Source organism: Streptosporangium saharense (assembly GCF_014203715.1).
Classification (GTDB): Bacteria; Actinomycetota; Actinomycetes; order Streptosporangiales; family Streptosporangiaceae; genus Streptosporangium; species Streptosporangium saharense.
The window spans coordinates 1-57276 of record NZ_JACHJP010000006.1; the positions used below are offsets into that span (position 1 = coordinate 1).

At 70.6% G+C, this 57276-nt stretch carries 48 protein-coding genes and 1 rRNA gene (1 of these 49 only partly in view); 23 read left to right on the plus strand and 26 right to left on the minus strand.

Going from position 1 to position 57276, the window contains the following annotated elements; all coding sequences use genetic code 11:
- Nucleotides 1–73, plus strand: a 5S ribosomal RNA gene (rrf, locus tag FHS44_RS25620); the annotation flags it as partial.
- Between the two features lie 165 nt (nt 74–238).
- On the opposite strand, the gene FHS44_RS25625 is transcribed toward rrf, so the two are convergent.
- The 3 genes from FHS44_RS25625 to FHS44_RS25635 all read right to left on the minus strand — a co-directional run bounded on the left by FHS44_RS25625 (nt 239) and on the right by FHS44_RS25635 (nt 3925).
- Nucleotides 239–1702 carry a phosphodiester glycosidase family protein gene (locus tag FHS44_RS25625; RefSeq protein ID WP_184719012.1) on the minus strand — a complete coding sequence of 488 codons (1464 nt, stop codon included), beginning with the start codon at nt 1700–1702 and terminating at the stop codon, nt 239–241.
- A gap of 192 nt (nt 1703–1894) precedes the next feature.
- A complete protein-coding gene (locus FHS44_RS25630; protein WP_184719014.1) occupies nt 1895–2290 on the minus strand; it encodes a cupin domain-containing protein in 396 nt (131 codons plus the stop codon).
- Nucleotides 2291–2299: 9 nt separating this feature from the next.
- Nucleotides 2300–3925, minus strand: a complete 1626-nt coding sequence (locus FHS44_RS25635; protein WP_184719016.1) for a PucR family transcriptional regulator — start codon at nt 3923–3925, stop codon at nt 2300–2302.
- 196 nt (nt 3926–4121) lie between these two features.
- On the opposite strand from FHS44_RS25635, the gene FHS44_RS25640 reads away from it, so the two are divergent.
- Complete coding sequence (locus tag FHS44_RS25640; protein WP_184719018.1) at nt 4122–8054, plus strand: hybrid sensor histidine kinase/response regulator; 3933 nt, start codon at nt 4122–4124, stop codon at nt 8052–8054.
- Between the two features lie 6 nt (nt 8055–8060).
- On the opposite strand, the gene FHS44_RS25645 is transcribed toward FHS44_RS25640, so the two are convergent.
- Complete coding sequence (locus FHS44_RS25645) at nt 8061–8786, minus strand: TetR/AcrR family transcriptional regulator (protein ID WP_184719020.1); 726 nt, start codon at nt 8784–8786, stop codon at nt 8061–8063.
- Between the two features lie 55 nt (nt 8787–8841).
- Nucleotides 8842–9195, minus strand: a complete 354-nt coding sequence (locus FHS44_RS25650) for a winged helix-turn-helix transcriptional regulator (protein WP_184719022.1) — start codon at nt 9193–9195, stop codon at nt 8842–8844.
- 123 nt (nt 9196–9318) lie between these two features.
- On the opposite strand from FHS44_RS25650, the gene FHS44_RS25655 reads away from it, so the two are divergent.
- The 5 genes from FHS44_RS25655 (at nt 9319) to FHS44_RS25675 (ending at nt 16104) form a co-directional block, all read left to right on the plus strand.
- The gene (locus tag FHS44_RS25655; RefSeq protein ID WP_184719024.1) at nt 9319–10218 is read left to right on the plus strand and encodes an NAD(P)-dependent oxidoreductase; all 900 of its coding nucleotides are present in this window, start codon (nt 9319–9321) and stop codon (nt 10216–10218) included.
- 420 nt (nt 10219–10638) lie between these two features.
- A complete protein-coding gene (locus FHS44_RS25660; RefSeq protein ID WP_184719026.1) occupies nt 10639–11937 on the plus strand; it encodes an aspartate aminotransferase family protein in 1299 nt (432 codons plus the stop codon).
- Complete coding sequence (locus tag FHS44_RS25665; protein WP_184719028.1) at nt 11934–13445, plus strand: CoA-acylating methylmalonate-semialdehyde dehydrogenase; 1512 nt, start codon at nt 11934–11936, stop codon at nt 13443–13445. The genes FHS44_RS25660 and FHS44_RS25665 overlap by 4 nt, the downstream gene beginning before the upstream one ends.
- Before the next feature lie 106 nt (nt 13446–13551).
- Nucleotides 13552–14709, plus strand: coding sequence for an extracellular solute-binding protein (locus tag FHS44_RS42435; protein ID WP_184719030.1), 1158 nt, complete (start codon nt 13552–13554; stop codon nt 14707–14709).
- A 168-nt stretch (nt 14710–14877) separates the two neighbouring features.
- Complete coding sequence (locus FHS44_RS25675; RefSeq protein WP_184719032.1) at nt 14878–16104, plus strand: saccharopine dehydrogenase family protein; 1227 nt, start codon at nt 14878–14880, stop codon at nt 16102–16104.
- Between the two features lie 6 nt (nt 16105–16110).
- Here FHS44_RS25675 and FHS44_RS25680 read toward each other — a convergent pair whose 3' ends face one another.
- Together FHS44_RS25680 and gabT are read right to left on the minus strand one after the other, a co-directional pair.
- The gene (locus FHS44_RS25680) at nt 16111–16356 is read right to left on the minus strand and encodes a hypothetical protein (RefSeq protein WP_184719034.1); all 246 of its coding nucleotides are present in this window, start codon (nt 16354–16356) and stop codon (nt 16111–16113) included.
- A 180-nt stretch (nt 16357–16536) separates the two neighbouring features.
- Nucleotides 16537–17889, minus strand: a complete 1353-nt coding sequence (gene gabT, locus FHS44_RS25685) for a 4-aminobutyrate--2-oxoglutarate transaminase (RefSeq protein WP_184719037.1) — start codon at nt 17887–17889, stop codon at nt 16537–16539.
- Nucleotides 17890–17981: 92 nt separating this feature from the next.
- On the opposite strand from gabT, the gene FHS44_RS25690 reads away from it, so the two are divergent.
- Nucleotides 17982–19454, plus strand: a complete 1473-nt coding sequence (locus tag FHS44_RS25690; RefSeq protein WP_312863814.1) for a PucR family transcriptional regulator — start codon at nt 17982–17984, stop codon at nt 19452–19454.
- 7 nt (nt 19455–19461) lie between these two features.
- Here the strand turns inward: FHS44_RS25690 and FHS44_RS25695 are convergent, their stop codons facing one another.
- Nucleotides 19462–20088 (minus strand): TetR/AcrR family transcriptional regulator, encoded by a 627-nt coding sequence (locus FHS44_RS25695; protein ID WP_184719039.1) that lies wholly within the window; start codon nt 20086–20088, stop codon nt 19462–19464.
- A gap of 214 nt (nt 20089–20302) precedes the next feature.
- Here FHS44_RS25695 and FHS44_RS25700 point away from each other — a divergent pair, with 214 nt between their 5' ends.
- Nucleotides 20303–21730: an aldehyde dehydrogenase family protein gene (locus tag FHS44_RS25700; protein ID WP_184719041.1), complete on the plus strand. Its 1428-nt coding sequence runs from the start codon at nt 20303–20305 to the stop codon at nt 21728–21730.
- A gap of 48 nt (nt 21731–21778) precedes the next feature.
- Here FHS44_RS25700 and FHS44_RS25705 read toward each other — a convergent pair whose 3' ends face one another.
- The gene (locus FHS44_RS25705) at nt 21779–22843 is read right to left on the minus strand and encodes a trypsin-like serine peptidase (RefSeq protein ID WP_184719043.1); all 1065 of its coding nucleotides are present in this window, start codon (nt 22841–22843) and stop codon (nt 21779–21781) included.
- Between the two features lie 124 nt (nt 22844–22967).
- Here FHS44_RS25705 and dxr point away from each other — a divergent pair, with 124 nt between their 5' ends.
- The 4 genes from dxr to FHS44_RS25725 all read left to right on the plus strand — a co-directional run bounded on the left by dxr (nt 22968) and on the right by FHS44_RS25725 (nt 26527).
- Complete coding sequence (dxr, locus tag FHS44_RS25710) at nt 22968–24152, plus strand: 1-deoxy-D-xylulose-5-phosphate reductoisomerase (protein ID WP_312863815.1); 1185 nt, start codon at nt 22968–22970, stop codon at nt 24150–24152.
- A 33-nt stretch (nt 24153–24185) separates the two neighbouring features.
- Nucleotides 24186–25355, plus strand: a complete 1170-nt coding sequence (gene ispG, locus FHS44_RS25715) for a flavodoxin-dependent (E)-4-hydroxy-3-methylbut-2-enyl-diphosphate synthase (RefSeq protein WP_184719047.1) — start codon at nt 24186–24188, stop codon at nt 25353–25355.
- Nucleotides 25356–25383: 28 nt separating this feature from the next.
- Entirely contained in the window at nt 25384–25875 is a 492-nt protein-coding gene (locus FHS44_RS25720) for a GNAT family N-acetyltransferase (RefSeq protein ID WP_184719049.1), read from the plus strand.
- Nucleotides 25876–26068: 193 nt separating this feature from the next.
- Nucleotides 26069–26527, plus strand: a complete 459-nt coding sequence (locus FHS44_RS25725) for a hypothetical protein (RefSeq protein ID WP_184719051.1) — start codon at nt 26069–26071, stop codon at nt 26525–26527.
- Nucleotides 26528–26610: 83 nt separating this feature from the next.
- On the opposite strand, the gene FHS44_RS25730 is transcribed toward FHS44_RS25725, so the two are convergent.
- Nucleotides 26611–26994 carry a RidA family protein gene (locus FHS44_RS25730; RefSeq protein ID WP_184719053.1) on the minus strand — a complete coding sequence of 128 codons (384 nt, stop codon included), beginning with the start codon at nt 26992–26994 and terminating at the stop codon, nt 26611–26613.
- Between the two features lie 127 nt (nt 26995–27121).
- Between FHS44_RS25730 and FHS44_RS25735 the strand changes: the two genes are divergently transcribed.
- Nucleotides 27122–28669, plus strand: coding sequence for an alpha/beta hydrolase (locus tag FHS44_RS25735; protein WP_184719055.1), 1548 nt, complete (start codon nt 27122–27124; stop codon nt 28667–28669).
- Nucleotides 28670–28746: 77 nt separating this feature from the next.
- A complete protein-coding gene (locus tag FHS44_RS25740; RefSeq protein WP_184719731.1) occupies nt 28747–29589 on the plus strand; it encodes a GNAT family N-acetyltransferase in 843 nt (280 codons plus the stop codon).
- 1 nt (nt 29590) lies between these two features.
- Here the strand turns inward: FHS44_RS25740 and FHS44_RS25745 are convergent, their stop codons facing one another.
- Together FHS44_RS25745 and FHS44_RS25750 are read right to left on the minus strand one after the other, a co-directional pair.
- Nucleotides 29591–29968, minus strand: a complete 378-nt coding sequence (locus tag FHS44_RS25745; RefSeq protein ID WP_184719057.1) for a DUF3037 domain-containing protein — start codon at nt 29966–29968, stop codon at nt 29591–29593.
- A complete protein-coding gene (locus tag FHS44_RS25750) occupies nt 29965–30780 on the minus strand; it encodes a HipA family kinase (RefSeq protein ID WP_184719059.1) in 816 nt (271 codons plus the stop codon). Before FHS44_RS25750 ends, FHS44_RS25745 begins: the two co-directional genes overlap by 4 nt.
- Nucleotides 30781–30935: 155 nt before the next feature.
- On the opposite strand from FHS44_RS25750, the gene FHS44_RS25755 reads away from it, so the two are divergent.
- Entirely contained in the window at nt 30936–32663 is a 1728-nt protein-coding gene (locus FHS44_RS25755) for a S1 family peptidase (protein WP_184719061.1), read from the plus strand.
- Nucleotides 32664–32666: 3 nt separating this feature from the next.
- Here FHS44_RS25755 and FHS44_RS40255 read toward each other — a convergent pair whose 3' ends face one another.
- On the minus strand, nt 32667–34205 hold the full coding sequence (locus FHS44_RS40255; protein WP_221461323.1) for a CHAP domain-containing protein: 1539 nt from the start codon (nt 34203–34205) through the stop codon (nt 32667–32669).
- A gap of 326 nt (nt 34206–34531) precedes the next feature.
- A complete protein-coding gene (locus tag FHS44_RS25765; protein ID WP_184719063.1) occupies nt 34532–35125 on the minus strand; it encodes a TetR/AcrR family transcriptional regulator in 594 nt (197 codons plus the stop codon).
- Between the two features lie 102 nt (nt 35126–35227).
- Here FHS44_RS25765 and FHS44_RS25770 point away from each other — a divergent pair, with 102 nt between their 5' ends.
- Complete coding sequence (locus FHS44_RS25770; RefSeq protein WP_184719065.1) at nt 35228–36160, plus strand: zinc-binding dehydrogenase; 933 nt, start codon at nt 35228–35230, stop codon at nt 36158–36160.
- Here the strand turns inward: FHS44_RS25770 and FHS44_RS25775 are convergent.
- The 5 genes from FHS44_RS25775 to FHS44_RS25795 form a co-directional block, all read right to left on the minus strand.
- On the minus strand, nt 36145–36519 hold the full coding sequence (locus FHS44_RS25775) for a VOC family protein (RefSeq protein ID WP_184719067.1): 375 nt from the start codon (nt 36517–36519) through the stop codon (nt 36145–36147). The two genes, FHS44_RS25770 and FHS44_RS25775, sit on opposite strands and share 16 nt — an antisense overlap.
- The gene (locus FHS44_RS25780; protein WP_184719069.1) at nt 36516–38768 is read right to left on the minus strand and encodes a serine/threonine-protein kinase; all 2253 of its coding nucleotides are present in this window, start codon (nt 38766–38768) and stop codon (nt 36516–36518) included. The genes FHS44_RS25775 and FHS44_RS25780 overlap by 4 nt, the downstream gene beginning before the upstream one ends.
- Nucleotides 38769–38859: 91 nt before the next feature.
- Complete coding sequence (locus tag FHS44_RS25785) at nt 38860–40023, minus strand: serine hydrolase domain-containing protein (RefSeq protein ID WP_184719071.1); 1164 nt, start codon at nt 40021–40023, stop codon at nt 38860–38862.
- Between the two features lie 88 nt (nt 40024–40111).
- Nucleotides 40112–41059, minus strand: coding sequence for a 5,6-dimethylbenzimidazole synthase (gene bluB, locus FHS44_RS25790; protein ID WP_184719079.1), 948 nt, complete (start codon nt 41057–41059; stop codon nt 40112–40114).
- Between the two features lie 246 nt (nt 41060–41305).
- Complete coding sequence (locus tag FHS44_RS25795; protein WP_184719080.1) at nt 41306–42610, minus strand: BTAD domain-containing putative transcriptional regulator; 1305 nt, start codon at nt 42608–42610, stop codon at nt 41306–41308.
- Between the two features lie 64 nt (nt 42611–42674).
- Between FHS44_RS25795 and FHS44_RS25800 the strand changes: the two genes are divergently transcribed.
- A complete protein-coding gene (locus FHS44_RS25800) occupies nt 42675–43931 on the plus strand; it encodes an alpha/beta fold hydrolase (RefSeq protein WP_184719082.1) in 1257 nt (418 codons plus the stop codon).
- An 11-nt stretch (nt 43932–43942) separates the two neighbouring features.
- Here FHS44_RS25800 and FHS44_RS25805 read toward each other — a convergent pair whose 3' ends face one another.
- The 5 genes from FHS44_RS25805 to FHS44_RS25825 form a co-directional block, all read right to left on the minus strand.
- Entirely contained in the window at nt 43943–45373 is a 1431-nt protein-coding gene (locus FHS44_RS25805; RefSeq protein ID WP_246436060.1) for an ATP-binding protein, read from the minus strand.
- On the minus strand, nt 45370–47037 hold the full coding sequence (locus tag FHS44_RS25810) for an NAD(P)/FAD-dependent oxidoreductase (protein ID WP_184719083.1): 1668 nt from the start codon (nt 47035–47037) through the stop codon (nt 45370–45372). The genes FHS44_RS25805 and FHS44_RS25810 overlap by 4 nt, the downstream gene beginning before the upstream one ends.
- A 48-nt stretch (nt 47038–47085) precedes the next feature.
- The gene (locus FHS44_RS25815) at nt 47086–47937 is read right to left on the minus strand and encodes a TrmB family transcriptional regulator (RefSeq protein WP_246436062.1); all 852 of its coding nucleotides are present in this window, start codon (nt 47935–47937) and stop codon (nt 47086–47088) included.
- Between the two features lie 256 nt (nt 47938–48193).
- Nucleotides 48194–49207: a glutamine synthetase gene (gene glnII, locus FHS44_RS25820; protein ID WP_184719084.1), complete on the minus strand. Its 1014-nt coding sequence runs from the start codon at nt 49205–49207 to the stop codon at nt 48194–48196.
- A 167-nt stretch (nt 49208–49374) separates the two neighbouring features.
- Nucleotides 49375–50043 (minus strand): MerR family transcriptional regulator, encoded by a 669-nt coding sequence (locus FHS44_RS25825; RefSeq protein ID WP_184719085.1) that lies wholly within the window; start codon nt 50041–50043, stop codon nt 49375–49377.
- Nucleotides 50044–50173: 130 nt separating this feature from the next.
- On the opposite strand from FHS44_RS25825, the gene ngcE reads away from it, so the two are divergent.
- Genes ngcE through FHS44_RS25845 form a run of 4 tightly spaced genes read left to right on the plus strand, consistent with a single transcriptional unit; the run spans nt 50174 to nt 54250 of the window.
- Nucleotides 50174–51550, plus strand: a complete 1377-nt coding sequence (ngcE, locus tag FHS44_RS25830) for an N-acetylglucosamine/diacetylchitobiose ABC transporter substrate-binding protein (protein WP_312863816.1) — start codon at nt 50174–50176, stop codon at nt 51548–51550.
- Entirely contained in the window at nt 51547–52449 is a 903-nt protein-coding gene (locus FHS44_RS25835; RefSeq protein WP_184719088.1) for a carbohydrate ABC transporter permease, read from the plus strand. The genes ngcE and FHS44_RS25835 overlap by 4 nt, the downstream gene beginning before the upstream one ends.
- A gap of 20 nt (nt 52450–52469) precedes the next feature.
- A complete protein-coding gene (locus FHS44_RS25840) occupies nt 52470–53312 on the plus strand; it encodes a carbohydrate ABC transporter permease (RefSeq protein ID WP_184719090.1) in 843 nt (280 codons plus the stop codon).
- A gap of 41 nt (nt 53313–53353) precedes the next feature.
- A complete protein-coding gene (locus tag FHS44_RS25845) occupies nt 53354–54250 on the plus strand; it encodes a chitosanase (RefSeq protein WP_312863817.1) in 897 nt (298 codons plus the stop codon).
- Between the two features lie 4 nt (nt 54251–54254).
- Here the strand turns inward: FHS44_RS25845 and FHS44_RS25850 are convergent, their stop codons facing one another.
- Nucleotides 54255–54929, minus strand: coding sequence for a TetR/AcrR family transcriptional regulator (locus FHS44_RS25850; protein WP_184719092.1), 675 nt, complete (start codon nt 54927–54929; stop codon nt 54255–54257).
- Between the two features lie 550 nt (nt 54930–55479).
- Here FHS44_RS25850 and FHS44_RS25855 point away from each other — a divergent pair.
- On the plus strand, nt 55480–56985 hold the full coding sequence (locus tag FHS44_RS25855) for a glycoside hydrolase family 3 protein (RefSeq protein ID WP_184719094.1): 1506 nt from the start codon (nt 55480–55482) through the stop codon (nt 56983–56985).
- A gap of 48 nt (nt 56986–57033) precedes the next feature.
- Here FHS44_RS25855 and FHS44_RS25860 read toward each other — a convergent pair whose 3' ends face one another.
- A protein-coding gene (locus tag FHS44_RS25860; protein ID WP_184719096.1) for a DUF2252 domain-containing protein crosses the window boundary here: on the minus strand, nt 57034–57276 show its 3' end. Its footprint extends 1071 nt past the window's final position; 243 of the gene's 1314 nt are visible here — the last part of the coding sequence; its start codon lies off the right edge, out of view — the gene reads right to left on this strand; it ends in the stop codon at nt 57034–57036.

The following is a 57276-nucleotide window of genomic DNA, read 5'->3' on the forward strand; positions in this document are numbered from 1 at the left end:
CCCGGAAGTTAAGCTCTTCAGCGCCGATGGTACTGCACCGGGGACGGTGTGGGAGAGTAGGTCGCCGCCGGACAATCTTTTGAGGGGAGGGTCACTCGTTGACGGGTGGCCCTTCCTTTGTTTTCGTGTGGACAGTGTGTTGGGGGGCTGTGGCCCCCCTTTTTTTGTGCCCAAAAACAAGGCGGGGGAATGACAACGCCCTGGCCGATGACGACCAGGGCGTTGAAGGGCTTGAAGGTCAGGGAGTGACGAAGAGGCCGTCACCGACGGGGCGTTCGGCGCCGTCCGAGGGCCGGTTGACGACCTTTCCGCGGACGATCATCGCGCTCGATCCGCCCCCGTCGAGGTTGATGGCCTGCTTGGCGCCGAGCCAGCGCATCAGCTGGGCGGCCTCGACCATCGACGCGCCCACGGTGACGCCGGGGACACGGCCGTCGACCGTGGCCAGGATCAGGCCGCCGTTCTTGGTGACGCCCGCCATCGTCCTGGGGTGGCGGCGGAGCATCATGTTGAGGGAGGCCTGCCCGTCGGCGAGGGCGGAGATGTGGATCCGGCCGTTCCTGACCAGTCCGACGCCGCCCGCCATGACGTACGTCTGGGGGGTGAGGGGGACGGCCCGCTTGGTCCGCAGGTCGATGACCTTGGTGTCCACCTTCACCGTCGCGGTCTCCGCGGCGTGTTCGAGCAGCCAGTCGGACATGAGGCCGGTGCCGTGCAGCACGGAGAAGCCGCGGGGGACGACGCCGCCCGCCTGGCGGGCCGAGACGACCCTTCCCTGGGCGTCGATCACGGCTTCGGTGCCGCCGTCGGCCGCGGTCTTGGTCCCGAACTCCTCGGTGTAGAGGACGAGTTCGTCGGTGGCCGGTGCCCGGTTGACGCCGTGGATTTCGGTCTTCTCCCCGTCGGAGGAGGTGGCCGTGAGAGCTGACTTCAGCTCTGTGATCTTGACTTTCCTGCCGTTCAGAACGAGGCCGGTCCGGCCCTCCACGGCCTCGCTGAGGAGTTTGCCGCCGACCACGGAGATCCCCATGGGGTCGCCCTTGATCTCCTTGACGGTGTGGATGTTGAAGAAGCCGCCGTTGACGCCGGCGATGGCGCCGAGGGGCTTGCCCATCGAGCTGGTGGTCTCGCGCTTGGCGATGCTCTTGCCGATGCTCGTCTTGAACGATCCCCTGAAGGTCCTGGGGTCGATCGTCAGCACGCGCAGGTTCCAGGGGCCGGTGCTCTCCAGGCCGTCGTCGCCGAGATAGTCGGCCTTGGCCTTGATGTCGAACGCCTTGAGCTCCTTGACCACCTTGTCCGCCGCGGCGCGCTGTTTGAACGGCCACTGCCCGACGCGGACCAGATAGCGTTCCACGGCGGGGGCGTCCGCTGCGGCGGGCTGGACGACCCTCTGGATCTCCGGGGTGAATCCGGCTGCCTCGACCTCGGCGGCCTTCCGCTGGGCGGTGGCCAGGGCGCCGTCCTCGTGTCCGTTGGGCATCAGCACGGCCACGGTCCAGCCCTGGGTCGAGGTGCCGTGCCGTACGGTGAAGAGGTCGATCCCGGGGGCCACGTTGAGTTGCTTCGTCACCGGGGCGACCCGTGCCCCGAGGGGGAACGCCGAGGAGGGGAAGGGCAGTGCCGTCTGCCCCGCCAGGGCGGGAGTCGCCGTGGCGACGAGCGTTGTGGCGGAAATCCCGACGACGAAACGTCGTGACATGAATATCTCTCCCCGTTGGTGATCAGACTTCGGTTGACCATCGTGCCGAAGATCCACCTACCGGGGTGTGCGAAACACGCTAAACGTATTGAGAAAGTGTCCTTTCCCACAGGAATCACACAGCGCACGCGACTCATACGAATCAATGGGCCGTACGGAGTTCCGTACGGCCCGCGACGGATTGAAACCGGTTCAGGACGTGGAGTGGTACACCTTGCGGAGGGTCTCGTGGATGATCCACGTGGTCCTTGCTCCCGCGGAGAGCAGGCAGACCGAGCCGGGGACGAGGTCGATGCTGGCGCCACCGTCGACTTCGAGGGTCGCGCGGCCGGACAGGACCACGAAGATCTCGTCGTTCTCCACGTCGGTCACGGTGCCGGGGGTTATCTCCCAGATTCCCCGGCTCTGGGAGCCGTCGGGAGATGACCACAGCTCGACGGAGGAGACCTGGGGTGAGCCCGCGAGGATCTGGGCGGGGTCCAGCTCGTCGGGCGACAGCCGTACGTCACCGGCGGGGACGGCGAAGACGCCTGCGGCGTCGACCATGCGGGCAAGGTCGGCGGCCTCGGGGACGAGGATCTCGGGCATGGGGGCCTTTCAGGTGCGGGGGTTGTCTCTCCGGAAGGACTCCAGCGCCAGAAGCGCCACGTGGAGGGAGAGACAGGACTCGACATCGTCCAGATCGATGTCGAGAACACGTTCCAGCCTACGGAGCCTGTCGTAGAACGCGGGCCTCGACAGGTGGGCCTTCTGCGCGGCGACGGCCTTGTTGCGGCCCGCGGCGAGGTAGATGCGCAGGATTCTGGTCAGGTCGCCGCCGCGCTGGGCGTCGTGGGCCAGCAGGGGACCCAGCTCGCGTTCGGCGAAGGTCTGCAGGCGGGCGTCGTCCCTCAGCAGGTGCAGCAGGCCGCGTAGGCGCAGGTCAGGAAGCCGGTAGAAGGGCCGTCCGTCGGGTTGCCTGACGGCCACGTCGGCGACCTGTTCGGCTTCGAGGAAGCTGCGCCGTACGTCGCGGATCGACTCGACCACGGAACCGGCGGCCAGGACGAAGGGTGTGGCGAAGGTCATGCGCAGCCGGTCGGCGAGCGCGGTCAGCGAGGGCTCGGCGAGGGTCCGCGGGGGCAGGGGGAGCAGGACGCCGACGCGGTTCTGGTCCAGGGCGCCGATCAGGGCGGGCAGGCGGGCGTCGCGGCAGGCGGCAGCGGCGGCCTCGGCCAGTTCGCCGAGCCGTACGAGCTGCTCCTGTCCTTCGAGGGAGGCGTCCTGCGGGTCGCACAGGCGCAGCACCGCGCTGATCAGCTTGCGCCCGGTGAGCGGCACGCCGACCGCCCTGGCGCGGGCGGCTGCCTCCTCGGGGTCGGCGTAGGCGTGGGTCAGGATGCCGGTGATGATCGTGCCGTGGGCCTGGCGTTCGAGTGACTCCTGGTGGCGTTCGAGCAGGCGGCCGAGGGCGAGGGTGGTCGCGGCGCGTTCGGCGAGGACGACGTCGCGCGGCCCGGGGGTGCCCTCGCAGAGCAGGATCAGGCGGCCCCAGTCCTGGCCGCGCGCGCCGACCATGGTGACCAGCCAGCCGGAGGAGGAGTCGTAGGCGGTCCTGCCCTCGGGGGCGACCGCCCGTGAGCGGGTCTCCCAGCTCGCCAGCAGCGTCCCGGTGTCGCGGCCCGCCGTCTCGCAGGCGAGCACCTGGTGGGCGAGGTTCTCCAGCAGCACGGGGCTCCCGGACAGGCGCGCGACCTGGCTGAGCACCTCGGCGGGGGAGGCGCCCTCGACGGAGAGTTCGGTGAACACCTCGTGGAGCTGCTCGGAGGCGCGTAACTCCTCAAGCTGGATGTCGATGATCCTGGCGTGCACCGACTCGGTGATCTGCACGAAGGGGGTCTCGCGGGCGAGGGTGACCAGGGGCAGGCCGTGCTCCTCGGCGGCGTTGATGACCGAGCGGGGAAGCTCCCTGATGAACTTGCGGCCCAGCTCGACGATCAGCCCTGAGGCCCCGACGGCGGCCAGCTCCGCGACGTAGGCGGCCAGGCTCTCCTGGTCGTCGGGCAGCGCGATGCCGGTGGTGAGCACCAGCTCCCCGCCGCGCAGCAGGTGGGCGATGTCGGTGACCTCTCCGACATGGACCCAGCGGACCCGGGTGTCGAGCCGGTCGGCTCCCGCGACCACCCGTGGGTTGCCCCTGCGGACGGTGTCCAGGGCGAGAACGTCGGCGATGGTTGGGAGCACCCACCGAGAGTATCCGATCAGCCTGTAAGTTAGAATGCCCGCCGCTTTACAGCTTGAAAGGACAAGTCCCTCTTTGAGTGGACCTTTCTCTGTGATCTGGCGGATTTCCCGCCTAATCATCAACCGCCTGGTCTCCTCGTCCACTGGCCTTAGGATGACTTGACCTTTTCTCGGCCGAACGAACGCGGTGGTGACCATGGTTGAGACTACGGACGGATCGAGACGTGGTTCCACACAGGCCGCCGGTGTGGAGGAGCTCGATCTGCGTCAGCTCCTGGCGGGGCTCACCGCGGTTCGTGACGGTGACTTCGGCACCCGGCTGCCCGACGAGGGCGACGGTCTGCTCAAGGAGATCGCCACCGTCTTCAACGGCATGGTCGACCAGCTCTCGCTGTTCACCTCGGAGGTGACGCGGGTCGCCCGGGAGGTCGGCACCGAGGGGCAGCTTGGCGGGCAGGCGGAGGTGCCCGGCGTCTCCGGCACCTGGAAGGACCTCACCGACTCGGTCAACGCCATGGCGGGCAACCTCACCGACCAGGTCCGTGACATCGCCCAGGTCGCCACCGCCGTGGCCACCGGTGATCTCTCACAGAAGATCACGGTGGACGTCCGGGGCGAGATCCTTGAGCTGAAGAACACCCTGAACACGATGGTGGACCAGCTCTCGTCGTTCGCCGACGAGGTGACCAGGGTGGCCCGCGAGGTGGGCACCGAGGGTCGCCTCGGCGGGCAGGCGGAGGTGACCGGGGTCGCGGGGACCTGGCGTGACCTGACCGACTCGGTGAACTTCATGGCGGGCAACCTCACCGACCAGGTCCGCAGCATCGCGCAGGTCACCACGGCGGTCGCCAGGGGCGACCTGTCGCAGAAGATCACCGTCTCGGCCAGGGGCGAGATCCTGGAGCTGAAGAACACCATCAACACGATGGTGGACCAGCTCTCGTCCTTCGCCGACGAGGTGACCAGGGTCGCCCGCGAGGTCGGCACCGACGGACGGCTCGGCGGGCAGGCCGACGTCAAGGGCGTCTCCGGCACCTGGCGTGACCTGACCGACTCGGTGAACTACATGGCCGGCAACCTCACCGACCAGGTGCGGAACATCTCCCAGGTGGCGACCGCGGTCGCCAGGGGCGACCTGTCGCAGAAGATCACGGTCTCCGCGCGGGGGGAGATCCTGGAGCTGAAGGACACCATCAACACGATGGTGGACCAGCTCTCCTCCTTCGCCGACGAGGTGACCAGGGTGGCCCGCGAGGTCGGCACCGAGGGGCGCCTTGGCGGGCAGGCCGACGTCAAGGGGGTCTCCGGCACCTGGAAGGCGCTCACCGAGTCGGTCAACGTCATGGCCGACAACCTCACCGCCCAGGTGCGCAGCATCGCCGAGGTCACCACCGCGGTCGCCAAGGGCAACCTGACGCAGAAGATCCGGGTCGACGCCCGGGGCGAGATCCTGGAGCTGAAGGACACCATCAACACGATGGTCGACCAGCTCTCGTCGTTCGCCGCGGAGGTCACCCGGGTGGCCCGCGAGGTCGGCAGCGAGGGGCGGCTCGGCGGGCAGGCCGAGGTGGAGGGGGTCTCCGGCACCTGGAAGCGGCTGACGGAGAACGTCAACGAGCTGGCGGGCAACCTCACCCGGCAGGTCCGCGCGATCGCCGAGGTGACCAGCGCCGTCACCTCGGGTGACCTGACCCGCTCCATCACCGTGGACGCCTCCGGCGAGGTGGCCGAGCTCAAGGACAACATCAACTCCATGGTGAAGTCCCTGCGGGAGACCACCCTGGCCAACCAGGAGCAGGACTGGCTCAAGTCCAACCTGGCCCACATCTCCGGGCTCATGCAGGGCCACCGGGACCTCGCCGTCGTGGCCGAGCTGGTGATGAACGAGCTGGCGCCGCTGGTCCGCGCGCAGCACGGCACGTTCCTGCTCGCCGAGGAGGCCGGGGGGCGTTCCGAGCTCCGGGTTGTCGGCGGCTACGGTCACCGGGACACCAGCCGTCGCTACGGCTTCGGGGAGTCGCTGGTCGGGCAGGCGGCCCTGGCCAAGCGCCCGATCCTGGTCGAGGACATCGCCGACGGGTATCTCACGATCTCGTCGAGCCTGGGGGCGGCCGGGCCGGTCAACCTGATCATCCTGCCGATCATCGTCGAGGACCAGGTGCTCGGGGTGATCGAGCTGGCCAGCCTCAACCGGTTCACCCCGGTGCACCGGGCCTTCCTCGAACAACTCGTCGGCACCATCGGCGTCAACGTCAACACCATCGTCGCCAACGCCCGCACCGACTCCCTGCTCGCCGAGTCGCAGCGCCTGGCGACGGAGCTGCAGATGGGCCAGGAGGAGCTCCAGCGCTCCAACGCCGAGCTTGAGGAGAAGGCGGAGCTGCTGGCCCGGCAGAACCGCGACATCGAGACGAAGAACAGGGAGATCGAGCAGGCCCGCCAGGAGCTTGAGGAACGCGCCAAGCAGCTCGCGCTGGCCTCCAAGTACAAGAGCGAGTTCCTGGCGAACATGAGCCACGAGCTGCGCACCCCGCTCAACTCGCTGCTGATCCTGGCCCAGTTGCTGGGCCAGAACCCGGCCCGCAACCTCACGGCCAAGCAGGTGGAGTACGCCAACGTCATCCACTCGGCGGGTACCGACCTGCTCCAGTTGATCAACGACATCCTCGACCTGTCCAAGATCGAGGCGGGCAAGATGAGCATCAGCGTCGAGCCCCTGCCGCTGCGGCGCCTCCTCGACTACGTGGAGGCCACCTTCAGGCCGCTGACCACGGAGAAGGGCCTCAGGTTCGACGTCACCGTGGCCCCGGACGTGCCGGGCGAGTTGCTCATGGACGAGCAGCGGCTGCGCCAGGTGGTGCGCAACCTGCTGTCGAACGCGGTGAAGTTCACCGAGGCGGGTTCGGTCGGGCTGCGCATCGAGCGGATCGGGGAGACGGACCTGCTGGGGGTCCCCGGTCAGGAGGTGCTCGCCTTCCACGTCGTGGACACCGGCATCGGCATCGCCGAGGAGAACCTCTCCCAGATCTTCGACGCCTTCCAGCAGGCAGACGGGACCACCAGCAGGAGGTACGGCGGGACCGGCCTCGGATTGTCCATCAGCCGGGAGATCGCGGCGCTGTTCAAGGGGGAGATCGGGGCGGTCAGCGTGCTCGGGCAGGGCAGCATCTTCACCCTCAGGCTGCCGATCGCGGACGTCGCCCCCGGCCGCCACGACGTCCCGGCCGTCGCCGCGCCCGTGGCCAGGGTGACCGTCCCGGTGGGGGAGGAGCCAACCGGCGGGGAGGGACGCCGTCTGCTCGTCGTCGAGTCACGCCAGAGCGGGCTGCTGTCCCAGCTCGCCGAGAGCGTCGCGGCCGACCTGGACGAGACGCACGGGCCGGTCAGGGTGGCCACGGCCAACGACCCCGCGACCGCGGTCGAGACGCTGAGGCGGGACGACCACCACTGCATCGTGCTCGACCTGGGGATGCGCCAGGACGAGACGGCGGAGTTCCTGCGCGGGCTCGACGAGGACCCGGTGCTGCGTGAGCTGCCCGTGCTCGCCCACCACACCCGCACGCTGACCAGGCCGCAGGAGAACCTCCTCAAGGGTCTTTCGAACCCCCAGTCCCTGGAGCTCCTGCCGAGCCTGGACGAGCTGCGCGAGCGCATCACGCTGCACCTGTCGGCCCAGGCGCGTGGCGCGGTCCTTCCGCTGGTACGGCCCGGCCTGGACGAGCGGCCTCCCGCGCTCAGGGAGGCCGACGCCGTACTGGCCGACAAGAAGGTGCTGGTCGTCGATGACGACGTGCGCAACGTCTTCGCGCTGACCAACATCCTGGAGCTGCACGGCATGCGGGTGCTCTACGCGGAGAACGGCCGCAAGGGCATCGAGATGCTCTCGCGCAACGAGGACGTGGACCTGGTCCTGATGGACATCATGATGCCGGAGATGGACGGCTACGCCGCGACCGCGGCCATCCGTAAGATGCCGCGCTTCGCCGACCTGCCGATCATCGCGGTCACCGCGAAGGCGATGCAGGGCGACCGGGAGAAGACGCTGTCGGCCGGGGCGAGTGACTATGTGACCAAGCCCGTGGACGCGCAGGAGCTGCTCACCCGCATCCAGCAGTGGATGACCGCCTGAGGGCCGTCACCGCTGGTTGAGGCGGGCCTCGATGCCGTCGAGGAAGCAGGTGAGCCCGAAGTCGAAGGTGAGGGCCCGGGTCGCCTCCTGGTCGAGGTCGGCGTGCTCGGCGTAGCGGGCGGCCAGCCCCGGATAGTCGTCGGCCGCCTGGGACACGATGTTCAGGATCACCTTGACGAGCTCCTGGTCGTTCAGCCCCGAGCGTCTGGTCGCGGTCCGCCAGGCGATCTCCGGCATGGTCGTGCCCAGCACGTAGGCCATCAGCGTCGAGGACGCCTGGTCGAGGCCGAGGCCGGTGAACCCCGCCCTGGCGAAGGTGCGCATCAGGCAGTCGGACAGGCGCATGGCGTTGGGGCCGATGCTGGGCATGGTGCCGATGAGCACCGCCGACCAGGGGTGCGCGAAGAGCGCGTGGCGCAGCCCGTAGGCGAAGGCAGAGGCCGCGTCGCGCCAGCCGACCTCCTCGGGGTCGAACGCCGGGACCTCGCCGAAGACCTCGTCGAGGACGAGCTCCAGCAGGTCGTCCTTGTTGGCGACGTGCCAGTAGATGCTCGTGGCGCCCGCGCCGAGCTTGGTGCCGAGGCGGCGCATGCTCAGCGCGTCCATCCCCTCGGCGTCGAGGATCTCCATGGCCGCGCGGACGATCTGCGCCCGGCTCAGCGTCGGGCTCTTCGAAGGACGCTTCTCACGGGTCCACACCGAGGACAGGGGCTGCTCCACACCTTCAAGCATACGGCCGATAATACGGTGTTCGATTTCATCGCACGATGTACGAGATTCGGCTACATCACCCCACCTCGTTCCACGGGATGGCCTCGATGCGCTCGATGTGCTCCTCGCCCCACTCCCCGAGCGGCGCCATGGCGGCGTTGAGGGAGTCGCCGAACTCGGTGAGGGAGTACTCCACCTTCGGCGGAACCTGGTGGTAGACCTCACGGTGCAGCAGTCCGGTGGCCTCCATCTCCCGCAACTGCAGGATCAGCACCCGCTCGCTGATGCCGGGCACCGCCCGCCGTACCTCCCCGAAGCGCAGGGGGCCGTCCTGGAGCGCGAACAGGATCAGTCCCTTCCACTTGCCTCCCATGACGGCGATGGCGGCGTCGAGACCGCAGGTGAACGTCCGCTTCTTCGTCTCCTTCATCGGCCCATACTGACATTTATGTGGGTACCCGGCAAAAATGTAGGTACTTGTAGGAATGTATGCATCCCAGCCAGCATGAACCAGGTCCGCGCCGACAGGGCGCTCTATGGCTGGAGTACGCATATGACCGCGAAGCATGTGACACCGGTGACCGTCATCGGGCTGGGCTCGATGGGCACGGCGCTGGGCGAGGCCTTCGTCAGGGCCGGGCACCCGACCACCGTCTGGAACAGGACCGCCGCCAAGGCCGCGCCCCTCGTCGCCATGGGAGCCAGGCACGCGGAGGCCGTCGAGGACGCGGTGGCGGCGAGTCCCCTGGTCGTCACCTGCCTGACCACCTTCGACGACACCCGGCTGGTGCTACGGCGGTCCGGTACGGCGCTGCGCGGGCGGGCCCTGGTCACCCTCAACAGCGGTTCCCCTGCCGACGCCCGCGAGACGGCCGCCTGGGCCGTCGGCCACGGCGCCCGGTTCCTGGCCGGTGCGGTCAAGAACGTGCCCTCGGCCGTGGGCGCCCCGGACACCCTGCTGTACTACAGCGGCGACAGGGCGGTCTTCGAGGAGTTCGGGACGACCCTGAGGGTGCTGGGCGGTGACACCGTGCACCTCGGCGAGGAGGCCGACCTGGCCGCCCTGTACGAGATGGCGGTGGGCGCCATGCTGCTGCCCGCGCTTGTCGGCTTCTTCCAGGGAGCCGCGGCCGTCCAGGCGCGCGGGCTGGAGGTGACCACGATGGTGCGCTTCGCCGGCAAGTGGCTGGACATGATCAAGTCCCTGCTGCCGATCTACGCCGAGGAGATCGACGCGGGCGACTACACCGAAGCCGTCTCCTCCGTGAACCTCTTCCTCGCGGGGGCGGCCCATGACGAGGACCTGTCCAGGGAGACGGGCGTCGACACGGCCTGGCTCGCCCCGCTGCATGACCTGGTGAGGCGGGCGGCCGAGGCGGGCCACGGCGAGCACAGCATCTCGGCTCTCACCGAGGTGCTCAGGAAAGCTGAACGCCAGCACACCTACGGGTGAGGGAAATGTCACGGAAGGGTGCCAAAAATTCATGTATTTCAGATTGCTTAAGTAGGAAATATGGGCGACGATGGTTAACGAGTCGCCCGAGCCCGTGGAGGTGGACATGGCCGGCACAGCTCACGTCTGGCGAACGTCCGGGCGTGCCGGTGCGAGGGCCCGTGGCGTTCGGGGCCTTCGTGGCTCAGGCGACTCACGGCGTCCCGGCCTTGCCGGGGCCGCCTTCTCCGAGAAGCCAGGGCGGGGAACCTGGGGGGTGCTCCGCCCGGCAATCCTGTACGGCTTGCGCCAACCGTCGCAGGGCGCAAGCCGTACAGGCTCGGAGGGGTGAATGGTGTTCTGACAATATGACGGGTTTGCCGACCATATCCCGACAGTCTGCTGGTAGGAGCAGGTAACGGAACCCGACATACTCGTTGTATGTCGGACCTTCTTGCGCGCCACCGTGCGGTAATGCCCAACTGGCTGGCCCTCTACTACAACGAGCCCATCGAGATCGCCGGCGGCAAGGGCAACCGGGTCGTCGACGCGTCGGGGAAGAGCTATCTGGACTTCTTCGCGGGCATCCTGACCAACATGATCGGCTACGACGTGCCCGAGGTGCGTGAGGCCGTCGAGCGGCAGCTCGCCACCGGGGTGGTGCACACCTCCACGGTCTATCTGCTCCGGGGTCAGGTCGAGCTCGCCGAGAAGATCGCCCGGCTCTCCGGCATCGAGAACGCCAAGGTGTTCTTCACCAACTCGGGTACCGAGGCCAACGAGACCGCGCTGCTGCTGGCGACCTACGCCCGCAAGTCAGACCAGGTCCTGGCTATGCGGCAGAGCTACCACGGCCGCTCCTTCGGGGCGGTCGGCGTGACGAGCAACCGCTCGTGGAAGAACAACTCCCTGTCGCCGCTGAACGTGCACTTCCTGCACGGCGCAGACCGGCACCTGGCCCAGTTCCGCGGCCTGTCCGACGCCGACTACATCGCCGCCTGCGTGGACGACCTGCGTCACGTGCTCGCCACCTCCGTCGGGGGTGACGTGGCCGCGCTGATCGCCGAGCCGATCCAGGGTGTCGGCGGCTTCACCATGGCGCCGGACGGGCTGTTCGCCGCCTACAAGGAGGTCCTCGACGCCGAGGGCATCCTGTTCATCTCCGACGAGGTGCAGACCGGCTGGGGCCGTACCGGCTCGGCGTTCTTCGGCATCCAGAACCACGGCGTCACGCCAGACATGATGACCTTCGCCAAGGGGCTGGGCAACGGCTTCGCGGTCGGTGGCGTCGTGGCGCGGGGCGACCTGATGGACGGCCTGCACGCGACCGGCCTGGCCACCTTCGGCGGCAACCCGATCTCCATGGCCGCCGCCAACGCCACCCTCGACTACGTGCTCGACCACGACCTGCAGGCGAACGCCGCCAGGACCGGGGCCCTGATCATCGACGGGCTCCGCGAGGCCGCGCCGCGCCTGCCGATCGTCGGCGACGTGCGGGGCAAGGGCCTGATGTTCGCCGTCGAGCTGGTCGATCCGGCGACCGGGCAGCCCTCGCCCGCGCTGGCGGCCAGGTTCATGGAGGAGACGAAGAAGGCGGGCCTGCTCGCGGGCAAGGGTGGCCTGTACGGCAACGTGCTGCGGATGGCTCCGCCGCTCACCCTGACCCTGGACGAGGCCGCGGAGGGCCTCGGGATCATCGTCAACGCGCTCGAAACCGTCAACGCCGAGGTCACGTCGTGAAGAACATCACCCACTGGATCGACGGAGCCCGCACCGAGGTCCCCGGCGGAGGCCGTACCTCCGAGGTCTTCGACCCGGCGACCGGCGAGGTGGCCGGGCACGTCCACCTGGCCTCGGTCGAGGAGGTGGACGCCGCCGTCGCCTCCGCCCTGGCCGCCTATCCCGCCTGGCGGGACTCCTCGCTGGTCAGGCGTTCGCAGGTGCTCTTCCGCTTCCGCGAGCTCCTGCACGCCAACCGTGACGAGCTGGCCCGGCTCATCTCCGCCGAGCACGGCAAGGTCCACTCCGACGCGCTCGGCGAGGTCGCCAGGGGCATCGAGGTTGTCGAGTTCGCCTGCGGCATCCCGCACCTGCTCAAGGGCGGTTTCTCCGAGGGCGTCTCGACCCGGGTGGACTCCTACTCGATCCGGCAGCCGCTCGGTGTCGTGGCGGGCATCACGCCGTTCAACTTCCCGGCCATGGTGCCGATGTGGATGTTCCCGGTCGCCATCGCGGCGGGCAACTCCTTCGTCCTGAAGCCCTCCGAGCGGGACCCGTCCGCCTCCCTGCTGCTGGCCGAGCTCTGGAAGGAGGCGGGGCTGCCCGACGGCGTCTTCACCGTGGTCCAGGGCGACAAGGTCGCGGTGGACCGGCTGCTCGGCCACCCCGACGTGAAGGCCGTCTCCTTCGTCGGCTCCACCCCCGTCGCCCGGTACGTCTACGAGACCGGCACCGCGGCGGGCAAGCGGGTCCAGGCGCTCGGCGGCGCCAAGAACCACATGCTCGTGCTGCCCGACGCCGATCTCGACCTCGTGGCCGACGCCGCGGTCTCGGCGGGCTTCGGCTCGGCGGGGGAGCGGTGCATGGCGATCTCGGTCGTGCTCGCCGTCGACCCGGTCGGGGACGAGCTGGTCGACAAGATCGTCTCTCGGGTCTCGGCGCTGACCGTCGGCCCCGGCGACGACCCGGCCTCCGAGATGGGTCCGCTGGTCACCGGGGCACACCGGGACAAGGTGGTCTCCTATCTCGACCTGGGCGTCTCCGAGGGGGCCAAGCTCGTCGTGGACGGCCGGCTGACTCCGGTGCGCGGCGGCGCGACGGCAGAGGAGACCCCCGGCTTCTGGCTCGGCCCGACGGTCCTCGACCACGTCCCCGCCGACTCCCGCGTCCACCGCGAGGAGATCTTCGGGCCGGTGCTGTCGGTCGTGCGCGTCTCCTCCTACGAGGAGGGGCTCGACCTGATCAACGGTGGCGAGTACGGCAACGGCACCGCGGTCTTCACCAACGACGGCGGCGCGGCCAGGCGCTTCCAGAACGAGGTCGAGGTCGGGATGGTCGGCATCAACGTGCCGATCCCGGTGCCGATGGCCTTCTACAGCTTCGGCGGCTGGAAGGCGTCGCTGTTCGGCGACACCCACGTCCACGGCACCGAGGGCGTGCACTTCTACACCCGGGGCAAGGTCGTCACCTCCCGCTGGCTCGACCCGAGTCACGGTGGCGTCAATCTCGGCTTCCCGACGAACCGGTAGCCACTTTCGGTGATGACGGAGGCGGCCCCGCGGGAAGACCTTCCGTGGGGCCGTGCCGTACGCGGGCCGATAGGCTCCGGACAGGTCGAGTCGTAAGGGGAAGCGCGTGAGCGGGGACAGGTTCCGGCGTACACGTCTCGGCGCGCTGGCCTGCGCGCTGACCCTGGCGCTCTGCGCCCCGGCCACCGCGGCCACCGCGCTCGCCCCGACGCCGACCCCCAAGCCCTCCGCCTCGATCGGCAAGGGGGAGGGCACCCTGCAGGTCCTCACCTACCAGGGCCACGTCGAGTACGGTGGCGCCACCGCGAGCGCCGACTGGGTCGCGCCCTTCGAGAAGCTCACCGGGTGCAGGGTCACCAGGCTCGACCGGGTCCGCTCCGGCGAGGAGATGGCGGAGAAGGCACGCTCGACCTCCTACGACGTGATCTCGGCCTCCCCGGACCTGGCCGGGAAGCTGATCGCCGAGGGCGCGGTCAGGCCGCTGGACACCACGCTCCTGCGCGCCTACAAGGACATCCCCCGGCGGCTGCGCGAGCTGCCCTCGACCAGGGACGCGGGCGGCAAGGTCTACGGCGTCCCCTACCTGTGGGGGGTCAACCAGGTCATGCGTGTGCCCGGCGCCCCCGGTGGGCCGGACGCGGTCTACCGGACGGAGCGGTCGGCCGTCAGGGACACCCCGCTGAGCATCGCCGACGCCGCCCTCGCGCTCAGGAAGACCAGGCCGGAGCTGGGGATCAAGGACCCCTTCCAGCTCACCCCCGCCCAGCTCGACGCCGCGACCGCCCTGCTGGCCGAGCACGACGGCTCCCGCCGGGTGTACTGGACGAGCACCCTTGAGGTGATCCAGGCCTTCGCGACGGGGGAGGCGCACGTGGCCCAGGCGCTGCCGTACCACCTTGACCTCTTCGAGCGCGCGGGCAGGACGATCGAGCCGGCCGTGAAGGGGCCGGTGACCGGGTGGGCTGACGCGTGGCTGGTCGGGACCGGCTCGACCAGCCCCAACTGCGCCTACCGGTGGCTCAACTGGGTCGGTTCGGCGAACACGCAGCGTTCGGCGGCGGCCTGGACGGGTCTCGCGCCCGCCAACGTCAAGGCCTGCGACGGCGACGCCAGGCGGCTGTGCGACGTCTACCACGCGCGTGACGACCGTGAACTGAAGCGTGTCCTCTTTGCCACCCGCCCGACAAAGGGTTGCGGTGGGTTGGGCGGGGAATGCACTGAATACACCGAATGGGAAAAAAGGTGGAAGAACCTGGCGAAGTGAGTGGGATGGTCACGGTTCATCGTTGAACGGGCCGTGACCCGCTCCCCGAGCCGGGGCGTCCCGGTGCTCCCCCGGCGCCGGGACGTCCCTCCCGCTTTCCGTGGATCCGCTGGTGAAATCGTGTCCCGAATATCGACTGGTTGACCAGTCAGTGGATAGGATCCCGCCATGAGAATCCTTCTTGTGGGTGCGGGCGGCGTCGGCTCGGCCGTGGTCCCCATCGCGGCGCGCCGAGATTTCTTCGAACACATCGTGGTGGCCGACTCTCAACAGAGCCGGGCCACCGCCGCGGTGGCCAGAGCCGGTGACCCGCGGTTCAGCGCGATCACGCTGGACGCCTCCGACCAGACGGCGGTCGAGGCCGCCCTGACCGCGCACCGCTGCGACGTGCTCCTCAACGCCGTCGATCCGCGCTTCACCATGCCCCTGTTCAGGGCCGCGCTCAACGTGGGGGCCGACTACCTGGACATGGCGATGTCGCTGTCCCGCCCCCACCCGGGCAGGCCGTACGAGCTGCCGGGGGTGAAGCTCGGCGACGAGCAGTTCGCCCTGGCCGGGCGGTGGCGGGACAGGGGTCGCCTGGCGCTGGTCGGCATGGGGGTCGAGCCGGGGCTGGCCGACGTGTTCGCGCGCTACGCCGCCGAGCACCTCTTCAGCGACATCGAGGAGATCGGCGTCCGCGACGGGTCGAACCTGGTGGTCGAGGGCTACGACTTCGCACCGACCTTCTCGATCTGGACGACTATCGAGGAGTGCCTGAATCCCCCTGTGGTCTGGGAGGACGGCGCATGGCACACCACCGAACCGTTCAGCGAGCCGGAGGTCTTCGACTTCCCCGAGGGGATCGGCCCGGTCGAGTGCGTCAACGTCGAGCACGAGGAGGTCCTGCTCGTGCCGCGCTGGATCGACGCGCGGCGGGTGACGTTCAAGTACGGCCTCGGCCAGGAGTTCATCGGCGTCCTGAAGACCCTGCGCAAACTCGGCCTCGACAACGCGGGCAAGATCAGGGTCGGCGGGGTCGAGGCCTCACCGAGGGACGTGGTCGCCGCGGCGCTGCCCGACCCGGCGACACTCGGTGAGCGGATGCGCGGCAAGACGTGCGCGGGCACCTGGGTGAAGGGCGTCGGCAAGGACGGCGCGCCCAGGGAGGTCTACCTCTACCACGTGGTGGACAACGAGTGGTCGATGCGGGAGTACGGCTGTCAGGCGGTGGTCTGGCAGACGGCGCTGCACCCGGTGGTCGCGCTCGAACTGCTGGCGGGCGGGGTCTGGACGGGCTCCGGGGTGCTCGGTCCCGAGGCGTTCGACGCGGTGCCGTTCCTGGACCTGCTCGGCGACTACGGTTCGCCGTGGCGGATGCGGGAGCAGACGCGCGGGATGCTCATGTCGGCCTGAGAAACCTCAGAAGAAGGCGGCGCTGCGGGGCAGGTGGTAGAGGTTCTCCTCGGTCTCCTGGATCAGCGCGCCCGCGCAGTCGTCACAGGCGAACAGCGGGGAGTCGTCGGGCAGCCTTCCGATCCTGACCCGTGGCCTGGGCCATTTCTTGTGACAGGTCACGCAGGCGTCGCCCTCGCACTGGGCCCTGGTCAGACCCTCCGGGTCGAACGTCGCCGTGATCCGTGCCGTCCTGGTATGACGCCAGTCCATCACGCCTCCCGTCCTTGATCGCGAAGTCTTATACCGGAACCGTTATAACGCCGCTTCCGCCCGTGATCGGTGTGGTAGGTGTCAAGCGGTGGTTAAATCACTCCCTGTGCGCCTTCCGTAACACATCAAAAGGGGCACCCAGCCTCAAGCCGGGTGCCCCTTTTATGATGATCTAAACGGTCAGATCTCGTTAATGATCTTCTCCAGGATCGTCAGTCCCTCTTCCAGCAGGTGGTCGGGCATGACGAGCGGCGGCAGAAATCTCAGAACGTTTCCGTAGGTGCCCGCGGTCAGCACGAGAAGGCCCTCCGCGTGACACCTCCTGGCGATCTCACCGGCCGCCGTCGGGTGCGGCTCCTTGGTGCCGGGGACGACCAGCTCGATCGCGATCATGGCGCCCCGGCCACGCACGTCGCCGATCACCGGGTTGCGCTCCGCGGCGGCCCGGAGCCGGGGAAGCATGACCTCGCCGATGTGACGGGCCCTGCCGGTCAGGTCCTCCGCCTCGATGGTCTCCAGCACGCCCAGCGCCGCCTCGCAGGCCAGCGGGTTGCCGCCGTAGGTGCCGCCGAGCCCGCCGACGTGCACCCTGTCGAGCAGCTCGGCCCTGCCGGTGACGGCCGACAGAGGCAGCCCGCCCGCGATGCCCTTGGCGGTGACGATGATGTCGGGGACGACGCCCTCGTCCTCGCAGGCGAACAGGTGGCCGGTGCGCGCGAAGCCGGTCTGGACCTCGTCGGCGATGAAGACGATGCCGTTCTCGCGGCAGAACTCCGCGATCCTCGGCAGGAAGCCCCTGGCGGGCTCGATGAAGCCGCCCTCACCCGCGATCGGCTCGATCACCACGGCGGCCACGTTCTGCGCGCCGATCTGCTTGCCGATCTGGTCGATCGCCTGGTCCGCGGCCTCCTCGGCGCAGTTCTCCGGGCCGGTCGGCCACCGGAAGGGGTAGGCCAGCGGCATCCGGTAGACCTCGGGCGCGAAGGGCCCGAATCCGTGCTTGTACGGCATGCTCTTGGCGGTCAGCGTCATCGTCAGCAGCGTGCGGCCGTGGTAACCGTGGTCGAAGACGACGACGGCCTGGCGTCCCGTGGCGTGCCGCGCCACCTTGACCGCGTTCTCCACGGCCTCGGCGCCGCTGTTGAGCAGGAAGGTGCGCTTCTCGTGGTCACCCGGGGTCAGCTCGTTGAGCTTCTCGCAGACCTGGACGTAGGACTCGTACGGCGTGACCATGAAACAGGTGTGCGTGAAGTCCGCGACCTGCCTGGTCACCCGCTCGACCACGCGCGGGGCGGAGTTGCCCACGCTGGTCACCGCGATGCCGGAGCCGAAGTCGATCAGCGAGTTGCCGTCGGCGTCGACGACCACACCGCCACCGGCCTGCGTCACGAAGACGGGCAGCGTGGTGCCGATGCCCGGGGGGACGGCGGCCTGCTTGCGCGCGAACAGCTCGCGGGACCTCGGGCCGGGAATCTCGGTGACGACCCGGCGCTCCTGAGGAAGCGAGGGGCCGCCCTGGGTGACGGTGCTCATGCTGTGACGTTATGTCGCGCGTACCAGGATGCGGATGATGCACAATGGCAAAATTACCGACGGTACTCCTGCCGTAACGTACAAATCCGGGGGTGGTTGTGGCGCCGACGCTCCGCACCGTCGTGCGGCGTCTGCCGCTCAAACTCGCCGTGCTGGCCGGGCACGACGCGCTCGACAACCCGGTCCGCTGGGTCGCGGTCAGCGAGCTTGAGGACCCCACCCCCTTCCTTGAGGGCGGCGAGCTGGTGCTGACCACCGGCATGCGTCTGGACGAGACGAACGCCGCCCCCTACGTCGGCAGGCTCGTGGCCAGGAACGTCTCCGGCCTCGGCTTCGGCGTCGGCCTCGGTCACGAGGAGATCCCCCCTGGGGTGGTCGAGGCGGCGGCCCTCGCGGGGCTGCCGTTGATCGAGGTGCCCCGCGACACCCCGTTCGTCGCGATCAGCAAGCTGGTCAGCGACCTGATCGCCGCCGAGCAGTACGAGGAGATCAGCCGCGCCTTCGCCGCCCAGGGCCGCCTGACCCGCGCCGCGCTCCGGCCTGAGGGAGCCGCCGCAGTGATCGACCGCCTGGCCCAGGAACTGGGCGGCTGGGCCGTACTGCTCGACGAGGCGGGAGCCGTACGGCACGCGGCGGGCCGGGACGCCTCCCACGTCACCCGATTGCTGCCCGAACTGGAGAAGCTCAGGAAACCCGCGGGCCGTGGAGCCCCGGCGAGCCTGGCACTGTCCACCCCGGCCGAGCACGTCGTCGTGCAGCCGCTCGGCGCCCGCAGGGTCAGGGGGTTCTTCGCGGTCGGCGTCGAACGGCCGTTCACGCCGGTCGCGCACACCGTGGTCAACGCCGCCGGGTCGCTGCTGACGCTCGCCATCGAGCACGGCAGGGAGCACCTGGCCGCCGAACGCAGGATCCGCGCGGCCGTGCTGAGGCTGCTGCTCGCCGGGCGGACCGAGGCAGGGCGGGATGTCCTCGACCTGCTGGGGGAGGGGCTGCCCGCGGACCGGCTGGTCGTGCTGGCCGTCCACGGAGACCAGGAGGCGGTGCTCGACACCGTCGCGGAATTCAACGACGTCTTCGCCGCGACGGAGGCGGACCGGGTGGTCGTCCTCGCCCCGAGGGAACGCGCCGACGCGGTGGCCGCCGCGCTCGCCGAGCACGGCAGGATCGGTCTCGGCTCCCCGGTCGGCCCCGACGACCTGCGCACCGGACTCGACCAGGCGGAGCGGGCGCTCGCCGCGGCCGGCCGGGGCACGGAACGCGTGACGCGCTTCGCCGACCTGGCGGGCCAGGGGCTGCTGTCCCTGCTGGACCCCGGCGCCGCCGAGGCGTTCTCCTCCGCACTGCTCGCCCCCCTGCGCGAGTACGGCTCCCGCGCCGACCTGCTGGAGTCCCTGCGCGCCTACCTGGCCTGCAACGGTCACTGGGACGCCGCCGCGCAGCGGCTCGGGGTGCACCGGCACACCCTGCGCTACCGGATGCGCCGGGTCGCCGAACTGCTCGGCCGCGACCTCGACGACCCCGGGGCCCGCGCGGAACTCTGGGTCGCGCTGACCACGGGGAGCTGAACGCGGTTCAGGACTTGTCGGTCCGATAGCGGGAGATGGTGGCGTAGGTGACCGCCTCGTAGGTCTCGCCGCCCCGAAGATGGCCCGCCCGCTCCAGGCTGATGGCTCCCTGCGCCGCGGCCCAGAGGGCGTCGGCGATCCGCCTCGGCTGCGTCGGGATGATGTAACCGGCGGAGATGCAGTCGGCGATCACCCGGTCGAGGATGTTGAGCGCCGCCCTGGCCAGTGTCCTGGCCCGCTCGCTCGGCACGAAGCCGGGGATCGCCCGCTCGAACATCAGGGCGTAGTAGCCGGGCTCGGCGAGCGCGGCCTCCCGGTAGGCGGGACCCAGCGCGGTGAGGTGCTCCAGGGCGTTCCTGCGCGGCGGTACGGCCTCAAGGCGCCGCCTGAACCGCTCGAACCCCTCAAGGTAGAGCGCTTCGGCCAGCCCCTCCTTGCTGCCGAACATGGTGTAGACGACCGTCGTCGAGCACCCCGCCTCGGTGGCGATGCGCCGCATCGACAGGCTTTCCGGGCCGACGGTTTCGAGAAGCTGACCGGCCACGTCGAGAAGCCGCGCGCGAAGCTCGTCCTGGCCCGCCCGTTCGCCGAGGTGGTAGGCACCCTGCAGCCCGCGCGGCGCCGGAGAGGTCATGCGGCCACGCCCTTCCGCTGTGAGGGAGTTGCAACCGTGACTTAGCCAGAGCGAAGATCGTTCAAACCGTCGTCATATAGGAATATCCATAAAGCGGGTCGGTTTCGTTACAGCCTTTCAGCGGAGATGGGCCATACGGAACGGCGCAACCCGGCAACCGTCTTGTACGCGGTGGAGTAACGCCCCGTCGTGAGGGTTGGCATACCGTCTGAGCATGGACGTGCGCCCCTTCTGGCTCGCCGGCCGTCCCGCCACCGGGGACGCCGAGCTGACCGTGACCAACTCACATGACGGCCGTGTCGTCGGCCTCTGCTCAGTGCCGACGGCCGACCAGGTCGAGGAGGCCGTCGCAGCGGCGGTGGCCGTGCGCGCGCAGGCCGCCGCGCTCCCCATCCACGTGCGGGCCGACGCCCTCGCCCACGTCTCGCGCCGCCTGGCCGAGCGCGCCGAGGAGATCGCCCGGCTGATCATGGAGGAGAACGGCAAGCCGATCTTCTGGGCCCGTGGCGAGGTCAACCGCGCGATCTCCACCTTCAGGTTCGCGGCAGAGGAGACCCGCAGGCTCGGCGGCGAGGTCATGCGCCTGGACACCGAGGCGGGCTCAGCAGGCCGTCTCGCCTACATCTCGCGCGTCCCGCACGGCCCGGTCCTGGCGATCACGCCGTTCAACTTCCCGCTCAACCTGGTGGCCCACAAGGTCGCCCCCGCCATCGCGGTCGGCGCGCCGGTCATCGTCAAGCCCGCCCCCGCCACGCCGCTGTCCTCCCTGGTGCTGGGCGAGATCCTGGCCGAGACCGCGCTGCCCGAAGGCATGTTCTCCGTCCTGCCCGTGCCCAACGACCGCGCGGGCGCCCTGGTCGAGGACCCGCGGCTGCCGGTGGTCTCCTTCACCGGCTCCGGCCCCGTCGGCTACGCGATCATGGACCAGGTGCCGCGCAAGCACGTCACGCTGGAGCTCGGCGGCAACGCCGCCGCGGTCGTGCTCGCCGACGCCGACCTCGACTGGGCCGCCTCCCGGGTGGCGCTGTTCTCCAACTACCAGGCCGGGCAGAGCTGCATCGCCGTACAGCGCGTGATCGTTGACGCGTCCGTGCGCGAGGACTTCCTGGCCAGGCTGGTGCCCGCCGTGGAGGCCCTGGTCGTCGGCGACCCGGCGGACGACAGGACGCAGGTCGGCCCGCTCGTCTCGGTCGAGGCCGCGGAGCGCGTCGAGCAGTGGGTCAAGGAGGCCGTCGCGGCCGGTGCCAAGCTGCTGGCCGGAGGCACCCGCGAGGGCGCGACCGTCGCCCCGACCGTGCTCGCCGACGTCCCGCACGACGCCAAGGTCTCCTGCGAGGAGGTCTTCGGCCCGGTGATGATCGTCCAGACCGTCTCCGGCGTTGACGAGGCGTTCGCCACGGTCAACGACTCCAAGTACGGCCTGCAGGCCGGGGTGTTCACCCGCAACCTGGACGTCGCCTTCCGCGCCAACCGCGAGCTTGAGGTGGGCGGCGTGGTCATCGGGGACGTGCCGTCCTACCGCGCCGACCAGATGCCCTACGGCGGCATCAAGGAGTCCGGGGTCGGCCGCGAGGGCATCCGCTCCGCCATCGCCGACTTCACCTACGAGAAGGTCATGGTCCTGACCGGGCTCTCCCTGTAGGGAGACGACGGCCCGCGCCCCGCTCGCCCCGGGGCGCGGGCCGTACCCTCACGACCTCTGGGCGGCGGCGTAGAGCCGTCTGGCGGCCTCGCCGAAGTAGGGGCCGTACATCGTGCCGCGGTCGTCGCTGTACTTGAAGCTGCTCACCGAGGTGACCGTGCCGTGCCCGGTCACCGGGTCGAAGCCGCTCAGCCACGGTCCGCCGCTGGACCCCGCGGTCATGTCGCAGCGCAGACCCTGGTCGCTGGTCTGGCCGTGCGGGTCGTCGCGGACCGGGCCCGCGCAGTAGACCAGGTTCTCGCCGTCGTAGGGCAGGTCGGCGGGGAAGCCGAAACCGTGGGTCTGACGTCCCCTGGCGGTGTCGAAGGCGATGTCCTGGACGCCGACGACCTGGGCCAGGTGCCTGCCGCCCCTCGGGTTGACCGCGACCATGCCGATGTCGTGGCTGTCGTCGCCACCGCGCGCCCACGCGCCCGGCACGAACATGCGCCGCGCGGTGAACTGCCCGTACGGCTTGCGCCCCCGGTCGTAGCCGGGTACGAAGACCCAGTTGTCCGCCCAGGCGCCCGTGCCGTTCTTGACGCAGTGGCCCGCGGTCACCACCAGGTCCAGGTTGGCGCTCCTGACCGAACTCGCCGAGCACACGAAGTCGGTCCCACCGAGGGTCATGAACACCCGCCCCGTCGTGCGGGCGACCTGCCCGCCCGCGCCCCAGCGGGCGCCGCCGACACGCGCGCCGTACCGGGTGCGGGTCGTGCCGACGGGCGGGGTCCTCGCCCCCACGGTGGCGACCCTCATGACGGAGGGCCTCGTGGCGGGCGTCTCGAAGGCCGTCTTCAGCCCGAGCAGGCCGGTGACCGCGCCGAGCACCCCGCTCACCGGTCCGAGCAGGCCGATCGGAGCGGCGGCGGCCATCCGGTCCGGCGTCCAGTAGGCGAGCACCCGGCGCCGTTCGGCGGCGCTCCCCGCGCCCAGGTGCTCGGCGACGGCGGTGTCTCCCGTCCACCCGTACGAGGTCTGCCGGTGCTCGGGGGGCGTCGTGCCGGTCGCGGGGACGCCGATCAGCCCGGCGACGAGCACGGCACCCGCGAGCAGGGGGAGGCTCGAAGTCATGGGCCGAGTTTGCACTACCAGGTGTGTTCTTGTAGCTACTTTCGGTGAAAATCGAGGGTTCCTGCGCTCTGCGCATCCCCGGTGGGCGGTTCGACCGGGGGACGTGACCGGAGAGAATGGGGCCGTGCAGCCAGACATCACGCGCTCGGTCGCCCTGCTCGGCTCTACCGGCTCGATCGGGACCCAGGCCCTCGACGTCATCTCCCGCAACCCCGGCCGTTTCCGGGTCGTGGCCCTGGCCGCGGGAGGCGGCAGGGTCGACCTGCTGGCCCGCCAGGCGGCCGAGTTCGGGCCGGACGTGGTGGCCGTCGCCGACCCCGCCGCCCTGCCCGACCTGCGGCGGGCCCTGGCCGGGCACGGGGTGAGCCCCAAGCTCCTCGCCGGTCCCGAGGGGGTCGCGGAGGCGGCCGCCTGGCCGTCCGACGTGGTCCTCAACGGCGTCACCGGCGCGCTCGGACTGACCTCGACGCTGGCCGCGCTCGAAGCGGGCAGGGTGCTCGCCCTGGCCAACAAGGAGTCGCTGATCATCGGCGGTCCCCTGGTCAAGCGGCTGGCCAAGCCGGGACGGCTGCTGCCCGTCGACTCCGAGCACGCCGCCCTCGCCCAGTGCCTGTGGGCCGCGGGCCCGACGGGGCCGGACGCCTCCGCCGTGCGGCGACTGGTCGTCACCGCCAGTGGCGGCCCCTTCCGCGGCAGGCCGAGGTCGCAACTGGCCGACGTGACCCCCGAGCAGGCCCTGGCGCACCCGACCTGGTCGATGGGGCCCGTCATCACCGTGAACTCCGCCACCCTCGTCAACAAGGGGCTGGAGGTCATCGAGGCCCACCTGCTCTTCGACATCGGCTTCGACCGGATCGACGTGGTGGTCCACCCGCAGTCGGTCGTCCACTCGATGGTCGAGTTCGTCGACGGCTCCGTCGTCGCCCAGGCCAGCCCGCCCGACATGCGGCTGCCGATCGCGCTCGCCCTCGGCTGGCCGGAGCGGGTCCCCGGCGCCGCCCCCTCGGTCGACTGGACCAGGGCCCACACCTGGACCTTCGAGCCCCTCGACGACGAGGCGTTCCCCGCCGTCGCGCTGGCCCGCCACGTCGGCTCGGCGGGGGGCACGGCCCCGGCCGTCTACAACGCGGCCAACGAGGTCTGCGTCGAGGCATTCCTCGCCGGGCGGCTGCCGTTCCCCGGCATCGTGGACACCGTGGCCTCGGTCGTCTCGGAACACAGCGTGACCGCCGCGGAGACGGTGGCAGAGGTGTTGGACGCTGACGAATGGGCACGGATTCGGGCACGGGAGCTCACGGCGACTGCCTAGACTGGGGAGGTCCCCGACTCTTCAAGGGTGAAAATGACTTCTGTTGCTCTCGGGATCCCGTCCGTAAGGACCAGGCCGATCGCCGAGCGACGCAAATCCCGTCAGATCATGGTTGGTTCCGTCCCGGTCGGCGGTGACGCGCCGGTCAGCGTGCAGTCGATGACCACCACGCTCACCGCGGACATCAACGCGACGCTCCAGCAGATCGCCGAGCTGACCGCGTCGGGCTGCCAGATCGTCAGGGTCGCCGTGCCGTCCCAGGACGACGCGGACGCGCTCCCGATCATCGCCAGGAAATCCCAGATCCCGGTCATCGCCGACATCCACTTCCAGCCGAAGTACGTGTTCGCCGCGATCGAGGCCGGTTGTGCCGCCGTCCGGGTCAACCCGGGCAACATCAAGAAGTTCGACGACAAGGTCGGTGAGATCGCCAAGGCCGCGGCCGACCACGGCGTGCCGATCAGGATCGGCGTCAACGCCGGGTCGCTCGACCCCAGGCTGCTGCAGAAGTACGGCAAGGCGACCCCCGAGGCGCTGGTGGAGTCGGCGCTGTGGGAGTGCTCGCTGTTCGAGGAGCACGGCTTCCGCGACATCAAGATCTCGGTCAAGCACAACGACCCGGTCGTGATGGTCCAGGCCTACCGGCTGCTCGCGCAGCGCTGCGACTACCCCCTCCACCTGGGGGTGACCGAGGCGGGACCGGCCTTCCAGGGCACGATCAAGTCGGCCGTGGCCTTCGGCGCCCTACTGGCCGAGGGCATCGGCGACACCATCCGGGTCTCGCTTTCGGCCCCGCCGGTCGAGGAGGTCAAGGTCGGCGCCGCGATCCTGGAGTCGCTGAACCTCCGCGAACGCGGTCTCGAGATCGTCTCCTGCCCCTCGTGCGGACGCGCCCAGGTGGACGTCTACACCCTCGCCGAGCAGGTCCAGGCGGGTCTGACCGGCCTGAAGGTCCCGCTGCGGGTCGCGGTGATGGGCTGCGTGGTCAACGGTCCCGGCGAGGCGCGGGAGGCAGACCTCGGGGTCGCCTCGGGCAACGGCAAGGGCCAGATCTTCGTCAAGGGCAAGGTCATCAAGACCGTCCCCGAGTCCCAGATCGTGGAGACCCTCATCGAGGAGGCCATGCGGCTGGCCGAGGAGATGGGCGTGGAGATCGACTTCGACGACGAGGACACCCCGGGCCCCGAGGTCGTCGTCCGTTAGGACCTCCGGGAGGGTCAGGCTTCACCCCATGGTCGAACTACGTGTGCTGGGCTCCGACGACTGGCCGCTGTGGCGGGAACTGCGACTGGCGGCCCTCGCCGAGGCCCCGGCCGCGTTCGGGTCGAAGCTGGCCGACTGGCAGGGGGAGGGCGACCGCGAGGACCGCTGGCGGGGGCGCCTGGAGATTCCCGGCTCGCACAACGTCGTCGCGCTCCTCGACGGTGAGCCCGTGGGGATGGCCAGCGGTCTCCCCATGGACGGGGGAGACGCGGTCGAGCTGATCTCGATGTGGGTCAGCCCGCGCGCCCGGGGCCGGGGCGTCGGAGACGGGCTGATCCTGGAGATCGAACGGTGGGCGCTACGGCGGCGCGCCGCGACCCTGCGGCTGAGCGTGATGCCGGGCAACGACGCGGCCGCCGCCCTCTACGGGCGTCACGGTTTCAAGGACACCGGGGAGCCGGGCGACCTCCTGGAGGACGGGGCGGGCCGCGAGGTGGTCATGGCGAAGGCCCTGGACTGACCGGCGGAGGCGCGGTTTCGCCGGTTATGCGGGGATCGGGGCGGATAGGCCGGGCGAACAACCTGGGGTCATAACCCAGGGTGGGCATTGACTACCCTGCGTGGTTGGGCTTGATTTGGTTGCGGTCCTCACCCGTCCGTCACATTCCACGACGGGAGAGGCATGGCGTCGTCCCCCCGTCGAAAGGAAGCGCATGTTCCGCACCTCCGCCCGCGCGGCGGTCCTGGCTCTGGCGGCCCTGACGGGCCTGGCCGGTCTCGTGCCCGCCTCGGCGGCCTCCGCGGCCGTGTCGAGTACCCCTGTCCGCACCGTGACGGGGGCCGACGACTGCGGCCGCGAGCTCGGCGAGTGGATCGACAGCGGCCGTGCCGCCTACCGGGGAAACCTCCGCTCCGAGTTCGGTGACGAGGTGGTCGACGCGGTCGTCGTCTTCCGCGGCGACAAGGTCGAGCTCGTCCTTGAGGGGCGCTCCTCCGGGCCGAAGCGCCACCGTTTCAACCCCGCTCTGCCCGGCATCTCCTGGACCATCTTCGGTTTCTCCGCCCTGCTCGACCGCCCCACGTGTGAGCGGGACGGCGTGGGCGAGGCCGACCTCGTCCTGCGGGTCCAGGGGCTCGGACGCCTGCAGGGCCAGGTCCACCGGGAGGAGTAGTTTCCGAAGGTGGGTTCTCCGTGGGGTGGCTCCGGGTGGGAGGAGCCGCCCCACGGGCTTTTCTCCGGCCGTTTCCCGGCGCTTCAGGGGCGCCGCGCGTCCACCTCGATCTCTATCCGCATCCTCGGGTCGGACAGGCCGCACACGATCATCGTGGCGGCGGGCCGTACCGCACCGAAGTGGTGGCGCAGGGCGGGCCAGCAGTGCTCGAAGTCCGCGCGCTCGGGCAGCATGTAGCGCACCCGCACCACGTCGGCGAACGAGCAGCCCGCCTGGGTCAGGGCGCTCTCGATGTTGCGCAGGCACTGTTCGGTCTGCTCGACCACGTCGTCCGAGATCGTCATCGTCGCGTAGTCGAACCCGGTTGTTCCCGACACGTGGACCCGGTCGCCGTCGACCACCGCGCGCGCGTAGCCGATCTCCTCCTCGAAGGTGGAACCGCTCAAGATCGCATATCGCTCCGTCATGCGACGAGAGTAGGGCTCGCGGTCGGCACGGTGACGGTCACGGGATGGCAATGATCTCGCCGTACCGCCGGTGACGCGGCCGCCGACTGGGAGACCATCGCCTCTGCCGTACGAGTAGGGGGAATTCGTGAAAAGGGTTGTCGGGGTCGTCGTGGGGGCCGTGTTGCTCGTCACCGCGGCGGGGGCGCCGCGGGAGGCGGCGGCGCAGGAGCTGGACCAACTGGTCTGGGGGGCCTGTGACGCCTCGGGCAAGGTCACACAGGCGGACACGTCGCGCTCCAGGACGGGGCTGGTGGTGGAGTGCGCCTCGCTGAAGGTGCCGCTCGACTACGCCGATCCGGACAAGACCATCAGCCTGGCGCTGAACCGGGTCAGGGGCAGGTCCTCGCGGGGCCACCTGGGGGCGCTGCTGGTCAATCCGGGAGGGCCGGGGGCGTCCGGTCTCGACCTGGCCAAGCGGGTCGCCGTCCAGCTTCCCGCCGAACTGACGGGCCGGTTCGACGTGATCGGGTTCGACCCGCGTGGGGTCGGCAACAGCGAGCCCGCGCTGCGGTGCGTCGATCCCGCCGAGTACTACGCCCCGCCGCGTCCGGACAACGTCCCCGCGACCACCAAGCAGGAGACGGTGCTGCTCGGCAGGGCCCGCCAGTACGCCCAGGCCTGCCAGAGCCGGTGGAGCTGGATGCTGCCGCACCTGAGCACGGAGAACAACGCCAGGGACATGGACGAGATCAGGAAGGCGCTCGGCGAGGAGCGGATCAGCTATCTGGGCTACTCCTACGGCACCTACCTCGGCGCGGTCTACGCCACCCTCTTCCCCGAGCGGGTCAGGCGGATGGTCCTGGACAGCGTGGTCGATCCCAAGGGCGTCTGGTACAGCTCCAACCTTGCCCAGGACCTCGCCTTCAACCGGCGCCACCGGGACTTCCTGCGCTGGACGGCCCGGCACAACGACGTCTACCGGCTCGGCAGGACGGCCAGGCTGGTCTCCTTCGCCTGGTACGCCATGCGGGACCGGCTGCGCACCCGTCCCGCGGGCGGGGTGGTCGGGCCGAGCGAGCTCGACGACGTCTACACCCTCGGCGGCTACTCCGACCTCGTCTGGCCGCAGCTCGCCAAGGCCTTCTCCGCCTACGTCAAGCGGGGGGACACGGCCCCGCTGGTGGCGGCCTACCGCAGGTACGCCCAGAACGACGCCAAGGACGAGAACGAGTACGCGGTCTATCTGGGCGTGCAGTGCCGTGACGTCGCCTGGCCCGCAGAGTGGAGCAGGTGGCGCTCCGACATGACCAGGATGCACGCCAAGGCACCCTTCCTGACCTGGTCGAACGCCTGGTACAACGCGCCGTGCGTGTACTGGCCTGAGCGTGGGGGGACGCCGGTGACGCTCAAGGACAGCGCCACGCTGCCGCCCATCATGCTCGTGCAGTCGGAGCGCGACGCCGCCACGCCGTACCAGGGGGCGCTGAGCATGCGCGCGGTGTTCGCCCGGTCCAGGCTGCTGACGGTCGCGGGGGGAAACCACGGCGCCACCTTCAACGACAACCAGTGCGTCGACCGTAAGCTGGCGGCCTACCTCAGGGACGGCACGCTCTTCGGTCCCGCGACCCGCGTGGCGCAGCGTCCCGACGCCCGCTGCGCCGGGAGTCCGGAACCCCTGGCCGCCTCGCGATGAGGCGCCGCTCAGGGTAGATGACAGGCTCTGTGTTGGTTCCTGCCAAAATCGTGGGGGTCGCGTAGGCTGGGCGCGTGATGCTGCGCACAATGGCGTCGCGCGTGCTCGACGACAACGATCGTGACGAGGTCCTGGCGCTCCTGGACGCCGATCCTGTCTCCAACGTTTTCGTCGCCTCCAGGGTTCGTGCCGTCGGTCTCAGCCCGGCCAGGCTCGGCGGTCAGATGTGGGGGTTCGGTCCGCGCGGCGGCCTCATCTCGCTCTGCTACGCGGGAGCCAACCTGGTCCCGGTCAACGCCGGTGCCGAGGCCGTGCACGCCTTCGCCGAGCGTGCCCGCAAGCAGGGGCGCCGCTGCTCCTCGATCGTCGGGCCCTCCGACGCGGTCGAGCCGCTCTGGGAGCGGCTCGAACCGTTCTGGGGGGCGGCCCGGGCGATCCGCTGGGCCCAGCCGGTGATGGAGGCGACCGAGCCCTCGCCCGTGCCCGCCGACCCCCTGGTCAGGCGGGTCAGGCCGGAGGAGTTCGAGATCCTGCTGCCCGCGTGCGTCGCGATGTTCACCGAGGAGGTCGGCGTCTCGCCGGAGATCGGCGACGGAGGGGCGCTCTACCGTTCCCGGGTGGCCGAGCTGATCAGGATCGGCAGGTCCTACGCCAGGATCGACGAGGGACGGGTCGTCTTCAAGGCCGAGATCGGCGCCGTGACGCCCCAGGCGTGCCAGATCCAGGGGGTCTGGGTCCACCCCGAGCTGCGGGGCAGGGGGCACGCGGTCGCCGGGATGGCCTCGGTGCTCAAGCACGCCCTCGACTGCTTCGCGCCGGTGGTCTCGCTGTACGTCAACGACTACAACGCCCCGGCGCGGGCGGCCTACCGCAGGGCGGGCTTCCGCGAGGTGGGCACGTTCATGTCGGTGCTCTTCTGAGTCACAGGGCGCGGACGAGCCTGGCCAGCAGGTGTTCCAGCTCGGTGCCGGGGTCGGTGGTGAGGCCCGCGTGCACCGGGCCCGTCTGCACGATCGTGCTCCTCGGGGCGGTCAGCCAGCGGAACCGGCTGCCGAGCGACTCGCCCGTCAGCGGTCCCTCCTCCCCGAGGCAGGAGAGCCGGTAGGCGCCCAGGGCGTGCCGTACGCCCTCGATGTCGGCGTGCGCGTCGAGCGCCCGCAGCCGGGTCTCGTCGAGCTCGATCCCGGCGCACAGGTAGTCACGCGGCTGGCAGTACAGCAGCACCCCGGCGTTGATCAGCTCGCCGCGCTCGACGCGGGGGATGACCCGGATCACGGCGTACTCGTAGACGTCTCTCACCGGTTGTCCCTCCAGAACGCGCCCACGGAGCCGGTCTTCCTGTCGTGCCGGGTCCCGGCCCGGGGAAGCTCCCGGGGGAGCCACTCCCTGGGGACCTGCGCCCTGGCCAGCAGGTGCTCCACATACGCCTGTCGTACGGCCTCGGCCCCGTCGAAGCCGGGTTCGTCCTCAAGCCACTCGTCGGGGACCTCGTCCACGACGCCGTCGAGGAGGTCCCTGGTGATCGTCTCGCTCAGCTCGGCGTCGGCCTCGGCGAGCCGGGTGGCGTAGGGGGCGAGCACGTGGTCGGTGCCGTCGAAGGGGCGCGCGGGGTCGGCGGAGGGCCAGTTGTGGTGGAACCACAGGGCGGCGCCGTGGTCGATCAGCCAGGTGTCGCCGTGCCAGACGAGGAGGTTCGGGTTGCGCCAGCTACGGTCCACGTTGTGGATCAGGGCGTCGAACCAGAGCAGCCGGGAGGCGAAGTCGGGGTTGGGAGGCCAGGTGAGCGGCTCGAAGCCGAGCGCGGCGGGCAGGAAGTCCACCGCCAGGTTGAGCCCGGCGCTGGCCCGCAGCAGGTCCTGGATCTCCTCGTCGGGCTCGCGCAGGCCGAGCTGCGGATCGACGTCGATCACCTTCAGGTCGGGGGTGCGGAAGCCGAGACGGCGGGCGAGCCCGGCGGCGACGACCTCCGCGACGAGCACCCTGCGGCCCTGTCCGGCGCCCCGGAACTTCACGACGTAGGTCCCGAGGTCGTCCGCCTCGACCACCCCGGGAAGCGACCCGCCCTCGCGCAGCGGGGTCACGTAGCGGGTGGCCACGATCTGTTCCAGCACTCCGCCAGGCTAGCGGATGGTTCCAGTCCTCTATGGCCACCTGTTCTGCGATATATGGCCACCTGTTAGTGAATGTCCCAGTCGCTTCCAAGTGCTCCCCAAGTGGGCCGGGACATGCTCTCGCCTGGGAAGCGAGTTTTGGGGAGAGTACGAAAATGTGGCGAAGAATCAGCGCCATCGCCGCCCTGGCCATGGCCGGGGTTCTGGCCCTGCCGGGCGCCGCCATGGCCAAGCCGAAGGAACTGGACGTTCCGGTGGGGACGTGGCTCGCGGCGCGGACACATCCCGCCGTGCAGCTGACCTCGGTGTCCTACACCGCGGACGTGGCCGTGCCGACGCCGGTCGCCAACCTGGACGCGATCAGGAAGCTGACCCAGCAGGGCATCGCCGCCGTCCAGTCAGGCAAGATCTCGGCGGACGAGAACAGCATCTACCGGTGGGTCGTCCAGCAGATGGCCAAGGATCCGGGACGCTACTTCTCGCCGGGCGCGCCCGAGCGCGTCGTCGAGGCGAGCGCGGGCGGGCTGTGCACCGGCTGGTGGGTGACCCCCGACGGCTACATGGTGACCGCGGCCCACTGCGTCGGCCAGGAGGACGAGGAGCTGGCGCAGACCTTCGCGGCGCAGGCGCTCACCGAGGTCAACAAGAAGGACGCCGCCGACCTGATCGCCGATCTCGGCGACGTCGCCTCCGACGACGAGATCGTCAGGACCGCGTCCAAGATCTTCCAGATCTGGAACGCGGACAACATCAAGATCCGCAACGTCAAGAGCGGACTCTCGCTGCTGCAGAGCCTGCCGGGCGGCGGGGTGGACAAGACCGCCAAGTCGGTGCCCATCGAACTGGTCGCCAAGGGCACGGTCTATCCGGGCAAGGACGTGGCGATCCTCAAGGCCAACGGGCAGAACAACCTGCCGACCGTGCCGCTCGGTCAGGACTCCGACGTCCGGGTCGGTGACACGCTCTACATCAGCGGGTTCCCCGGCACGGTGACGCAGACCTCGATCTTCAACGTCGAGTCCAAGCTCGACCCGGCCTTCACCGAGGGGCCCTACAACGCCAGCAGGCAGACCCCCGAGGGCGTGCCGTACATCCAGACGCAGGCGCCGTCCTACCCGGGCAACTCCGGTGGGCCGGTGTTCAGCAGGGACGGCAACGTCATCGGGATCCTGGTCGGCGGCCTCATCCAGCAGGACGGCGGCTCGACCGAGGGCGAGAGCTTCGTGCTGCCGGTCAGCATCGTCAAGGAGAAGCTCAACGAGAAGAACATCAAGCCCGCCGAGTCGGCCACGACGAAGGCCTACAACGAGGCGCTCGACCTGTTCTTCGCCGACCACTACTCCGAGGCGCTGCCCAAGTTCCGTGAGGTCCAGGCGCTGCAGCCGAACCACCCCTACGTCGCCAAGTACATCACCGACTCCCAGCAGGCCATCACGGCCGGCAAGGACCAGAGCTCCTCGCCGATCCTGCCGTGGATCCTGTGGGGCGGTGGCGGACTGGTCGTCCTGTTCGTGGTCGGCACGCTGGTCGCGGTCGCCAGGGGGAAGCGCAGGGCGAAGACGCCGCCCTCCTCGTTCCCGCCCGTGTCCTACGGTGTCCAGCCCGGTCACCCGCCGCAGGGTCCGGGTCCGCAGGGGTACGGCCAGCAGTACGGCGGGCTGCCACCGGGGGCGTCGGCCGGGCAGCCCTACCAGCAGCGGCCGCCCTACCCGCTGCCCGCGGGGCCCGACGAGACCCGCTCGGTCCGCCCCCAGGCCCAGCAGTACGGCACGCCGCCCCAGAGTCAGCCCCAGGGGCCGGGGGCCAACACCCGCATCGCCGGGCTTGAGGCCGAGCTTGAGGAGCTGCGCCGGAACATGAGGCAGCGGCCGCCCGAACAGTGAGTCCTAGACGGTGACCCCGGCCCTGCGCCGTCCCTGGTAGGGGCGCGGGGCCGGTTGGTCGTCGGGGACCGGCGCCGCCAGGACGGTGGTCGTGGAACGGGCGTGCGTGGACCGTGCGGACCTCGGGGGCCGCACGGTCGTGCTGACCGGGGCCTCCGGCCTGCGGTGCCGCCTGCCGCGCAGCGGAGCGTCCTCCACGAAACCGGACTGCGGGAAACCGGACGACTCGAACGGGTGCTCCCGCATGCGCCGCCTGCCCTGGTAGGGGAGCCGGGGGCCGTCGTAGCGGCGGGGCTCCCCGGTCCTGGTCACGCTGACCGGAGAGAGCGTCTCCTCGGGGCCCGCGTGCCGCCCGGTGCCCGGCTCCTCGACGTGGGCGAGCGGGGTGGTGACCGAGGGGAAGCCCGCCGTCTGGGCGGGCCTGAGCGTGGTCTCGGCGGCGGGCACGGCCTCGGGTGCCGTGGCCAGCAGCGTGGTGGGCAGGGTGGCGGAGACCGGGGCCGCCACGGGGGCCGCCAGGGGGATCGAAACCGTGGTCGAGGCGGGGGTGCCCCGGGTGAGACGGCGACGCCCCGGGGCGCGGCGGCGTCCCGGCGCCTTGCGGGCGGGGCCGCTGCTTCCCGCGCCTGCGACGGCGAGTGCGGGCCGTACCCTCAGCTGCCTGGTCCTGGCGTGGGCGATCAGCGCGACCGCGGTGAGCAGGACCGGCGCGAGGATCGCGGGGGTGCCGAGCTGGGGGGCGTCGGCGGGCAGGCGGATGCTCGTCGCGGCGGCGGGGGCGGCGGCGATCGCGTTGGTGTCCGCGGTCGCGGGCTTGGCGTGCTTTCCGGTACGGCCCGCGGCCTGCGAGGTGGAGGGCGGCGCGGTCTTCGCGGCCTGCTTGACGGGGGGCTGGGGCTTGGCAGGGTCCTTCGCGTGGGCCCCGGTCTCCGGCTTGGCGTGCTTGGGGGCGGGCCGCGCGGGCGGGGAGGGCGGCAGGTTCTCCCGGACCGTGGCGGGCGGGAGCTGGGACAGCAGGTCGGTGGTGTTCGGGCGGGAGGCGGTGATGATCTCCTGCTGCTGGGCCGCCTCCTCGTCGAGACGGGCCTTGATCTTCTCGGGGTAGCCGTACCCGACGACCTTGTCGGTGTCGCGCACCTTGCGCTTGGCGACGCCGCCGTCGATGTTGCCCTCGATGGTGTGGATCCTGTGGCCGTCGACCCGGGTGACGATCCCGACGTGGTCGATGCCGTCCATCTTCCTGCCACCGCTCCAGTCGAAGAAGACGATGGCGCCGGGCTTGGGGACGGTGCCCCAGGCGTCCTGCTGGCGGAACCACTTGGCGTGGTGGACGGTGTAGGCGAACTGGCCGATCCAGTCCTCGTAGCCCAGCTTCTTGGCCGCCCAGGAGAGGTACATGTCGCACCAGGGGGCCGAGCTGTAGTCGGCGTCGAACTCGACGTTGTTGTACCAGTTGCCGAACTTGGTGTAACCGCCGCCCCGCTCGGAGTATCCGAGCTGGCTCTCCAGCAGTTCGATGAACTTGTGCATCTCAGGTGTCATCGGGAAGTTTCCGGTCGTCCTTCCGGCAGCCGTTGGAGCATGGTCGCGCCGCCCTCGCGACCTGGCCGCCGGAAGACGGGGGTTGAGCGATGGCGCGTCACGGAACCCGGCCAGTGGGGCAGCCGGGACACGTGTGGCGGCACCATTGGCCAGTTGTCTTCCGTGACGAGGGAGGTTACCTCCCCTAAAGGGAAGGTCAAGACGGTCCGGAACCCCTGCTGGGACGGGCCATGGCGCACCGGACGGCAAAAGCCGACGTCAAAGGCGTTTTCATGATTTTTCCACTGTAAACGCCCAACTGAAAAAGATCTGGCGAATCACGAAAACTACGGCACAGGCGGGGCGGGAGGGGCGTCGAGGAGGGCGGCGGCCAGCTCCGTGACGGACCGGGTGAAGCGCCGGGGCTCCCCGGGCGAGGTCGTCCGCCGGACCAGTTCGCCGTCGAACAGGGCGAGCAGCGCGTGGGCCAGGAAGTCCGCGTCGAGGTCGGGGCGCTCCTGCGCCACCAGGGACGCGATGTGCCCGTGCCAGAACAGGTAGCTCGGCTCGGTGTACTTGGCGTCGGCGCACGCCTGCTCGTGCGCGGTCAGCAGGGCGGCGTTGTCCTCGGCGATGCCGCAGAGCCCGTCGAGGAAGGCCGTCAGCCGCTCCCGCGCGGGCGCGCCAGGCCCCAGGGGCGGGAGGCCGTCCGTGATCGCCTCACGCAGCGCCAGCGAGCGCTCCTCAAGCAGGGCGCGCAGCAGGCCGGTGCGGCTGCCGAACCTGCGGAAGACGGTCCCCTTGCCGACCCCCGCCTCGGCCGCGACCCGGTCGAGGGAGACGTGGTCGCCGCCGTGCTCGGCCACCAGCCGCTCGGCCGCCCGCAGGACGGCTCGCCGGTTGCGCGCGGCGTCGGCGCGCTCCTGACGCTGCTCGGTCATGGGCTCTCCCGTTGACAAGCGGACCGCTGGTCCGAATATTCTAGCGCCCAGACAAGCGGACCAGTGGTCCGCTACAACGATCCCCCGACGGAGGGAAGCCCCATGACCGTTCGCGCCGTCGTCACCGACCCCGAGGCACGCGCCGCACTGCGGATCGCCGAGGTCGCCGACCCCGAACCACGTCCCGGCCAGGTCCTCATCGACGTGCGGCACATCTCGCTCAACCGGGGCGAGGTGGTCTTCGCCGCGAGCCTCCCCCCGGGAACCGTGGCCGGCTACGACGCCTCGGGCGTCGTGGCGCGCGCCGCCGCCGACGGCAGCGGGCCCGCGGAGGGCACCCGCGTCGTCGCCTTCGGGCCCGGCGCCTGGGCGCGGCGCGTCGCGGTGGACACCGACGCGGTAGCCGAGGTGCCGGAGACCGTCGACCTGGCCCACGCCGCGGCGCTGCCGATGGCGGGCGTCACCGCGCTGCGGACCCTGCGCACCCGCCCGATCCTGGGCCGCAGGGTCCTGGTCACCGGGGCGGCCGGAGGGGTCGGCCGGTTCGCGGTGCAACTGGCCGCGCTCGGCGGGGCCCACGTCGTGGCCTCCGTCGGCTCCGCGGCACGCGGGGCGGGACTGACCGAACTGGGCGCCCGCGAGGTGGTCGTCGGCCTCGACGGGATCGACGAACCCTTCGACCTCATCCTGGACAACGTCGGCGGGCCGCAACTGGTCGCCGCCTGGCCGCTGCTGGCCCCCGGAGGAGACCTCCAGAGCATCGGCTGGGCCTCGGGAGAGCCCGCCGTGTTCACGCCGGGCTCACTCTTCTCCCTCGGCCGGTCGAAGACGATCAGCACGTTCGGCGACGCCACCGGCTTCGGCCCCGACCTGGCGACCCTGCTCGGCCTGGTCGCCGAGGGCAGGCTCCGCACCGAGATCGGTCTGCGCGACACCTGGGAACACCTCGCGGAGGCGGCCGAGGCGCTGCTCGGCCGCCAGGTCGCGGGCAAGGCCGTACTGGACGTCGGGCCCGTGGGTCAGAGCGGCGCGTAGAGGACCAGGGCGTTGCCCGAGGGGTCACGGAGCACGGCCCTGACCTCGTGCGGCCCCGCCTCGGGCCCGTGGACCAGCTCGGCGCCCGCCCCGGTCAGCTCCTGTACGGCCAGCGCCACGTCCTCGACCCGGTAGGACGGCGCCGTGACGCCGCCCGCGACCTGCTCGGCCGGACCCACCAGCGCGACCGTGACGCCGCCCCCGTCGAGGGCGGCGAACCTGTCGCCGTCACGGAAACGCACCGCGAGGCCGAGCGCCCCCGAGTAGAAGGCGATGGCCCCGTCCATGTCCTCGACGGGGACCAGCACGTTGCCGAGCCTGCTCACACGGCCTCCAGGGGACTCCAGGGGAGAGGTCATCCCGGCTCACCGGGAACGGAGGGGATTTCCGAGGGGTCGTCCGAGGGACCCGGATCCTGCTCGCAGGGCGGCAGGGTGACCCGGGCCTGGCTTGAGCGGCTCCCACCCGCGGGAACCGTGGTGATCGTCACGGTCCTGTTGGCGTACTGCCCGCACTCGGGCAGCGCGGCGAACTCCCCGGCCACCGTGCGCGAGTAGGCGGTACGGCCGGACAGCTCGACCGTCCGGGCACTGCTGGTCGTCCCGCCGTCGGAGCCGGGGACCTGCTGGGTGAAGGCCAGCCGTACGGACACCGGGGAGGTGTCGGAGGTCCGCACCCTGAAGGCGACCGAGGTGCCGTCGAAGGAGGTGATCGTGACGGCCGGGGGCGCGCACTCCTCACCCTCGACGACCGCCTGCGCGTGCTGGGTGCCGTTGGCCGCGGGACGGTCGGTGGTCACCGTCACCCCGAGCGTGGCCTGCCCGCCGCACGGCACCTCGACCGGGGGCGCGGGCAGCTCGACCGTGTAGCCGGTCTCGCCGGACAGCGTCCTGGTCACGGTGTCCAGCGTCTCGCCGTCCTCACCGGTGAAGGAGGCGGTGAGCCGTACCCTGCCGGGACCGCCGGTGCGGACCTTGACGGTGGCCATCCTGCCGTCCCAGGAGGTGATCTCCGCGCCGCGCACCTCGGGGGCCGGGCACGGGGCACCCTTGACCTCGACCGTGCGGCTCAGCTCACCCCCGGAGAAACGGGGCGAGGTCGAGGCCGTGACCCTGCGGTAGAGGGTCTTCTCGCAGGCGGGGGCGGTGAAGGCGTAGGGGACGGGCTGGGAGTAGACGTCGCCCCCGCTGAGCGTGTAGTCGCGGGTGGCGACCTTCTTCAGGTGAGCGCGGTCCTCGCCCTCGGCGAAGGCGACGGTCAGCGCGACGGGCGCCGGGGAAAGGGCGCGCAGGCTGACCGTGGCCCCGCCCGCGTCGAACCGGGTGATCGCGAGGTCACCGACCCCGGGCTTCGGAGGGGGCTTGGGGGGCGCGCTCGTGGGCTTGGGGGAGGGCGTGGACGGGGCGGGGGTGCGCGGGGCCGTGTGGCCGGAGCCGGTGTTCCCCGAGGTGGCCGAGGTCCGCTCGGTGTCGGTGCGCGAGCGCTCGGGAGGAGGCAGGACCGGCTCGGGCGGGGGAGAGCCGCCGTGGCCGGGCGTCTTCGCCGCCTCGGGAGTCCGCGCGGGAGGGGTGAAGATCGAGTTCGCGGAGAGCCTGTCGGCCGACTGTCCGGCCGCGACCAGCCCGACGGTGACCGCGACCGTGATCACGACGACCCCCGCGAGCAGCCGGGGACCGAGGCGGGGACGGCGCCTGCCGCCCCGGTGGCCGAGCACGGTGCTCGCCAGCGAGGTGCTCGCCTTCGGCGTCGGCCTGGCCAGCGGGAACGACAGCGCCAGCAGGGTGGCGAGCTCGGCCAGATGCCGCCGCCCCCGCTGCTCCCACTCGGGGCCGTACGCGGCGAGCGCCGCCGCCTCCAGTTCGAGGACGAACGCCTCGGCCGTCGCGGGCCGGTCGGCCGGGTTCTTCGCCATGCCCCGCGCGACCAGGCCCCGCACCGAACTCGGCACGGCCTCGATCGGGACCGGTGCGTGCCGGTGCTGGTGCATCAGCGCGGCCCCGTGGTCGGCCCGGTACGGCCTGCGCCCGGTGAGGCACTCGAAGAGCACGCAGGTGGCCGCGTAGACGTCGCTCGCCGGGGTGGCCGGAGATCCGGCCCACTGCTCGGGGGCCATGTAGGGCGGCGTGCCCTGCGGCGCGTCCACGTGCCCGCTGCGGGCGGCGATGCCGAAGTCCGTCAGCTTGCTGGCGCCGTCGGCCTGGATGAGCACGTTCTCCGGCTTGTAGTCGCGGTGCACGATCCCCGAGGAGTGCGCGAACGCCAGGCCGAGCAGCGAGCCCTTGAGCACGACGAGCGCCGCCTCGGGACTGGTCGTGCCGTGCTCGGCCAGAATCCTCCTGAGCGAGACGCCGTCGACCAGCTCCATGACGATCGCGGCGTCACGGGTGTCCTCGTAGTACTCGTAGAACTGGACCACGTTCTGGTCGTACAGCTCGACCATGACGCGCGCCTCCTCACGGAAGCGCGCCAGGAACCCGTGGTCGCTCCGCAGGGCCGCGTTCAGATACTTGATCGCCACGTAGGCGCCGGTCGCGGTGTAGGTGGCCAGGACCACCCGGCCGCCACCTCCCGCGCCGAGCTCTCGAACCTCGTGGTATCCCGGAACCAATGGAGTCCCCCTCCGAGCGCCGTCGCTTGTTCGACGGTCTCACCCCCGCCGTCGGTTGTCACGGTTCGCGAATTTCGTAAGGAAATCGCTATCAGGGAGACGCGTCCAGGGAGGCGTAGACGGCCTCGGCGAGACGCAGGGCCCGGGGGCTGTCCGCGATCGCGTCGGTCATCCTGTTCATCGTGTACGCCATGCCCAGACCGTGCTCCACGTCGCCGAGCCCGAGGAAGCCCCCGAGACCCGTGTGGCCGAAGGCCGTCAACGACCCCTGCCCGGGAACCGGGAAGGCCCGCGCGGGCCGCATGTAGCCGAGACCGAAGGAACTGTCCACGAGCAGCACCCGGTCGGGACCGGACACCCTCGCCCTGACGGCGTCCGCCAGGGTCTCGGGACGCAGGATGCGCCCGGCGACCAGATGACGGTAGAACCCGGCCAGACCGAGGGCCGTGGCCACGACCCCGATCGCGGGCCAGCCCGCGCGCAGGATGACCGGGTGGTTGGCGCCGCCGGGAAGTTTGGTGACCTGCGGGTTGCCCAGGGCGCGGCGGGTCAGGCTCTCACCGTCCAGCATGGCCGCGCCGAGCGCGTCCTCCGGGGCCGGCGCCGAGGCTCCCACGCGCAGCCCCCCGGACAGGCGGGCCGCCCGCGCCGCCACGTCGTCGGGCGCGCCGAGCCAGAGTTCGAGGCCGAGCGGATCGGCGATCTCGGCGGCCACGAACTCACCCGCCCGCTTCCCCGAGACCCTGCGGATCACCTCGCCCAGCAGGAAGCCGTAGGTCAGCGCGTGGTAGCCGTGCGCTGTCCCCGGCTCCCACAGCGGCGTCTGCCCGGCGAGCCGGTCGGCGACGGCCTCCTGGTCCTCGAACTCCTCGACCGGCACCGGCTCCTCGACCACGGGCAGGCCCGCCTGGTGGGTGAGCAGGTGCTCGACGGTGATGCGCTCCTTGCCCGCGCGGGCGAACTCGGGCCACACCTCGGCGACCGGGGCGGTGACGTCGAGCAGCCCGCGCTCGGCCAGCAGCAGCACCGCCGTCGCCGTCACCGCCTTGGTGCAGGAGTAGACCAGCGCGGGGGTGCCGCGCTCCCAGGGACGCTCGTCACGACGGTCGGCGACACCGCCCCACAGGTCCACGACCGGTTTGTCGTCGAGGAAGACGGAGAAGGCGGCCCCGAGCTCCCCGTCACCGGCGAAGTTCTGGCGGAACACCTCGCGCACCCGCGAGAAACGAGGATGACACCACCCGTGAACCGCCATCGTCCACTCCTGTGTGAAAAACGCATGTGAGCGCGGAAAACCCGCCGGGCGTCGAGCCTAACAACGCCCGGGAGCCACGCGAACACTCTCAGCCCCCGCCGGTCTCCTCCGCACGGGACGACACGTAGACGTTCCCGTCCCGCCCGGTGTAGACGAGTCCCTCGTCCGACAGGACCTGGACCGCGCGCCGTACGTCGTCGGGATCGAGACCGTGGTCCCGCCGGAGGCTCTCCTCGGAGGGGAGCGGGCTGTCGAGCTGGATCTCACCGCTCGTTATCCGCTCGCGGAGGACGTCCGCGAGCCGCAGGTGGGCGGGGACGGGGTCACCAGAGTCGGCCATGTGTCCTGGATGCCCGCCGTACGGCCCGGCGCCCCGGGTGTGCCGTAACAAGGACGACGGTTGACGGACGTTTTGTTCGCGCCAGCCGTCCTCGTGAACGAGGTCGGTCAGGGGGACACGGCCGCGCCACCCCTTGCGTTCGAGGTCGGGCACGCGGTGGCGGTGCGTCACCGGCCCCAGGCAGAGCCAGGCGACCGGCCGGATCCCCTCGGGGATGCCGAGCAGACCGGCGACGAACTCCTCACGGTAGAAGGACACCCAGCCGACCCCCAGATCCTCCGCGGTGGCCGCGAGCCACAGGTTCTGGATCGCCAGGCAGACCGAGTAGAGCCCGGCGTCGGCGATGGAGTGACGGCCGAGGACGGCGGGAGCCCCACGCCCCGGGTCGTAGGTGACGACGACCGACAGCGTGGACTCCCGCACCCCGTCCACCTTGATCGTGGCGAACGTCGCGGCCCGCTCGGCGTCGAGGGTGGCCGCGAAGACCTCACGCTCCCGCAGGACGTGCTCGGCGAACGCCTCACGGACTCCTTGGTCACGGACCACCACGAAGTCCCAGGGCTGGGAGAGGCCCACGCTGGGCGCGGCGTGCGCGGCACCGAGGATCCGCATCAGGACCTCCTCGGCCACGGCCTCCCCGGTGAACTCGGCGCGCACGTCCCGCCGTTCGAAGATCACGTCATAGAACTCAGGCATGATCGCCAGCATGCCGGTACGCCCGCCGTACCCCTCACCCCGCCCGCGGCCCCCGGTCCTCGCGGACGGGAGAAGGGGTACGGCGGGCGCGCCCCCGGCGCCGGAAGGAGAAGGCGTGAGCAGGCAGGAAACAGGCCGGACCGCGTCCTGGCCGGGGGCGACACCACCGAGGCCAGCCTGCCGGGCCGCCCTGCACGTTTCCTGCACTTCCGCGCCGCGGACGGCGAGAAGGGATGAAGGCCCAGGTCAGCGGACCACCGTGACGTCGAAGAAGATGCCGCTGAGATGCGGCATGAAGTGGTTGCCGTCCGCATCCACCATTTTCCAGTACACCTTGCACCGCGTCGGCTCCATGGGGGCCCGCACCTCGACGCTCACCAGCGCCGATCCGCCGGGGTCCGTGTCGGGGACGCGCACGCTCCTGTGCTCGGTCTGGCACAGGTCCTCGCCGTCCCACGGCCACTGGCGGTAGAGGTAGCGGTCGCGCCACGGGACCGTGCCGACGTTGTCGAGCTGCCAGGTCTTGACGAACGTCTCGCCGGCCCGGACCGTGCTGCCGTCGGGGTAGGTCACGTCCCTGGCGAGCCGCGACCGGTCACCGGGGATGGGCCGGACGAGATGGGCCTCGGGGGGCATCCGGTCCTGACGCGGGAGCCACAGCCACAGACCCGCCCCGAGGAGCAGGCAGACGGCCACGGCGGCGACAGCCGTACGGCGTGCGCGGTTTCCGAACCGAGCTCTCCCGGGAGCCGTTTCCACCGGAGTCGGCGTCTCCCCGGCCTTCTGGAGGACGGCCCGCTCTGGGGTGTCGGGTTCCGAGGTCAGGATCTCCCGGTGCAGCTCGCGCAGCTCGGGGCCCGGGTCGGTGCCCAGCTCGTCGCGGAGGGTTCTGCGCAGCCGTTCGTAGCGCGTGAGCGCCTCCGCGGAGCGTCCGCTCGCGTGCAGGGCGCGCATCAGCCGAAGGTGCAGCGGTTCGCGCAGGGGAGTGCGGTCCGCCAGCTCGGTCAGCTCGGCGACCAGGGTCGGGGGGACGTCCCCGGCGGAGAGCGTCAGGTCGGCGTAGGTCTCCAGGGCGGACAGCCGAAGCTCCTGCGCGTGCGCCACCCGTTCGAGGACGCACGGTGTCTGCGGGACGTCGCAGAACGGCTCCCCGCGCCACAGGGCGAGCCCCTCCCGCAGGATCTTCGCCGCCGCCCGGGGATCCTTCTCCTCCTCGGCAAGGGACAGCGCCCGCCGCAGGCGCGCCAGGTCGGTCCCCGCCTCGCCGAGGCTCAGCTCGTAGCCGCCCGGCCTGCTCAGGAGCGTGGGATCCATGGAATCGGTGAGGGAGCGCAGCAGGGTACGCAGCCGGGAGGCCCGCACCTGGACCGCGTTGGCCGGGTCGGCGGGCAGCTTGTCGGGCCACAGCGCGTCGGCGAGATGCTCGGTCGAGACCACCTCGCCGGGGTGGGCGAGCAGCTCACCGAGGAAGGCGCGGTCCTTCGCCGCGGTCGGGGCGGTGGACCGCCCCCGGTGAGTGATCGTCAAAGCTCCCAGCACGAGAAAATCCACGCGGGGAGTATGGCAGCTTTCGTCCGGTATCCGGGCCGCCTTCGCCGTCCCCTAGGTTGCAGGGGTGACTGTTTATCTGCCTGGTGTGACGCTCACCGACCACACGTTCACCGTGCCCCTCGACCACGCCGACCCCGGTGGGCGGACGATCGAGGTCTTCGCCCGTGAGGCTGTCGATCCGGCCAGGCGGGGGAACGACCTGCCGTGGCTGCTCTTCCTCCAGGGCGGCCCGGGAGGCAAGTCGCCGAGGCCGCACGCGGCGGACAGCTGGCTGGCCCGCGCGCTGCGGACCCACCGGGTGCTCCTGCTCGACCAGCGGGGGACGGGCCGCAGCACCCCGGTGACCGCCAACACGCTGACCGGCACCGACGCCGAGACGGCCGCGATGCTGCGGCACTTCCGCGCCGACGCGATCGTCGCCGACGCTGAGCTGATCCGGCGTGAGCTGGCCGGCGACCGGCCGTGGGAGACCCTCGGGCAGAGCTACGGCGGGTTCATCACGCTGACCTACCTCTCCACCGCACCCGAGGGGCTGGCGGCGTGTTACGTGTGCGGCGGGCTTGCGGGTCTTGGGGCGAGCGCCGAGGAGGTCTACTCCCGCACCTATCCCCGGGTCCGCGCCAAGGTTGACCGCTTCTTCGCCCGCTACCCCGGCGACTCGGCCAGGCTGGACGCGATCGCCGACCGGCTGCGTGAGAGCGAGGTCAGGCTGCCCGACGGGGACGTGCTGAGCGTGCGCCGCCTGCAGAGCATGGGCATGTGCCTGGGGATGAGCGACGGCGCCGAGTATCTCCACTGGGTCCTCGACGAGGCGTGGACCGGGGGAGAGCTGTCGGACCTGTTCCGCTACGAGGTCATGACGGCCACCGGGTTCGTCGGCAACCCGCTCTACGCCGTCATGCACGAGTCGATCTACGCCCAGGGGGCGGCGACCGCGTGGGCCGCCCACCGGCTGCTGCCCCCCGAGTTCGCCGAGGACGCCCGGCCCCTGCTGCCGACCGGGGAGATGATCTATCCCTGGATGTTCGAGGAGATCGCGGCCCTGCGTCCCTTCAGGGGAGCCGCGGAGATCCTCGCCGCCGACGACTCCTGGCCGAACCTCTACGATCCGGTACGGCTGGCCGCCAACCGGGTGCCGGTCGCCGCGGCCGTCTACTACGACGACATGTACGTGGACGAGGGCCTGTCCACGCGGACGGCCGCCGAGGTCGGCGGGGTGCGGACCTGGGTGACCAACGAGTGGGAGCACGACGGCGTGCGGGTCTCCGGGGAACGCGTGCTCGCCCGCCTGATGGACACGGTGACGGGCGTGTACGGCTGACGCCTCAGGTCTCAGGAGATGATCTCGGTCAGCGGCAGCCGTACCTGGAAACGGGTGTCGCCGGGCACCGACTCGACGCGCAGGTCACCGCCGTGGCGGCCAGCGACGATGCGGAAGGAGATGTCCAGGCCGAGCCCGGTCCCCTCCCCGACGGCCTTGGTGGTGAAGAACGGCTCGAAGATCCGCTCACGCAGGTGCTCTGGCACGCCGGGGCCGGTGTCGCAGACCTCGACGAGGGCGGTCGTGCCGTGTTCGAGGCGGGTGCGGACGGTGAGCGTCCCCTCGCCCGCCATCGCGTCGAGCGCGTTGTGGATCAGGTTGGTCCACACCTGGTTGAGCTCTCCGGCGTAGCCGGGCAGCGGCGGCAGCTCCGGGTCGTAGTCGGTGGCCACGGTGACCCCCGGCGGGATCTTGCCGCGGAACATGGTGAGCGTGCTGTCCAGCAGCTCCCGCAGATCCACGCGCTGGTACGGCGCGCGGTCCATCTGGGAGTACTGCTTGGCCGAGGCGAGCAGCGTGGAGATCCGCTCGGTGGCGTCGGTCACCTCGTCGAGCATCTGGGAGATCTCGACGGCCTCGGCGAGCCAGCGCACCGCGCCCGCCAGGTGCTCGTCGCCGATCTTTGACCTGACCTTCTCCAGACCCTCCTGACCGAACCCGGCGCTCACCAGCGGCGCCGCGAGCTCCCAGGCGTCGGTGACCCCGGCTGCCTCAAGGGCGTCGCCGAGCTCGTCCTCGGCGTCCGAGGTCTCAAGCGGGGTGCGGGCGGGGACGTTCCCGACGCTCTCCGCGCAGCCCTCCTGCAGGTCGACCAGCTCGCGCAGCCGCTCAGGCGGGATGCCCGCCTCGGCGAGGTCGGCCAGCTCCCGCCGCGCCGACTTGATCTTCTCCCGCAGCTCGCCGACCGCGCGCACGGCCGCCGCGGCCGGGTTGTTGAGCTCGTGGGTGAGCCCCGCGGTGATGGTGCCGAGCGCGGTCAGCCGCTGACGCCTGTCGATGAGATCCCGCTGGGCCAGGCCGCCGAGGCGCACCCCGTCGAGCAGGTGGACCGCCATCGGGAACCACTCGGCGACCATCTTCCCGTACTTCTTGGCGGGCAGGAGGAACAGCCGGGAGGGCTTGATCGCGCGCAGCGAGTGGGCGTAGGTCTCCGGGGCGCGCTCGCCCAGATAGGCGGAGGTCGCCCCGGCGTAGACGCCGACCTGGGAGGTGGGGGTCATGGTCACCACCCCGGCCGGGGTCTCGGTGGACATGACGATCTCGCCGTCGATGAGGACGAGGAAGCACTCGGCGGGCTCACCCTGCCGGATGATCAGCTCGCCCGCGTCGTACTCGCGCTCCTCGCCGTGCGAGGCCAGCCAGTTCAGCTTCTCCTCGTCGAGCTTCTCGAACAGGAACAGTCCACGGAGCACGTCGGTGCTGATCATGTGGCCCCCCGTCATGTCTTCTCCAGGTAGCGGTGCACCAGCGCCACGGCCATGGCCCCCTCGCCGACCGCGGAGGCGACCCGCTTGATCGAGTCCGCCCTGACGTCCCCCGCGGCGAAGACGCCCGGCACGTTGGTCTCCAGGTGGTACGGCTCCCGCCGCAGCGGCCAGTTGCGCGGGCGGCTCTCCGCGGCGGTCAGGTCGGGGCCGGTGAGGACGAAGCCCCTGCTGTCGCGTTCGATCGTCTCGCCCAGCCAGTCGGTGTACGGCTCGGCGCCGATGAAGACGAACAGCCACTCGGTCTCGGCCGTGCGCTCACCGTCGGGGCCCTTGAGCGTGAGCCGTTCCAGATGGTCGTCACCCTCGGCGCCGACGATCTCGGTGCCGGTGTGGACCTCGATGTTCGGGATCTGCGCGATCTGCTCGATCAGGTAGTGCGACATGGACTTCTCAAGCCCGTCGCCCCTGACGACCAGGTGGACCTTGCGGGCGTACCCGGACAGGTAGACCGCGCCCTGCCCCGCGGAGTTGGCGGCGCCGACGATGTAGACCTCGCGGTCGCGGCACTCGGGAGCCTCGGTCACCGCGGCGCCGTAGTAGACGCCCCTGCCGACGAGGTCGTCGAGGCCGGGGGCGCTCAGCCTGCGGTAGGAGACGCCGGTGGCCAGGATCACGGTGTGCGCGGCGATGCTGCCGCCGTCGGCGAAGCCCACGACCTTGGCCTGCCCCCTGACCTCCAGGCTGGTGACCGTACGGGCCGTGAGAAGCTCGGCGCCGAACTTCAGGGCCTGGCGGCGGGCGCGGTCGGCGAGCTGGGCGCCGGAGACGCCGTCGGGGAAGCCCAGGTAGTTCTCGATGCGGGAGCTCTGGCCCGCCTGCCCGCCGGAGGCGTGCTGCTCGACCATCACCGTGCGCAGCCCCTCGGAGGCCCCGTAGACCGCGGCGCCGAGGCCCCCGGGTCCGCCGCCGATGACGACCAGGTCGTAGAAGTCGGTCGCGGGGGCGGTGGAGAGGCCGACGGCCGCGGCGAGCGTCGAGGTGTCGGGGGCGACGAGCTTGGTGCCCTCGCCGGTGACGACCAGCGGCAGCCTGGCCGGGCTGACCTCGCCGTCTCCTTCGCCCGCCGCGGTCAGCAGCTGGGCGCCCTCGGGGGAGTCGGCCAGCATCCAGCGGTAGGGGACCTGGTTGCGGGCCAGGAAGTCACGGACCTCGTAGGACCTGGCCGACCAGCGGGCCCCGACCACCCGCAGCTCGTCCGACTCGCGCCGCTCGGCCCGCTGCCAGGCGTCGAGGAGCGCGTCGAGCACCGGGTAGAACTTCTCCTCCGGCGGGTCCCACGGCTTGAGCATGTAGTGGTCGAGATCGACCACGTTGATCGCCTGGATCGCGGCGTCGGTGTCGGCGTAGGCGGTGAGCAGGACGCGGCGGGCGTAGGGGTACAGGTCCATGGCCTGTTCGAGGAACTCGACGCCGTTCATCTGGGGCATCCGGTAGTCGGCGAGGATGGCCGCGACGTCGTCGCCGCGCAGCCGCATCTCGCGCACGCTGTCCATGCCCTGCGGGGCGCTGTCGGCCCTGACGACCCGGTAGGACTGGCCGTACCGGCGTCTGAGGTCGCGTGCGACGGCCCGCGAGACGCCTGGATCGTCATCGACCGTGACGATGACCGGTTTGTCCATGGTCAGCCTTCCCCCGAAGCGTGACATCTTCTCCCGAAGGATGTCATATCAGTGGTCGGACATACCCACGGCGCGGAGCAGGTCGGCGGGATGGCCGTGGGAGGCGCGCAGCCGTACCAGCTCGGGGTCGTTGCCCCAGAGGTCGGCGAACGTGCCGTGCCCGATCCGGTCGGCGATGACCTGCAGGGCGATGTCGTGCTTGATGTACTCCACCGACATCGTGACCACGGCCGGGTCCTCGGTGTAGACGCCCCAGGCCGAGCCGTTGGCGAACCCGCCGATCAGGACCTCGCTGCCGTCGCCGACGACCACCAGGAGGCTGCAGTCCAGGTTGTCCGCGATCGCGTTGGGCACGGGGAAGTGGCGCTCGTACAGGTAGCCGATCCGGGTCTCGGCCGGGCCGAAGTGCACGACCGAGACCTCGACCCCGCGCTCGGCAGCCCTCCCGACCAGCGGGGAGAGCTGCTTCATCTCCTGCGGCCAGATCGACAGGAAGAGGTCGGCGCGCGCGGCGGCGACCACGTCCTCCGCCCGCGCGAGCACGGCCTCGGTGCCCTTGAGGTTGTGGATGATGGGCGCCCCGGGAGGCGCCACGATCGTGGGCAGCGACGTCTGGAGCGACTCGATCGAGTCGTCGAACTCCCTGCGCATGCGTTCGAGGAGAGATCTGGGCGGCAGCGGCAGGTAGACGACCGCCTCCTCGGAGCCACGCAGCTCGTAGGCCGCTCCCTTGGCCACCAGCTTGCCCAGCGTCTCGTAGACGGTGCTCCGTGGCACGCCGGAGCGCTTGGCCACCTCGTAACCGTTGAGGGGCTGCCCGGCGACGACAAGCGTGACATACGCCTTGGCCTCGTAACCGGACATGCCCAGGCGCTGCAACTGTTCTACGACGTCCCGCATCGGAGTTATGGTACGGCTCGCCGTGCCGGTTGGGCCTTGTCGTAACGAACATTATTTAGTCCGAAATTAATCGTTTTGGAGCGTTCTCTGGTGATGTGTGGCAAAAGTGGCCTCTGAGCAGCGCGTTTTTCGTCGGCGCCGGTAAGGCGCGAGTTGGCGACCAACTTCATCGGGATTCAGAAAGCGTTCCGTCCTCAGGAACGCGACAGGGCCGCGCCCATCCTTCGGGATGGACGCGGCCCCGTGGACGCGCGGGTCAGACCTGGCCGGCCTTCTCCAGGGCGGAGCAGCAGGTGTCCACGATGAGACGGGTCACGAGGTAGGGGTCGGCGTTGGCGTTGGGGCGACGGTCCTCGATGTAGCCCTTCTTCTCCACCTCGACCTGCCACGGGATGCGGACCGAGGCGCCACGGTCGGAGACGCCGTAGCTGAACTCGTTCCAGGGGGCGGTCTCGTGGTGGCCGGTGAGGCGCTCCTCGATGCCGGCGCCGTAGTGCTTGACGTGCGCGGGGGCGTTGGCGGCCAGGGCGTCGCAGGCGGTGATGATCGGGTCGTAGCCCTCACGCATCGCCTTGGTCGAGAAGTTGGTGTGCGCTCCGGCGCCGTTCCAGTCGCCCTTCACCGGCTTGGCGTCGAGCGTGGCGGCGATGTTGAAGTCCTCGGCGACGCGGTAGAGCAGCCACCGGGCGATCCAGAGCTGGTCGGCGACCTCGACCGGACCCGCCGGGCCGACCTGGAACTCCCACTGGCCGGGCATGACCTCGGCGTTGATGCCGGAGATCGCCAGACCGGCCTCAAGGCACAGGTCGAGGTGCTTCTCGACGACGTCGCGGCCGAAGACCTCGTCGGCGCCGACGCCGCAGTAGTAGCCACCCTGCGGGGCGGGGAAGCCGCCGATCGGGAAGCCGAGCGGACGGCCCTCCTTGAAGAAGGTGTACTCCTGCTCGATGCCGAACCAGGACTCCTGCTCGGCGAACCGCTCGGCCACCTCGACGAGGGCGGCGCGGGTGTTGCTGGAGTGCGGGGTCATGTCCGTGTCGAGGACCTCGCAGAGCACCAGCACGTTGGCGCCGCCACGGATCGGGTCGGGACAGGTGAAGACCGGCTTGAGCACCCGGTCGGAGGAGCCGCCGTCGGCCTGGTTGGTGCTGGACCCGTCGAAGCCCCACAGCGGAAGCTCGGCGCCGTCGGCCACGATCTTCGTCTTCGAACGGAGCTTGGCGGTCGGCTCGGTGCCGTCAATCCAGATGTACTCAGCCTTGAAGGTCATCGCCGGTCCTTGCTAAGGGGAAGGGGTCTGCTGCCCCCAAAGACTCGCAAGGCGCGATTTCGCATCTGTTGCCCTTATGTGAACGGGATGTTACTCAGGTCCGTTTTACCTGGTATCGCGGTCACATTCCCTTGAACATAGGCTCTGACCTGCGAAAACGGAGATCGTCACGAGTCCGTGTGAGCCTTGTCACCGTTCTCGCCCGGCGCCACCCCGAAGAAACGCGCAGAGGCCGACTCGTGGGCCAGGCGGCGCAGCACGTCGAGGACCCGGCCGTGCATGACGGTGCCGATGACCAGCCTCTCGACAGCCGTCTCGCGGGGGCCGTCCAGCGGGAGAATGCCGATCTCGTGCTCGACCAGGGTCTCCACGGCCCGCGTGTAGGGGCGCAGGGACTCCTCGTCCATCGGCATGCCGAGCCTGGCCAGGGTGTAGAGGGCCTGGGCAAGCTCCTCGCGGGCCGGGGCCCACGGCTCTATCCGCCAGCCGAGGCCGGTGATCAGACGGTCGGCCTCGTCGCGGGCGCGCTGCCACTCCTCGCCGTCAGGAGGGGGCGTGGTCGCGGGGGCGATGGCGTAGTGGGCGGTGCCCAGCACCCGGTGCATGCCCAGCTCCTCGTCGTCAACGGCGGCCAGCACCTTGGCGATGGAGGCGATCGGCAGCCGCCCGACCTCAAGCAGCGCGCGGATCAGTCGCAGCCTGCGCACGTGGGCCTCGCCGTACTCGGCCCTGGTGGCCGAGGTCTGCTCGCCCGAGGGGAGCAGACCTTCGCGCAGGTAGTACTTGATCGTGGGGATGGGCACATCCGTTTCGGCGCTGAGCTGGGAAATCCGCATATTCGGATAGTACAGCTACCCAATGGGTGTCTCGTTGTTCCTGTCGGGGGCGGAGGGTAGCGTGACGCTCACCGTACGTCACGAAAGGGTGATCGTGAACTCCCCCTTCCCGTTCTCCAGGAGGCCGGGTGTGTCCCGGCGTGAGCTGCTGCGCGGCGCCGCCCTGGCCGGGCTCGGCCCGCTGACCCTGTCCGCCTGCGCCTTCCCCGTCGGGGCTCCGCCCCCTCCCGAAGGGGGAGGTGTTCCCCGGATCGCCGAGGACGGCCCGCTGGAGATCTGGATCTTCGACGGGGGTCTCGGCGACGACTACGCCAGGACCATCCACGAGCCACTGGTCGCCGCCCGCTTCCCCCGGCTCAGGATCAGCCACAACGCGACCAAGGAGATCGCCAGGACCCTCCAGCCGCGTTTCGTCGGGGGAGACCCGCCCGAGGTCGTGGACAACTCCGGGGCCGGGGCCATGGACCTGGGAGCCCTGGTCCAGGACGGCCAGCTCACCGACCTGACCCCGCTGTACGCCGCGCCGAGCTGGGACGACCCCGCCGTCACGGTCCGCGAGACCGTCGATCCCACGGCCATCGAGCTGGGCGGCTACGGCGGCAGGCCGTACGTCATGAACTACACGACAACCGTCTGGGGCATCTGGTACTCCCGGCCACTCTTCGAGGCCAGGGGGTGGCGGCCTCCCCGGACGTGGGCGCGGTTCCTCGACCTCTGCGAGGAGGTCAGGCGCTCGGGGATGGCGCCGTTCACCTACGCGGGCACCCACCCCCAGTACATCTACGAGCCCATCCTCACCCTCGCCGCGAAGATCGGCGGCAGGCGGGTGCTGACCGACATCGACAACCTCGCCGAGGGCGCCTGGCAGGCCGAGCCCGTACGGCTGGCCGCCACGGCGTTCGCGGAACTCGGGGCGAGACACCTCCTTCTTGAGGGCACCGCGGGCCTCGACCACGTCCAGACCCAGATCGCGCAGAACCGGGGACTGGTCGCCATGCTGCCCTGCGGCTCCTGGCTGGAGAACGAGCAGCGCGGCTCCGCCCCCGACGGCTTCGGCTACGCCATGTTCCCGCTGCCCGACTTCGGCCCCTCCGACGCCATGCCGTACGGCACGCTGCACGCCCAGCCGGGGGAGGAGTACATCGTGCCCGCGCGCTCGGCCAACCCGGGGGCCGGGCTCGAATACCTGCGGGCCATGCTCTCCAGGAAGGCGTCGGGGAGGTTCACCGAGACCGTCTCGACGCTCACCGTCGTCAGGGGAGCGGCGGAGGGGCTCAGGCTCACACCCGGCCTGGAGAGCGCCCGCGCCGCCCTCGCCGCGGCGGGCGGCAACGTCGTCTCCTCCATGTTCCGCAGGTGGTACTCCGAGCTGCACGACGAGGTCGCCGCCGCCTCCGGGCAACTGATGGGCGGGGCGATCGACGCCGACCGGTGGGCCGAACGGGCCCAGCGCAAGGCGGACGCGCTCAGGGCCGACCCCTCGGTGCGGAAGTTCACGAGGCGATGAACCACCACAGGAGACGGTTCGTCGCCGGGTTCCTCGCCGTCCCGGTCACGCTCTACACGGTCTACGTGCTCTCGCCCTGCGCGCAGGCCCTCGTCATCGCGCTCACCGACTGGCGCGGGGTCAACGCCGTCCCGCGCTTCGTGGGGGTGGACAACTTCCGCAGGCTCCTCGGCGACGAGGTCTTCCTGCGGGCGGCCGGTCACAACCTCCTGCTGCTCGCGCTGGTGCCGCCGCTGACCATCGGGCTCGCTCTGCTGTTCGCCTGGCTGCTGACCGGCGACGGCACGGCCCGGCGCACGGTCAGGGGGGCCGGGCTCTACCGGGTGGTCTTCTTCTTCCCGCAGGTGCTGGCCGTCGTCCTGGTCGCCGTCCTGTTCCGGCAGATCCTCAGGCCGGACGGCAACGGGATGCTCAACGCCCCGCTGACCGCCCTGGGGTTCGCGCCGGTGGGACCGCTCGCCGACACGGATCTCGCGCTGTGGGCCGTGCTGTTCGTGCTGGTCTGGCAGGCGGTCGGGTTCTACGTCGTGCTCTTCTCCGCGGGCATCGCCTCCATCCCGCGCGAGCTGTTCGAGGCCGCGGCCATCGACGGCGCCGGGGGCGGACGGCTGTTCCTGCGGATCACCCTCCCGCTGCTGCGGGACACGGTCCAGGCGGGCTGGGTCTATCTCGGCGTCGCCGCGCTCGACGTCTTCGCCGTGGTGTGGGTGATGACGGCCGAGCACGGCGGCCCCGACCACTCCACGACCGTGATGGCGGCCGAGGTCTACCGCAACGCCTTCCACTACTCCAGGTTCGGCTACGCCTGCGCGATGGGCGTGGTGCTGTTCGTGATCACCACCGGGTTCGCGGTGCTGGTGCTGCGCCTGACCCGGCGCGAGCGGATCGAGTTCCGGTGAGCGCGGCCCGTGCTCGATTCATGGCGGCCCTCTCGCACGCCGTGCTGCTCTGGTGGGCGGTCCTGGTCACGGTGCCGATCGTGTGGACCTTCCTGGCCTCGGTGAAGAGCGAGCGGGAGATCTTCGGCGACGCCTGGTCGCTGCCCGCCTCGGTCCGCCTCGACAACTGGGCCCGCGCCTGGCAGCAGGCGCACGTGGGCCGCTACATGCTCAACAGCGTCGTCGTGGTCGCGTGCGGTACGGCGGGCACCATGCTGCTGGGCGCGATGGCCGCCTACGTGCTGGCCCGCTACCGCTTCCGTGGGAGCCGGGTCGTGCACGCCTTGTTCGTCGCGGGCCTGGCCCTGCCGGTCTATCTGGTGCTGACCCCGCTGTTCTTCGTCGTCAGGAACACCGGCGCGCTGCCGCTGGTCGGCCCGTTCATCGGCCTGAACACCCACGGCGGGCTGGTCCTGGTCTACGTCGCCTTCTCCCTGCCGTTCACGGTGTTCTTCCTCACGGCCTTCTTCAGGACCCTGCCGGAGACGGTCGCGGAGGCCGCCTTCGTGGACGGGGCATCGCACACCCGGGTGTTCTTCCAGATCATGCTGCCGATGGCCAGGCCGGGCGTCGTCAGTGTGACGATCTTCAACGTGCTCGGTCAGTGGAACCAGTACCAGCTTCCCCTGGTGCTGCTGCCCTCGGACCGGGACCGCTGGGTGCTCACGCAGGGCATCGCCGACATCTCGACCACGGCGGGCTACGACGCCGACTGGGGAGCGCTGTTCGCCGCGCTGGGCATGGCGATCCTCCCGATGATCGTCGTCCACGCGCTCCTGCAGGGACAGATCCGCAGGGGACTGACCGCGGGGGCGTTCAAGTAGATCGAATTTGGCCGTTCACGGGGACCGGGTTAACTGTTGGGGTGACCCTGACGACATATCGGGCAAACGGCCCTCTCTCCTCCAAACGCCGTCTCCTCGGCCTGCTGCTCGTGCCCGTGGTGGCCGTGGTCCCGCTCGCCCCGGCCCAGGCCGCCCACGCGGGACCGGCCAGATCCAGCGTCTCCGGCGTGGCCCTGGACGCCGCCCCGGACCCGGACCGTCCGGCGCCGGGGCTCGACGACCCGGCCAAGAAGGAGATCGCGATGAAGCTGGTCTCCAGCGCCGAGAACTCCTCGCTCGACTGGCGGGCGCAGTACAAGTACATCGAGGACATCGACGACGAGCGCGGCTACACGGCGGGCATCATCGGCTTCTGCTCGGGCACCGGGGACATGCTGGACCTGGTCAAGCTCTACACCCGGCGCAAGCCGCACAACCCGCTGGCCAAGTACCTCCCGGCCCTGCGCCGCGTCAACGGCACCGACTCGCACAAGGGCCTCGACCCGGGCTTCACGAAGGCGTGGGCCCGCGCGGCCAAGGACAAGGCGTTCAGGAAGGCGCAGAACCACGAGCGGGACCGGCTCTACTTCCGCCCCGCCGTACGGCAGGCGAAGAAGGACGGGCTGCGGACCCTCGGCCAGTTCGTCTACTACGACGCCCTCGTCATGCACGGTGGCGGCGACGACCCGCTCAGCTTCGGGGCGATCCGCAAAAACGCGCTGAAGAAGGCCAGGCCGCCGTCGCGGGGCGGTGACGAGGTCGCCTACCTCAACGCCTTCCTCGACGCCCGCAAGGTCGCCATGAAGGCCGAGTCCGCCCACGAGGACACCAGCAGGATCGACACCGCACAGCGGGTCTTCCTCAGGAAGGGCAACCTCGACCTGAACACGCCGCTGTCGTGGAAGGTCTACGGCGACTCCTACCGCATCGGGAAGTAGGGGGTCAGGCCCGCTCGCCGGTCGCCAGGCCGTCGAACAGGACCGTGATGTAGTGGTCGGCCAGTGCCGCGGTGTTCAGGCGTCCCCCCGGCCTGAACCAGCGGACCGTGACCCAGACGCTGTCGCGGACCATGCGGTAGGTGAGCTTGGTGTCGATGTCCCCGCGGAGCTGCCCGATGGCCTGGCCGCGCTCGATCTGCTCGACCCACATCCGCTCGACCTCCTCCTCGGTCCTGACCAGGTAGGCGAAGCGGTCCCCGGGCAGGGAGAGCAGGTAGTTCCAGTCGTTCTGCATGACGGTGATCGCCGCGCGGTGCGGTTCGAGCGTGCCGAAGGCGACGCGGACCATCTCCGACAGGGTCGTGCGGGGGTCGTCCCGCCGGTCGAGCACCGCGCGGTAGCGGCTGACGAGGTCGTCGAGGAAGGTGGTCAGCACCTCGTCGACGATCGTCTCCTTGGAGTCGAAGTGGTGGTAGAGGCTGCCGGACAGGATGCCCGCCTCCTCCGCGATCTCGCGGACGGTCGTCGCCTGGAAGCCCTTGCGGGCGAAGAGGTCGGCGGCGAGTTTCACGAGGTGGTCGCGGCGCTCCGAGGCGGAGCCCGATGAGGCCGCGCGCTTCGTCGTGCCCTGGCGTCTGACGGGGGTGGTCGCGGCGCCGGAGTTCTTTCTCGTGTTCACGTCCTCCATTATGAGTCTTTGCGCAATCGCTTGTTCGCGCGAACACACCAGCTCACTGCGGCATTCGTGCGCAACCAGGTGCCCGTGCCGTACGGCTCGCGCCCGGGGGTTTCGGTTTTCCGTAAGGGGGTGGGAAAGCCTTCCCTTACCGACAAAACTCATAAACGTCACTTCACCGGACAAGGCTCTCCTTCCTTCCGGTGTGCCCCACCGCCGGGAGGGGTTCGTGACGGATCCGGCTCCGATGCCGTGGGCCGCACGGATGGTTTTGTCCCCGGGCCCGTCGTCGTGACGCACCCGGTACGTCCCGTGGCTTCCGGTGACCGTGCCCCCTGCTGTCGCTGGAGCGTTCCCGAGCATCGGGTATCACTCCGGAACACAGGATCTTGACGGAAGGCCCATGGTCAGCCCCCTAGCGATAAAGAAAGTTTCCTATTAGATTTGCGCGCAAGGCCGATGGGAGCGCTTCCTTCCGGGGCTGATTGAACACAACATGGTGTCCGCGTGTCCTCGGCATGTGATGCCGGCCGGCGGTAGGCGAGGAGGGTGCATGAAGCGCGGCCAAGAGCTGCTTCGTCTGGCGGACACGGTTGTTCTCCCGGGATTCGTGGGCAAGTCACCGCCCGACTGGATCCGCAGACGCCTGAGCGACGGTCTGACCGGGGTGGTGCTCTTCTCCAGGAACATCGCCACCCCCTCCCAGGTCGCCGACCTCACCGCGGCGCTGCGCGCGGAGAACCCGCAGGTCCTCGTGGGCATCGACGAGGAGTCAGGAGAGGTGACCCGGCTTGAGGCCGCGGCGGGGAGCACGCGCCCCGGCAGCTTCGCCCTCGGCGTCGTGGACGACGTGACGCTCACCGAGGAACTCGCCGCCGACCTCGGCCGCGACCTGGCCCTGGCGGGCGTCAACCTCAACTTCGCGCCCTCCGCCGACGTCAACTCCAACCCCGACAACCCGGTCATCGGCCTGCGCTCCTTCGGCGCCGACCCCGACCTGGTCTCCCGGCACACCGCGGCCTGGATCAGGGGCCTGCAGTCGGCGGGCGTCGCCGCCTGCGCCAAGCACTTCCCCGGGCACGGGGACACCTCGGTCGACTCCCACCACAGCGTCCCGCTGGTTCCGGCGTCCCCCGAGGAGCTGCGCGAGGTCGCGCTGCGGCCCTTCCGCGCGGCCATCGCCGAGGGCGTGCACACGGTCATGACGGGCCACCTGCTGGTCTCCGCGCTCGACCCGGGTGTGCCCGCGACGCTCAGCGGCAAGGTGCTGCACGACCTGCTCCGCGCCGAACTCGGCTTCGAGGGCGTCATCATCACCGACGGCATCGAGATGACCGCCGTCTCGGGACCGTACGGCATCGGCGGAGCCTCGGCGCTGGCCATCGCCGGGGGCGCGGACGCGATCTGCGTCGGCGGTCAGAACGCCGACGAGCAGACCGCGATCGACGTCCGCGACGCCATCGTGGACGCGGTGATCGAGGGCAGGCTCCCCGAGGAGAGGCTGGCCGACGCCGCGCGGCGGGTGTGCGAGCTGGCCCTCTGGGCGGCCTCGGCCCCCAGGCGTAACGGCGCGGCGCCCTCGCGTCCCGGCGAGGTCTCCATCGGACTTGAGGCCGCCAGACGGGCGCTGCGGATCACCCGCCGCTCGGCGAGCGCCGCCCTCCCGCTGGCCGCCCCGCCCCACGTGCTCGAACTGGCCCCCGAGATGAACCTCGCCATCGAGAAGGACACGCCCTGGGGCGTCGGCGAGCCGCTCGGCAAGCTCCTGCCCGGCACCACGGTGACGCGCCTGGACGCGTCGAACGCGACCGGGAGCGCGATCGAGGGGGTGCTGGCCGCCGCGACCGACAGGCCGCTGGTCGCCGTCGTCCGCGACGCCCACCGTCACCCCTGGCAGATGGACGCGCTGCAGCACCTGCTGGCCGCGCGCTCCGACGCCGTCGTGGTCGAGATGGGCCTGCCGGGACGCTCCGACCTCGGCGCCGTCCACATCGCCACCCACGGATCGGCCAAGGTGTGCGGCCAGGCCGCCGCCGAGGTGCTGGCCGGGGACGTCTGAGACGGCGTGCCCGCCCGTCCCCGGGCCGCGAGGACGGGCGGGACACGCTCACAGGCAGGGCAGACGGCCGTTGCGGAACAGGTCGACGAACAGCTGATGGTCGGCCCTGGCCCGCGCGCCGTAGGCGTGGGCGAAGTCGACGAGCATGCGGGTGAAGCCCGCGGTGTCGCCGCCGACCACGTTCACGATCGCGTCCTCGGTCGAGAAGTCGACCAGGTCGTGGCTGGACTCGTCGTCGGCCACCGAGTGCATGCGGGCCACGGCCCTGCCGAGGTCGCCGATCACCGAGGC

Bases quoted from the DNA above. Each gene is read 5' to 3' on its own strand.
- FHS44_RS25625 (WP_184719012.1), bottom strand. From the start codon at position 1,702: ATGTCACGACGTTTCGTCGTCGGGATTTCCGCCACAACGCTCGTCGCC.
- FHS44_RS25630 (WP_184719014.1), bottom strand. From the start codon at position 2,290: ATGCCCGAGATCCTCGTCCCCGAGGCCGCCGACCTTGCCCGCATGGTC.
- FHS44_RS25640 (WP_184719018.1), top strand. From the start codon at position 4,122: ATGGTTGAGACTACGGACGGATCGAGACGTGGTTCCACACAGGCCGCC.
- FHS44_RS25645 (WP_184719020.1), bottom strand. From the start codon at position 8,786: ATGCTTGAAGGTGTGGAGCAGCCCCTGTCCTCGGTGTGGACCCGTGAG.
- FHS44_RS25650 (WP_184719022.1), bottom strand. From the start codon at position 9,195: ATGAAGGAGACGAAGAAGCGGACGTTCACCTGCGGTCTCGACGCCGCC.
- FHS44_RS25655 (WP_184719024.1), top strand. From the start codon at position 9,319: ATGACCGCGAAGCATGTGACACCGGTGACCGTCATCGGGCTGGGCTCG.
- FHS44_RS25660 (WP_184719026.1), top strand. From the start codon at position 10,639: ATGTCGGACCTTCTTGCGCGCCACCGTGCGGTAATGCCCAACTGGCTG.
- FHS44_RS25675 (WP_184719032.1), top strand. From the start codon at position 14,878: ATGAGAATCCTTCTTGTGGGTGCGGGCGGCGTCGGCTCGGCCGTGGTC.
- FHS44_RS25680 (WP_184719034.1), bottom strand. From the start codon at position 16,356: ATGGACTGGCGTCATACCAGGACGGCACGGATCACGGCGACGTTCGAC.
- gabT (WP_184719037.1), bottom strand. From the start codon at position 17,889: ATGAGCACCGTCACCCAGGGCGGCCCCTCGCTTCCTCAGGAGCGCCGG.
- FHS44_RS25695 (WP_184719039.1), bottom strand. From the start codon at position 20,088: ATGACCTCTCCGGCGCCGCGCGGGCTGCAGGGTGCCTACCACCTCGGC.
- FHS44_RS25700 (WP_184719041.1), top strand. From the start codon at position 20,303: ATGGACGTGCGCCCCTTCTGGCTCGCCGGCCGTCCCGCCACCGGGGAC.
- FHS44_RS25705 (WP_184719043.1), bottom strand. From the start codon at position 22,843: ATGACTTCGAGCCTCCCCCTGCTCGCGGGTGCCGTGCTCGTCGCCGGG.
- ispG (WP_184719047.1), top strand. From the start codon at position 24,186: ATGACTTCTGTTGCTCTCGGGATCCCGTCCGTAAGGACCAGGCCGATC.
- FHS44_RS25720 (WP_184719049.1), top strand. From the start codon at position 25,384: ATGGTCGAACTACGTGTGCTGGGCTCCGACGACTGGCCGCTGTGGCGG.
- FHS44_RS25725 (WP_184719051.1), top strand. From the start codon at position 26,069: ATGTTCCGCACCTCCGCCCGCGCGGCGGTCCTGGCTCTGGCGGCCCTG.
- FHS44_RS25730 (WP_184719053.1), bottom strand. From the start codon at position 26,994: ATGACGGAGCGATATGCGATCTTGAGCGGTTCCACCTTCGAGGAGGAG.
- FHS44_RS25740 (WP_184719731.1), top strand. From the start codon at position 28,747: ATGCTGCGCACAATGGCGTCGCGCGTGCTCGACGACAACGATCGTGAC.
- FHS44_RS25755 (WP_184719061.1), top strand. From the start codon at position 30,936: ATGTGGCGAAGAATCAGCGCCATCGCCGCCCTGGCCATGGCCGGGGTT.
- FHS44_RS40255 (WP_221461323.1), bottom strand. From the start codon at position 34,205: ATGACACCTGAGATGCACAAGTTCATCGAACTGCTGGAGAGCCAGCTC.
- FHS44_RS25765 (WP_184719063.1), bottom strand. From the start codon at position 35,125: ATGACCGAGCAGCGTCAGGAGCGCGCCGACGCCGCGCGCAACCGGCGA.
- FHS44_RS25770 (WP_184719065.1), top strand. From the start codon at position 35,228: ATGACCGTTCGCGCCGTCGTCACCGACCCCGAGGCACGCGCCGCACTG.
- FHS44_RS25775 (WP_184719067.1), bottom strand. From the start codon at position 36,519: ATGACCTCTCCCCTGGAGTCCCCTGGAGGCCGTGTGAGCAGGCTCGGC.
- FHS44_RS25785 (WP_184719071.1), bottom strand. From the start codon at position 40,023: ATGGCGGTTCACGGGTGGTGTCATCCTCGTTTCTCGCGGGTGCGCGAG.
- bluB (WP_184719079.1), bottom strand. From the start codon at position 41,059: ATGCCTGAGTTCTATGACGTGATCTTCGAACGGCGGGACGTGCGCGCC.
- FHS44_RS25805 (WP_246436060.1), bottom strand. From the start codon at position 45,373: ATGACGGGGGGCCACATGATCAGCACCGACGTGCTCCGTGGACTGTTC.
- FHS44_RS25810 (WP_184719083.1), bottom strand. From the start codon at position 47,037: ATGGACAAACCGGTCATCGTCACGGTCGATGACGATCCAGGCGTCTCG.
- FHS44_RS25815 (WP_246436062.1), bottom strand. From the start codon at position 47,937: ATGCGGGACGTCGTAGAACAGTTGCAGCGCCTGGGCATGTCCGGTTAC.
- glnII (WP_184719084.1), bottom strand. From the start codon at position 49,207: ATGACCTTCAAGGCTGAGTACATCTGGATTGACGGCACCGAGCCGACC.
- FHS44_RS25825 (WP_184719085.1), bottom strand. From the start codon at position 50,043: ATGCGGATTTCCCAGCTCAGCGCCGAAACGGATGTGCCCATCCCCACG.
- FHS44_RS25835 (WP_184719088.1), top strand. From the start codon at position 51,547: ATGAACCACCACAGGAGACGGTTCGTCGCCGGGTTCCTCGCCGTCCCG.
- FHS44_RS25840 (WP_184719090.1), top strand. From the start codon at position 52,470: ATGGCGGCCCTCTCGCACGCCGTGCTGCTCTGGTGGGCGGTCCTGGTC.
- FHS44_RS25855 (WP_184719094.1), top strand. From the start codon at position 55,480: ATGAAGCGCGGCCAAGAGCTGCTTCGTCTGGCGGACACGGTTGTTCTC.